Annotated in this window: 57 protein-coding genes and 2 pseudogenes (2 of these 59 running past the window's edge); 16 read left to right on the top strand and 43 right to left on the bottom strand. The window is 69.7% G+C overall.

Annotation, left to right across the window (positions count from 1 at the left end; all coding sequences use genetic code 11):
- Window positions 1-350 carry the 5' portion of a metallophosphoesterase gene (locus ACIP6U_RS19495; RefSeq protein ID WP_401719073.1) on the bottom strand. 595 nt of this gene lie to the left of the window's left edge, so only the first 350 of its 945 coding nucleotides appear in the window; its start codon is at window positions 348-350; its stop codon lies beyond the left edge, outside the window.
- Between the two features lie 218 nt (window positions 351-568).
- On the opposite strand from ACIP6U_RS19495, the gene ACIP6U_RS19490 reads away from it, so the two are divergent.
- Window positions 569-1,036, top strand: coding sequence for a GatB/YqeY domain-containing protein (locus ACIP6U_RS19490; protein ID WP_401719070.1), 468 nt, complete (start codon window positions 569-571; stop codon window positions 1,034-1,036).
- 103 nt (window positions 1,037-1,139) lie between these two features.
- Here ACIP6U_RS19490 and ACIP6U_RS19485 read toward each other — a convergent pair whose 3' ends face one another.
- Complete coding sequence (locus ACIP6U_RS19485; RefSeq protein WP_401719068.1) at window positions 1,140-3,422, bottom strand: transglycosylase domain-containing protein; 2,283 nt, start codon at window positions 3,420-3,422, stop codon at window positions 1,140-1,142.
- A 407-nt stretch (window positions 3,423-3,829) separates the two neighbouring features.
- Here ACIP6U_RS19485 and wblA point away from each other — a divergent pair, with 407 nt between their 5' ends.
- Window positions 3,830-4,168 carry a transcriptional regulator WblA gene (gene wblA, locus ACIP6U_RS19480; RefSeq protein WP_401719065.1) on the top strand — a complete coding sequence of 113 codons (339 nt, stop codon included), beginning with the start codon at window positions 3,830-3,832 and terminating at the stop codon, window positions 4,166-4,168.
- Window positions 4,169-4,230: 62 nt separating this feature from the next.
- Here the strand turns inward: wblA and ACIP6U_RS19475 are convergent, their stop codons facing one another.
- Together ACIP6U_RS19475 and ACIP6U_RS19470 are read right to left on the bottom strand one after the other, a co-directional pair.
- Entirely contained in the window at window positions 4,231-5,613 is a 1,383-nt protein-coding gene (locus ACIP6U_RS19475; protein WP_401719062.1) for an ArsA family ATPase, read from the bottom strand.
- A gap of 109 nt (window positions 5,614-5,722) precedes the next feature.
- On the bottom strand, window positions 5,723-6,700 hold the full coding sequence (locus ACIP6U_RS19470; RefSeq protein ID WP_401719059.1) for an ArsA-related P-loop ATPase: 978 nt from the start codon (window positions 6,698-6,700) through the stop codon (window positions 5,723-5,725).
- A 105-nt stretch (window positions 6,701-6,805) separates the two neighbouring features.
- Between ACIP6U_RS19470 and ACIP6U_RS19465 the strand changes: the two genes are divergently transcribed.
- The 4 genes from ACIP6U_RS19465 to ACIP6U_RS19450 all read left to right on the top strand — a co-directional run bounded on the left by ACIP6U_RS19465 (window position 6,806) and on the right by ACIP6U_RS19450 (window position 9,244).
- Window positions 6,806-6,964, top strand: coding sequence for a DUF4177 domain-containing protein (locus ACIP6U_RS19465; protein WP_003967454.1), 159 nt, complete (start codon window positions 6,806-6,808; stop codon window positions 6,962-6,964).
- Window positions 6,961-7,425, top strand: coding sequence for a RidA family protein (locus tag ACIP6U_RS19460; protein ID WP_401719056.1), 465 nt, complete (start codon window positions 6,961-6,963; stop codon window positions 7,423-7,425). Before ACIP6U_RS19465 ends, ACIP6U_RS19460 begins: the two co-directional genes overlap by 4 nt.
- A gap of 74 nt (window positions 7,426-7,499) precedes the next feature.
- Window positions 7,500-8,417, top strand: coding sequence for an NUDIX hydrolase (locus ACIP6U_RS19455; RefSeq protein WP_401719053.1), 918 nt, complete (start codon window positions 7,500-7,502; stop codon window positions 8,415-8,417).
- Window positions 8,414-9,244, top strand: a complete 831-nt coding sequence (locus ACIP6U_RS19450; protein WP_401719050.1) for an MBL fold metallo-hydrolase — start codon at window positions 8,414-8,416, stop codon at window positions 9,242-9,244. The genes ACIP6U_RS19455 and ACIP6U_RS19450 overlap by 4 nt, the downstream gene beginning before the upstream one ends.
- Window positions 9,245-9,396: 152 nt before the next feature.
- Here the strand turns inward: ACIP6U_RS19450 and ACIP6U_RS19445 are convergent, their stop codons facing one another.
- On the bottom strand, window positions 9,397-10,071 hold the full coding sequence (locus ACIP6U_RS19445) for a Crp/Fnr family transcriptional regulator (protein ID WP_123998683.1): 675 nt from the start codon (window positions 10,069-10,071) through the stop codon (window positions 9,397-9,399).
- Between the two features lie 318 nt (window positions 10,072-10,389).
- On the opposite strand from ACIP6U_RS19445, the gene nth reads away from it, so the two are divergent.
- The 3 genes from nth (at window position 10,390) to ACIP6U_RS19430 (ending at window position 13,457) form a co-directional block, all read left to right on the top strand.
- Window positions 10,390-11,394, top strand: a complete 1,005-nt coding sequence (nth, locus tag ACIP6U_RS19440; RefSeq protein ID WP_401719047.1) for an endonuclease III — start codon at window positions 10,390-10,392, stop codon at window positions 11,392-11,394.
- Window positions 11,395-11,548: 154 nt separating this feature from the next.
- Window positions 11,549-12,244, top strand: coding sequence for an NUDIX hydrolase (locus tag ACIP6U_RS19435; protein WP_401719625.1), 696 nt, complete (start codon window positions 11,549-11,551; stop codon window positions 12,242-12,244).
- Between the two features lie 13 nt (window positions 12,245-12,257).
- Window positions 12,258-13,457, top strand: coding sequence for a MarP family serine protease (locus ACIP6U_RS19430; RefSeq protein WP_401719044.1), 1,200 nt, complete (start codon window positions 12,258-12,260; stop codon window positions 13,455-13,457).
- Window positions 13,458-13,514: 57 nt separating this feature from the next.
- On the opposite strand, the gene ACIP6U_RS19425 is transcribed toward ACIP6U_RS19430, so the two are convergent.
- The 6 genes and pseudogenes from ACIP6U_RS19425 to ACIP6U_RS19400 form a co-directional block, all read right to left on the bottom strand.
- Window positions 13,515-13,697: a hypothetical protein gene (locus ACIP6U_RS19425; RefSeq protein WP_123998680.1), complete on the bottom strand. Its 183-nt coding sequence runs from the start codon at window positions 13,695-13,697 to the stop codon at window positions 13,515-13,517.
- 127 nt (window positions 13,698-13,824) lie between these two features.
- Window positions 13,825-14,763: an alpha/beta fold hydrolase gene (locus tag ACIP6U_RS19420; protein WP_401719042.1), complete on the bottom strand. Its 939-nt coding sequence runs from the start codon at window positions 14,761-14,763 to the stop codon at window positions 13,825-13,827.
- On the bottom strand, window positions 14,760-15,254 hold the full coding sequence (locus ACIP6U_RS19415) for a phage holin family protein (protein WP_123998678.1): 495 nt from the start codon (window positions 15,252-15,254) through the stop codon (window positions 14,760-14,762). Before ACIP6U_RS19415 ends, ACIP6U_RS19420 begins: the two co-directional genes overlap by 4 nt.
- A gap of 40 nt (window positions 15,255-15,294) precedes the next feature.
- A pseudogene (gene nhaA / locus ACIP6U_RS19410) lies at window positions 15,295-16,768 on the bottom strand (Na+/H+ antiporter NhaA).
- A gap of 148 nt (window positions 16,769-16,916) precedes the next feature.
- Window positions 16,917-18,875, bottom strand: a complete 1,959-nt coding sequence (gene acs / locus ACIP6U_RS19405) for an acetate--CoA ligase (protein WP_401719039.1) — start codon at window positions 18,873-18,875, stop codon at window positions 16,917-16,919.
- 180 nt (window positions 18,876-19,055) lie between these two features.
- Complete coding sequence (locus ACIP6U_RS19400) at window positions 19,056-21,563, bottom strand: bifunctional SulP family inorganic anion transporter/carbonic anhydrase (protein WP_401719036.1); 2,508 nt, start codon at window positions 21,561-21,563, stop codon at window positions 19,056-19,058.
- A 334-nt stretch (window positions 21,564-21,897) separates the two neighbouring features.
- On the opposite strand from ACIP6U_RS19400, the gene ACIP6U_RS19395 reads away from it, so the two are divergent.
- Entirely contained in the window at window positions 21,898-23,175 is a 1,278-nt protein-coding gene (locus ACIP6U_RS19395; RefSeq protein ID WP_401719034.1) for a hypothetical protein, read from the top strand.
- A 57-nt stretch (window positions 23,176-23,232) separates the two neighbouring features.
- Here ACIP6U_RS19395 and ACIP6U_RS19390 read toward each other — a convergent pair whose 3' ends face one another.
- Window positions 23,233-24,213 carry an ATP-binding protein gene (locus tag ACIP6U_RS19390; protein WP_401719031.1) on the bottom strand — a complete coding sequence of 327 codons (981 nt, stop codon included), beginning with the start codon at window positions 24,211-24,213 and terminating at the stop codon, window positions 23,233-23,235.
- A 101-nt stretch (window positions 24,214-24,314) separates the two neighbouring features.
- On the opposite strand from ACIP6U_RS19390, the gene ACIP6U_RS19385 reads away from it, so the two are divergent.
- Complete coding sequence (locus ACIP6U_RS19385; protein WP_401719029.1) at window positions 24,315-25,139, top strand: oxidoreductase; 825 nt, start codon at window positions 24,315-24,317, stop codon at window positions 25,137-25,139.
- 380 nt (window positions 25,140-25,519) lie between these two features.
- Here the strand turns inward: ACIP6U_RS19385 and ACIP6U_RS19380 are convergent, their stop codons facing one another.
- Window positions 25,520-26,353 (bottom strand): HAD family hydrolase, encoded by an 834-nt coding sequence (locus ACIP6U_RS19380; protein ID WP_401719027.1) that lies wholly within the window; start codon window positions 26,351-26,353, stop codon window positions 25,520-25,522.
- Between the two features lie 611 nt (window positions 26,354-26,964).
- Here ACIP6U_RS19380 and ssd point away from each other — a divergent pair.
- From ssd to ACIP6U_RS19365, 3 genes and pseudogenes are all read left to right on the top strand, one after another.
- Window positions 26,965-28,077: a septum site-determining protein Ssd gene (gene ssd / locus ACIP6U_RS19375; protein ID WP_401719622.1), complete on the top strand. Its 1,113-nt coding sequence runs from the start codon at window positions 26,965-26,967 to the stop codon at window positions 28,075-28,077.
- A 413-nt stretch (window positions 28,078-28,490) separates the two neighbouring features.
- A pseudogene (locus ACIP6U_RS19370) lies at window positions 28,491-29,081 on the top strand (ATPase, T2SS/T4P/T4SS family); the annotation flags it as partial.
- 302 nt (window positions 29,082-29,383) lie between these two features.
- A complete protein-coding gene (locus ACIP6U_RS19365; RefSeq protein WP_401719024.1) occupies window positions 29,384-29,560 on the top strand; it encodes a hypothetical protein in 177 nt (58 codons plus the stop codon).
- 166 nt (window positions 29,561-29,726) lie between these two features.
- Here the strand turns inward: ACIP6U_RS19365 and ACIP6U_RS19360 are convergent, their stop codons facing one another.
- Together ACIP6U_RS19360 and ACIP6U_RS19355 are read right to left on the bottom strand one after the other, a co-directional pair.
- Window positions 29,727-29,939, bottom strand: coding sequence for a hypothetical protein (locus tag ACIP6U_RS19360; protein WP_401719022.1), 213 nt, complete (start codon window positions 29,937-29,939; stop codon window positions 29,727-29,729).
- A complete protein-coding gene (locus ACIP6U_RS19355; RefSeq protein ID WP_401719020.1) occupies window positions 29,936-30,274 on the bottom strand; it encodes a hypothetical protein in 339 nt (112 codons plus the stop codon). Before ACIP6U_RS19355 ends, ACIP6U_RS19360 begins: the two co-directional genes overlap by 4 nt.
- A gap of 144 nt (window positions 30,275-30,418) precedes the next feature.
- Here ACIP6U_RS19355 and ACIP6U_RS19350 point away from each other — a divergent pair, with 144 nt between their 5' ends.
- Complete coding sequence (locus ACIP6U_RS19350) at window positions 30,419-31,177, top strand: GntR family transcriptional regulator (RefSeq protein ID WP_401719017.1); 759 nt, start codon at window positions 30,419-30,421, stop codon at window positions 31,175-31,177.
- A 102-nt stretch (window positions 31,178-31,279) separates the two neighbouring features.
- Here ACIP6U_RS19350 and ACIP6U_RS19345 read toward each other — a convergent pair whose 3' ends face one another.
- The 25 genes from ACIP6U_RS19345 to ACIP6U_RS19225 form a co-directional block, all read right to left on the bottom strand.
- Entirely contained in the window at window positions 31,280-31,933 is a 654-nt protein-coding gene (locus ACIP6U_RS19345) for a collagen-like protein (RefSeq protein WP_401719014.1), read from the bottom strand.
- The gene (locus ACIP6U_RS19340; protein ID WP_401719012.1) at window positions 31,930-32,196 is read right to left on the bottom strand and encodes a hypothetical protein; all 267 of its coding nucleotides are present in this window, start codon (window positions 32,194-32,196) and stop codon (window positions 31,930-31,932) included. Before ACIP6U_RS19340 ends, ACIP6U_RS19345 begins: the two co-directional genes overlap by 4 nt.
- A 31-nt stretch (window positions 32,197-32,227) precedes the next feature.
- Window positions 32,228-32,413, bottom strand: a complete 186-nt coding sequence (locus tag ACIP6U_RS19335; RefSeq protein WP_401719009.1) for a hypothetical protein — start codon at window positions 32,411-32,413, stop codon at window positions 32,228-32,230.
- A gap of 3 nt (window positions 32,414-32,416) precedes the next feature.
- Window positions 32,417-33,280: an N-acetylmuramoyl-L-alanine amidase gene (locus tag ACIP6U_RS19330; protein WP_401719006.1), complete on the bottom strand. Its 864-nt coding sequence runs from the start codon at window positions 33,278-33,280 to the stop codon at window positions 32,417-32,419.
- A 115-nt stretch (window positions 33,281-33,395) separates the two neighbouring features.
- Window positions 33,396-33,641, bottom strand: a complete 246-nt coding sequence (locus ACIP6U_RS19325; RefSeq protein WP_401719004.1) for a hypothetical protein — start codon at window positions 33,639-33,641, stop codon at window positions 33,396-33,398.
- Window positions 33,642-33,649: 8 nt separating this feature from the next.
- Window positions 33,650-34,048, bottom strand: coding sequence for a hypothetical protein (locus ACIP6U_RS19320; protein WP_401719001.1), 399 nt, complete (start codon window positions 34,046-34,048; stop codon window positions 33,650-33,652).
- Between the two features lie 30 nt (window positions 34,049-34,078).
- Window positions 34,079-37,480, bottom strand: coding sequence for a hypothetical protein (locus ACIP6U_RS19315; RefSeq protein ID WP_401718998.1), 3,402 nt, complete (start codon window positions 37,478-37,480; stop codon window positions 34,079-34,081).
- 2 nt (window positions 37,481-37,482) lie between these two features.
- Window positions 37,483-39,588, bottom strand: coding sequence for a phage tail tape measure protein (locus ACIP6U_RS19310; RefSeq protein ID WP_401718995.1), 2,106 nt, complete (start codon window positions 39,586-39,588; stop codon window positions 37,483-37,485).
- Between the two features lie 182 nt (window positions 39,589-39,770).
- Window positions 39,771-40,181 carry a hypothetical protein gene (locus ACIP6U_RS19305; RefSeq protein ID WP_401718994.1) on the bottom strand — a complete coding sequence of 137 codons (411 nt, stop codon included), beginning with the start codon at window positions 40,179-40,181 and terminating at the stop codon, window positions 39,771-39,773.
- A gap of 12 nt (window positions 40,182-40,193) precedes the next feature.
- Complete coding sequence (locus tag ACIP6U_RS19300; protein WP_401718991.1) at window positions 40,194-40,700, bottom strand: hypothetical protein; 507 nt, start codon at window positions 40,698-40,700, stop codon at window positions 40,194-40,196.
- On the bottom strand, window positions 40,700-41,101 hold the full coding sequence (locus ACIP6U_RS19295; RefSeq protein WP_401719619.1) for a hypothetical protein: 402 nt from the start codon (window positions 41,099-41,101) through the stop codon (window positions 40,700-40,702). Before ACIP6U_RS19295 ends, ACIP6U_RS19300 begins: the two co-directional genes overlap by 1 nt.
- 79 nt (window positions 41,102-41,180) lie before the next feature.
- Window positions 41,181-41,918, bottom strand: coding sequence for a hypothetical protein (locus ACIP6U_RS19290; RefSeq protein ID WP_401718988.1), 738 nt, complete (start codon window positions 41,916-41,918; stop codon window positions 41,181-41,183).
- Window positions 41,911-42,108: a hypothetical protein gene (locus ACIP6U_RS19285; protein WP_401718985.1), complete on the bottom strand. Its 198-nt coding sequence runs from the start codon at window positions 42,106-42,108 to the stop codon at window positions 41,911-41,913. Before ACIP6U_RS19285 ends, ACIP6U_RS19290 begins: the two co-directional genes overlap by 8 nt.
- Window positions 42,108-42,557: a hypothetical protein gene (locus ACIP6U_RS19280; RefSeq protein ID WP_401718983.1), complete on the bottom strand. Its 450-nt coding sequence runs from the start codon at window positions 42,555-42,557 to the stop codon at window positions 42,108-42,110. The genes ACIP6U_RS19285 and ACIP6U_RS19280 overlap by 1 nt, the downstream gene beginning before the upstream one ends.
- Window positions 42,558-42,566: 9 nt before the next feature.
- Window positions 42,567-43,163 carry a phage gp6-like head-tail connector protein gene (locus ACIP6U_RS19275; protein ID WP_401718980.1) on the bottom strand — a complete coding sequence of 199 codons (597 nt, stop codon included), beginning with the start codon at window positions 43,161-43,163 and terminating at the stop codon, window positions 42,567-42,569.
- A 1-nt stretch (window position 43,164) separates the two neighbouring features.
- Entirely contained in the window at window positions 43,165-43,416 is a 252-nt protein-coding gene (locus tag ACIP6U_RS19270; RefSeq protein ID WP_401718978.1) for a hypothetical protein, read from the bottom strand.
- Window positions 43,417-43,487: 71 nt separating this feature from the next.
- Window positions 43,488-44,897 carry a hypothetical protein gene (locus ACIP6U_RS19265; protein WP_401718975.1) on the bottom strand — a complete coding sequence of 470 codons (1,410 nt, stop codon included), beginning with the start codon at window positions 44,895-44,897 and terminating at the stop codon, window positions 43,488-43,490.
- Between the two features lie 136 nt (window positions 44,898-45,033).
- Entirely contained in the window at window positions 45,034-45,711 is a 678-nt protein-coding gene (locus ACIP6U_RS19260) for an HK97 family phage prohead protease (protein WP_401718973.1), read from the bottom strand.
- Window positions 45,708-46,922 (bottom strand): phage portal protein, encoded by a 1,215-nt coding sequence (locus ACIP6U_RS19255; RefSeq protein ID WP_401718971.1) that lies wholly within the window; start codon window positions 46,920-46,922, stop codon window positions 45,708-45,710. The genes ACIP6U_RS19260 and ACIP6U_RS19255 overlap by 4 nt, the downstream gene beginning before the upstream one ends.
- 13 nt (window positions 46,923-46,935) lie before the next feature.
- Complete coding sequence (locus tag ACIP6U_RS19250) at window positions 46,936-48,477, bottom strand: terminase large subunit domain-containing protein (RefSeq protein ID WP_401718968.1); 1,542 nt, start codon at window positions 48,475-48,477, stop codon at window positions 46,936-46,938.
- Complete coding sequence (locus ACIP6U_RS19245) at window positions 48,440-48,715, bottom strand: hypothetical protein (protein WP_401718966.1); 276 nt, start codon at window positions 48,713-48,715, stop codon at window positions 48,440-48,442. The genes ACIP6U_RS19250 and ACIP6U_RS19245 overlap by 38 nt, the downstream gene beginning before the upstream one ends.
- 545 nt (window positions 48,716-49,260) lie before the next feature.
- Window positions 49,261-49,518 (bottom strand): hypothetical protein, encoded by a 258-nt coding sequence (locus ACIP6U_RS19240; protein ID WP_401718963.1) that lies wholly within the window; start codon window positions 49,516-49,518, stop codon window positions 49,261-49,263.
- 10 nt (window positions 49,519-49,528) lie between these two features.
- The gene (locus tag ACIP6U_RS19235; RefSeq protein ID WP_401718960.1) at window positions 49,529-49,825 is read right to left on the bottom strand and encodes an HNH endonuclease; all 297 of its coding nucleotides are present in this window, start codon (window positions 49,823-49,825) and stop codon (window positions 49,529-49,531) included.
- 135 nt (window positions 49,826-49,960) lie between these two features.
- The gene (locus ACIP6U_RS19230; protein ID WP_401718957.1) at window positions 49,961-50,365 is read right to left on the bottom strand and encodes a hypothetical protein; all 405 of its coding nucleotides are present in this window, start codon (window positions 50,363-50,365) and stop codon (window positions 49,961-49,963) included.
- A 192-nt stretch (window positions 50,366-50,557) separates the two neighbouring features.
- Complete coding sequence (locus tag ACIP6U_RS19225) at window positions 50,558-50,758, bottom strand: hypothetical protein (RefSeq protein ID WP_401718954.1); 201 nt, start codon at window positions 50,756-50,758, stop codon at window positions 50,558-50,560.
- Window positions 50,759-50,868: 110 nt separating this feature from the next.
- Between ACIP6U_RS19225 and ACIP6U_RS19220 the strand changes: the two genes are divergently transcribed.
- On the top strand, window positions 50,869-51,045 hold the full coding sequence (locus ACIP6U_RS19220) for a hypothetical protein (RefSeq protein ID WP_401718952.1): 177 nt from the start codon (window positions 50,869-50,871) through the stop codon (window positions 51,043-51,045).
- A 169-nt stretch (window positions 51,046-51,214) separates the two neighbouring features.
- On the opposite strand, the gene ACIP6U_RS19215 is transcribed toward ACIP6U_RS19220, so the two are convergent.
- The 3 genes from ACIP6U_RS19215 to ACIP6U_RS19205 form a co-directional block, all read right to left on the bottom strand.
- Complete coding sequence (locus tag ACIP6U_RS19215; RefSeq protein WP_401718949.1) at window positions 51,215-53,287, bottom strand: ATP-binding protein; 2,073 nt, start codon at window positions 53,285-53,287, stop codon at window positions 51,215-51,217.
- 82 nt (window positions 53,288-53,369) lie between these two features.
- Complete coding sequence (locus tag ACIP6U_RS19210; protein ID WP_401718946.1) at window positions 53,370-53,705, bottom strand: hypothetical protein; 336 nt, start codon at window positions 53,703-53,705, stop codon at window positions 53,370-53,372.
- Window positions 53,702-53,770: the final stretch of a hypothetical protein gene (locus ACIP6U_RS19205; RefSeq protein WP_401718943.1), read on the bottom strand. 90 nt of this gene lie beyond the right edge of the window; 69 of the gene's 159 nt are visible here — the last part of the coding sequence; its start codon lies beyond the right edge, outside the window; it ends in the stop codon at window positions 53,702-53,704. The genes ACIP6U_RS19210 and ACIP6U_RS19205 overlap by 4 nt, the downstream gene beginning before the upstream one ends.

The raw sequence follows: 53,770 nt of genomic DNA, 5'->3' as shown, positions 1-53,770 counted from the left end.
TAGTAGTCGTTGGAGCCGAAGACGTACGCGCCCGGGAACTCCATCAGCGGGCCCAGCGCGTCCAGGACCTCGGGGATGCCCTCCGGGTCAGACAGGTTGTCGCCCGTGTTGATCACGAAGTCGGGGCGCAGACCGGCCAAGGAGCGCAGCCAGCGCTGTTTCTTGCGCTGGCCGCCGACCATGTGGATGTCGGAGACCTGAAGTACCCGCAGCGGGCGCATCCCGGCCGGCAGGACGGGGACCGTCACCCGTCGCAGTCGGTAGGAGCGGGCCTCGAATCCCGCCGCGTAGGCCACTCCGGCGGCACCGGCCGCCACGATTCCCAGGGGTACTCCGTAACGTGCGCGCATGCTGCCATCGTGTCAGACCGCACGGACACCGCTTGCCCGCGGTCCCTCGCCTCTGTGACTCCCTGACTCCGGCGAACTCCGGCGAACCCGCTCAAGTCCGCTGGCCCTCCTGCCCCTTGGGCTCGCTCAAGTCCGCGTGCGCCCACGCACCCCCCACTCCGCCCTGCTCCTCGAAATCAACGGGCGTCCAGCTCGACGTACCTGCGACAATCGACCACATGACCACGTCGCTCAAGTCGAAGCTGCAGGAAGACCTCACCGCCGCCGTCAGGGAGCGAGACGAGCTGCGCTCCGCGACGCTCCGGCTGACGCTCGCCGCGATCACCAAGGAGGAGGTCGCGGGCAAGACGAAGCGCGAGCTCTCCGACGACGAGGTGCAGAAGGTGATCGCCAAGGAGGCGAAGAAGCGCCGTGAGGCGGCCGACGCCTTCGCGCAGGGTGGTCGGGCCGAGAGCGCCGAGCGGGAGAAGGCGGAGGGCGTGGTGCTCGCCGAGTACCTGCCCAAGCAGCTCGGCGACGAGGAGCTGGAGCAGATCGTCGCGCAGGCCGTCCAGGAGGCGAAGGCGGCCGGTGCCGAGGGGCCGCGGGCCATGGGCGCCGTCATGAAGATCGTGAACCCGAAGGTGGCCGGCCTGGCCGAGGGCGGCCGGGTCGCCGCGGTGGTCAAGAAGCTGCTCGCCGGCTGAGCGGCCCCCGCACACGTACGACGAACGGCTCCTTGCCTCTTTACGGAGGTGAGGAGCCGTTCGTCGTACGGATCAAGAACGTCGGTGAACCGTGGCCCGGCGTCTAACCGCGCCCCCCGTTCCCGTTCCCGTTGTTCCCCCCGTCCTGCCCCTGGATGAAGCCCTCGGGGAGGGAGAAGGACGGCGTCGGGGTGGTGCCCCCGTCCGTGCCGCCGTCGGTCAGGCCGCCGATGAGGCCGCCGTTGTCGTTGCCCCGGTTGTCGCCGTTGTCACCGTCGTCGTTCCCGTTGTCCTTCTCCTTGGGCTTGTCCGGCGGGATGTAGGCGAGGCTGAGCTGTTCCACCGGCTTGCCCTCGAGGGCGCCGTTCATCATGTCGCGCCAGATCGGACCGGGCACCTGACCGCCGTACACCTTGTCGCGCGTGATGCCGCCGATGGTGATGTTGGTCATCCTGCGCTTGTGGGCCGGGTCGCCGACCCAGACCGCGGCCGCCATGTTCGGGGTGTAGCCGACGAACCAGGCCGCGTAGCGGTTGTCCGTGGTACCGGTCTTACCGGCGCTCGGCCGGCTGCCGAGGCCCGCCTCGGAGCCCGTACCGTCCTCGACCACGCCCTTCAGGAGCGTGCTGACGGTGTCCGCTGTGGTCTCCGACATCGCCCGCGAGCAGGTCGACTTGGGCACCTGGAGCGACTTCTTCTGGTCGCCGACGGTCTGCGTGATCGACTCGATGGCGACCGGCGTGCAGTACATGCCGCGCGCGGCGAAGGTCGCGTACGCGTTCGCCATCGTCAGCGGGGACATCTCCTGGGTGCCGAGCGCGATGGACGGCGCCTGGTCGATCTTGCCGCCGTTGGCCCGCTGCACGCCCATCTTCTTGGCCATGTCGATGACCGGGCAGATGCCGATGTCGCTGATCAGCTGGACGTAGTAGGTGTTGACCGACTTTGCGGTCGCCACCTTCATCGAGTACGGCCCGTGCTCCGACTCGTCCTCGTTGGTCAGCTTGGCCGGGTTGTTCGGGTCCGTGCGCCAGGTCTTGTCGTTGCAGATCGACACCGGGCTCGGGTAGTTCATCTCGTACGGCGACGAGTACTGCTGGTTCGACGGGGTGCCGCCCTCCAGGGCGGCGGCGGCCACGATCGGCTTGAACGTCGAACCGGGCTGGTAGCCGGCGCCGCCGCCCATGTCCTGGTTCACCGAGAGGTTGATCGTGGTCTGGTGGTCCTTGGTGTCGATGCCGTACGGCCGTGACTGGCCCATCGCCAGGATCTTGCCGGTGCCGGGCTGGACGATGGTGGCGGCGGTCGCCACGTCGTCGCTCTGGTAGACGTGCTCCTTGATGGACGCCTGGGCCGCCTTCTGCGACTGCGGGTCCAGCGTCGTACGGATCGTCAGACCGCCCTGGTTCCAGATCTTCGCGCGGGCCGCGCTGGTCTTGCCGAAGACCGGGTCGTTCAGGAACACCTCGCGCACGTAGTCACAGAAGAAGCCGGCGCCCTTCACGGCCGTGATGCAGCCGTTCTTGGGCTTGCTGACCTTCAGGCCCAGCGGCGCTTCCATGGCCTTGTCGGCCTCCGCCTTGGAGACGTCGCCGACCTCGGCCATGCGCGCGAGCACGGTGTTGCGGCGCTTGGTGGCCTCCGCCTCGTCGTTCACCGGGTCGTAGCGGGTCGGCGACTGCACGATGCCCGCGAGCAGCGCCGACTCCTGGAGGTTCAGGTCCTTGGCGTGCTTGGAGAAGTAGCGCTGGGCGGCGGCCTCGACGCCGTAGGCCTGCTCGCCGAAGAACGTGATGTTCAGGTAGTTCTCGAGGATCTTCTTCTTGCCCAGCTCCTCTTCGACCTGGATCGCGTACTTCAGTTCCTTGATCTTGCGGCCGAGGGTCTGCTGGGTGGCCTGCGCGACCTTCGTCGGGTCGTCGCCGGCCTCCTCCACGAAGACGTTCTTCACGTACTGCTGGGTGAGCGTGGAGGCGCCCTCGGCGACCCCGCTGCTCTGCACGTTCTTGTTGAGGGCGCGCAGCACGCCCTTCAGGTCGACGGCGCCGTGCTGGTAGAAGCGCGAGTCCTCGATCGCGACGATCGCCTTCTGCATGTACGGCGCGACGTTCTTGAGGTCGACCACCGTGCGGTTGCGGGAGTAGACGGCCGCGATCTGGCCGCCCTCGGCGTCGAGGATCGTCGTGCGCTGGCTCAGCGGCGGGGTCTTCAGATTGGCCGGGAGCTCGTCGAAGCTCTCCACCGAACCCTTCGCCGCGAGGCCGAGCGCGCCGAAGGCGGGCAGCGCGATGCCGGCCAGGACGGCGCCGGCAAGGACGCTGACACCTAGGAACTTGGCGGCCTGTTGTGTTGGGGACAGACCACCGCCCGAACGCTTCTTTGGCATGGGGGCAGCCTACGTTCTCATTCGCCGGACACACGTATATGCCTTGGCCTAAGCTGCTCACAACTGTCACAGCAGTAGGTCCACGTATCAATACGTCCGGCGACCCCGAATCGTTCCGGAGGTTCCCCGACTTTCTGGTGGGGGCGTGTCCGAATCCGCCTTGTGTGTCACCAGGTGCCCGTTGTGACTCGGCTGAACTGTCCTGGTTTTCCGGGAAAGTCACGTATGTCACCAGCTCACTCCCCCGGGTGATCTGCCGCTTACGCATAGTCCGTTCGGGCCATTCAAGATTGGGCCCGAAGGGGGTGTTGCGCTGTGCCCACCTTCCGTAACGTCCTCAACTGGCAGCGGTGAATATGCCGCTACCGCCGTGGGGGAGCCTCGATTCGGGAGAGGACGGCGCCGGTATGGGCTGGGTAACCGACTGGAGTGCGCAGGCCGCCTGCCGCACTACCGATCCGGATGAACTGTTCGTGCAGGGAGCAGCGCAGAACCGGGCCAAGGCGGTGTGCACCGGATGTCCGGTACGCACCGAGTGCCTGGCCGATGCGCTCGACAACCGCGTCGAATTCGGCGTGTGGGGAGGCATGACGGAGCGGGAACGCCGCGCGCTGCTGCGCCGGCGGCCGACCGTCACCTCGTGGCGCAGGCTGCTGGAGACGGCTCGTGTCGAGTACGAGCGCGGCGTGGGCATCCTGCCGCTCGACGACGACGAGATCTACGAGAACTACGCGGCGGTGAGCTGAGGCGACCCCTCGGCACCTCGTCGTCGCAACAGCAGCACGCCTCAACAGCCGCTGCCGTCGGCTCAGTCGCCGTCGGCCTCGGGCAGCTCCGGCCGGTTGGCCGCGAGCCGGTCACCGATGTCCCGCAGACCCACGAGGTCGTGTACGTCGCCGGGCAGCGCGGCCACTTCCGTCACCGCCACCTCGGGGTGGCGAGCCGTGAAGCGGTCACGTGTGCGCTGCTCGCGGGAGAGCACGTGCATACGGTCGGCGTGCAGCCTCAACAGGCCCGCGGTGAGCCGGTCGACGCTCTGGTCCTCCTGATCCGGACCGGGGGAGCCGGGCTCGGACGTGGTGGACCCGTCAGCGGCGTCGTCGGCCGTGTCGCGGGCTGTGGTTGCGGGAGATTCTGAACTGCCGTACGTGTCGGGAGAGTTACGAAGACCAGCTTTCCCGCCGTGCTGATCGACAATGCGGGGCTCCACAAGATTTTCCGCGGCGGCGAGCGCACGCTCGGCCGACAACCGGTCGGCGCCGCTGCCGTGGACCCGGTTGAGCACCAGTCCGGCCAGCGGCATGTCCTCGGCCGCCAGCCGCTCCACGAAGTACGCGGCCTCGCGCAGCGCGTCCCGCTCGGGCGCCGCGACCACCAGGAACGCCGTCCCGGGTGCCTGAAGCAGCTTGTACGTGGCGTCCGCGCGCGTGCGGAAGCCGCCGAACATCGAGTCCATCGCGGCCACGAACGTCTGCACGTCCTTGAGCAGTTGGCCGCCGAGCAGTTTGCCCAGGGCGCCGGTCATCATCGACATCCCGACGTTCAGGAACTTCATGCCCGCGCGCCCGCCCACCTTGGCGGGCGCGAGCAGCAGCCGGATCAACTTGCCGTCCAGGAAGGACCCGAGCCGCTTGGGCGCGTCCAGGAAGTCGAGCGCCGAGCGGGAGGGCGGGGTGTCGACGACGATCAGGTCCCACTCGTCCCTCGCCCGCAACTGCCCGAGCTTCTCCATCGCCATGTACTCCTGCGTGCCCGCGAAGCCCGCCGAGAGCGACTGGTAGAAGGGGTTCGACAGGATCGCGGCGGCCCGCTCGGGATCCGCGTGCGCCTCGACGATCTCGTCGAAGGTGCGCTTCATGTCGAGCATCATCGCGTGCAGTTCGCCGCCGTTGCCCGAGTCCTCGATGCCCTTCACCCGGCGCGGGATGTTGTCCAGCGAGTCGATGCCCATGGACTGGGCGAGCCGGCGGGCCGGGTCGATGGTCAGGACGACCACCTTGCGCCCGCGCTCGGCGGCCCGCAGCCCCAGCGCCGCCGCCGTCGTGGTCTTGCCCACCCCGCCCGAGCCGCAGCACACCATGATCCGCGTCTTCGGGTCGTCGAGCAGCGGGTCGACGTCGAGCACGCGCGCGGGGGAGAGGCGGTGTCGCGCGTTCTCCTGGGCGTCGGCCTTGGCCGCCTCCGGGCTCATGACATCCCCTGCTTCCCCTGGTCGCGCTGCTTCCGACTCGTGCTCCGACCAATGCTCCGGCTCACGTACCGACTCCTGCCCCGGTCCGGGTGCCCACTCGTGCTCCGGCTCATGACAGGCCCTGCCCGCGCAGCTCCCTGGCCAGCCCGTACAGCCCGCCGAGGTCCATGCCCTCGGCGAGCAGCGGCAGTTCGTGCAGCGGCAGGCCCAGATCGGCCAGGACCGACCGCTGTTCCTCCTCCAGCGCGTACCGCTCGGCGTACTCCTTCGCCTCGGCGAGCAGCGGGTCCACCAGCTTCTCCGCGTTGCCGCCGCGCCGCGCCCCGCCGAGGCCCGCGGCGGACAGGGACTTGGCGAGGGCCGTACGCGGTGTGCTGCCGACGAGTTCCAGGTCTGCCGCGTCCAACACCTCCGGGCGCACCATGTTCACCATGATCCGGCCCACCGGCAGCCGCGCGGCGCGCAGTTCGGCGATTCCGTCGGCGGTCTCCTGGACGGGCATCTCCTCCAGGAGCGTCACCAGGTGCACGGCCGTCTCCTTGGACTTCAGCACCCGCATCACGGCCTGCGCCTGATTGTGTATCGGGCCGATCTTCGCGAGGCCCGCCACCTCGTCGTTCACGTTCAGGAAGCGGGTGATGCGGCCGGTGGGGGGCGCGTCCATGACGACGTAGTCGTACGCGAAGCGGCCGCTCTTGTCCTTGCGGCGCACCGCCTCGCACGCCTTGCCGGTCAGCAGGACGTCCCTGAGGCCGGGTGCGATGGTGGTCGCGAAGTCGATCGCGCCGAGCTTCTTCAGGGCCCGCCCCGCGCCCCCGAGTTTGTAGAACATCTGGAGGTAGTCCAGAAGGGCCAGCTCGGGGTCGATGGAGAGGGCGAACACCTCCCCGCCCCCCGGAGCGACCGCGATCTTCCGCTCCTCATAGGGCAGCGCATCCGTCTCGAAGAGTTGCGCGATGCCCTGGCGGCCCTCGACCTCGACGAGAAGCGTCCGCTTCCCCTCGGTCGCGAGGGCCAGCGCGAGTGCGGCGGCGACCGTCGTCTTGCCGGTCCCGCCCTTGCCGCTGACGACCTGGAGCCTGCTCACGTCTTCGAGCCTAACCAGTCTGTGCGCAAGCTACGCGGCAGCCTGTGGACAACGTGGCGACAGTCGCCCCCTGAGCCCTGCGGACCAGCCGCTAAAGTCGGCCACATGACCAAGTGGGAATACGCAACCGTGCCGCTGCTCGTCCACGCCACGAAGCAGATCCTGGACACCTGGGGCGAGGACGGCTGGGAGCTCGTCCAGGTCGTGCCCGGGCCCAACAACCCCGAGCAGCTGGTGGCCTACCTGAAGCGGGAGAAGGCATGAGCGCCGTCGAGGCGAAGCTGGCCGAACTAGGCCTGACCCTGCCGGAGGTCGTCCCGCCGCTGGCCGCCTACCAGCCCGCCGTGCTGTCGGGTGTCTACGTCTACACCGCGGGGCAGCTCCCGATGGTGGAGGGCAAGCTGCCCGTCACCGGCAAGGTCGGCGCCGAGGTCACGCCCGAGGAGGCCAAGGACCTGGCCCGCATCTGCGCCCTGAACGCGCTGGCCGCCGTCAAGTCCGTGGCCGGCGACCTGGACCGCATCGCGCGCGTGGTGAAGGTCGTGGGCTTCGTCGCCTCGGCGTCGGACTTCACCGGCCAGCCGGCCGTAGTCAACGGCGCCAGTGAGCTGCTCGCCGCCGCCCTCGGCGAGAAGGGCGTGCACGCGCGCAGCGCGGTCGGCGTGGCGGTGCTGCCGCTGGACGCTCCGGTGGAGGTCGAGATCCAGGTGGAGCTCGTTCCGTAGGCGTCACCCGCGAGCCGGGGCCCTGACCTCGGGTACCTCTCGAACATTCGCGCACCAGGGGATAGCCTCCGGCCATGGCGAATGGGCAGTGGTTTCCCCAGGACTGGCCGGAACGTATCCGCGCGCTGGCGGACGGCACGCTCACCCCGGTCACCCCGAAGCGCGCGGCCACCGTCATGCTCCTCAGGGACACCGACGGCGGCCCCGCCGTCCACATGCTGCGCAGACGCGCCTCCATGGCTTTCGCCGGAGGCGCGTACGCGTATCCGGGCGGCGGCGTCGACCCCCGTGACGACGAGCACCACATCCGCTGGGCGGGCCCCACGCGCGCGTGGTGGGCGAAGCGGTTCGGCGTCGACGAGACAGAGGCCCAGGCGATCGTCTGCGCGGCCGTCCGGGAGACGTACGAGGAGGCGGGCGTCCTGCTCGCCGGTGAGACGCCCGACTCCGTGGTCGGCGACACGACCGGCCCCCAGTGGGAGGCGGACCGGGCCGCGCTGGTCGACCGCGAGCTGTCCTTCGCCGAGTTCCTCGACCGCCGCGGCCTGGTCCTGCGCTCGGACCTGCTGGGCGCCTGGACCCGCTGGATCACCCCGGAGTTCGAGACCCGCCGCTACGACACCTGGTTCTTCGTGGCCGCCCTACCGCACGGCCAGCGCACCCGCAACGCCTCCACGGAGGCCGACCGCACGGTGTGGATCCGGCCGGAGGAGGCGGCGATCTCGTACGACAAGGGCGAGCTGCTGATGATGCCGCCCACCATCGCGACCCTGCGCCAGCTGCTGCCCTACGCCACGGCCGCCCAGGCGCTCGCCGCGGCCCCGGACCGCGACCTGACCGCCGTGCTGGCCCGCGCGCGGCTGGCGGACGGCGAGATCGTGCTGTCCTGGCCGGGCCACGACGAGTTCACCAAGCACATCCCGACCGACCATCCGACCGACCATCCGACCGATCAACCGACCGACCTCTCGACCGGTGGAGCCACGGCATGACGGATGCAGCAGCCCTTCCCGGTCAGCCCAGGGGCGGGGTCCTCTCGGGTCCCGCCACCGCCCGCGCGGTCAACGTCCTGGCGCCCAACGCCTCGGCGATGACTCTCGACGGCACCAACACGTGGATCCTCGCCGAGCCCGACTCGGAGCTGGCGGTCGTCGTCGACCCGGGTCCCCTGGACGACGGGCACCTGCGCAATGTCATCGACACCGCCGAGAAGGCCGGCAAGCGGATCGCGCTCACCCTGCTGACCCACGGCCACCCGGACCACGCCGAGGGAGCCGTCCGCTTCGCCGAGCTGACCGGCACGAAGGTGCGGGCCCTGGACCCGGCGCTGCGGCTGGGCGACGAGGGGCTGGGCGCCGGGGACCTCGTCCGGGTCGGCGGCCTGGAGCTGCTGGTCGTGCCGACCCCGGGACACACCTCGGACTCCCTGTGCTTCCATCTCCCGGCCGATCAGGCGGTCCTGACCGGCGACACCGTCCTGGGCCGCGGTACGACGGTCGTGGCGCACCCCGACGGCCGCCTCGGCGACTACCTGGACTCCCTGCGCCGCCTCAGATCCCTCGCGGTCGACGACGGCGTCCACACGGTGCTCCCGGGCCACGGGCCGGTCCTGGACGACGCCCAGGGCGTCGTCGAGTTCTACCTCGCCCACCGCGCCCACCGCCTCGCCCAGGTCGAGACGGCCGTCGAGAACGGTCACGGCACGTCGTCCGAGGTCGTCGCCCATGTGTACGCCGACGTGGACCGCTCGCTGTGGCCGGCGGCGGAGCTGTCGGTACGGGCACAGCTGGACTACCTGAAGGAACACGGTCTTATTTAGAGGCTCGGCACCAAATCAGCCCGTCCGGCGTTTGAGGACGAGGCCGTCCAGGCCGAACGGGGGTCCGGGGGCGGAGCCCCCGGGAACGCCGGGCACGAAAACGGGGCCCACCTCTTAAGAAGGGCCCCGAAGTCGTACCGCCAAGACCAGCGTCAGCGCGAACGCTTGGCCAGTCGCTCGACGTCCAGCAGGATCACCGCACGCGCCTCCAGGCGGAGCCACCCGCGCTGGGCGAAGTCGGCGAGCGCCTTGTTCACGGTCTCGCGGGACGCGCCGACCAGCTGGGCCAGCTCCTCCTGCGTGAGGTCGTGGACGACGTGGATGCCCTCTTCGGACTGCACGCCGAAGCGGCGCGAGAGGTCCAGCAGGGCGCGGGCGACGCGGCCGGGAACATCGGAGAAGACCAGGTCGGACATGGCGTCGTTGGTCTTGCGCAGCCGGCGGGCGACGGCGCGCAGCAGGGCGCCGGCCACCTCGGGACGGGCGCTCAGCCAGGGCTGGAGGTCACCGTGGCCCAGGCCCAGGAGCTTGACCTCGGTGAGCGCGGTGGCGGTCGCGGTACGGGGGCCCGGGTCGAACAGCGACAGCTCGCCGATCAACTCGCCGGGGCCGACGACGGCGAGCATGTTCTCGCGGCCGTCGGGGGAGGTGCGGTGCAGCTTGACCTTGCCCTCGGTGACCACGTAGAGCCGGTCTCCGGGGTCGCCCTCGTGGAAGAGCGAGTCTCCGCGCGCGAGGGTCACCTCGCTCATGGAGGCGCGAAGCTCCGTGGCCTGCTCGTCGTCGAGCGCCGCGAAAAGCGGGTTCCGCCGCAGAACGTCGTCCACGAGTTCTCTCCTTGTCGACCTGCTCAGGGGATCTTGCGCCCCCTTGGTACCAGGGGACCGTGCTCCCCATCTTGCCGGACGGTCCAAACAGTGTGATCTGTCACAAGGATGCCGCACTGGTGTCCCGAGGTAAGCGGCAGGGGTCCAATTGGGGGCTGATCTCCTGGGTCCGGGGCGGATGTCAGTGTCGGGCTCTAGGCTGGCCGGGTGTCCAAATCGCCGGTGAGAGCACAGGCCAAGGGGGCTGGGCGGGTGGCTGCACGTCGTGATTCCGCTGTGGGCGAACAGGACCCTGGTGGCGGAAAGAAACCGGCAAAAGTGACAAAGAAGGCTGCGGTGAAGAAGGCGACTCCGGCGAAGAAGACGGCCACGAAGAAAGCGACGGCCGTGAAAGAGACGACGGCCGCGAAGAAGACCGCGGTCGGCAAGAAGGCCACGGCCGCTAAGAAGGCCGTACCCGCGAAGAAGGCTGCGGTGAAGAAGGCGGCACCCGCGAAGAAGACGGCGCCCGCGAAGAAGGCCGCGGTCGTCGCCAAGCCTGCCAACGCCGAGTCGCACACCGCTCTCGTCCGCCGGGCCCGCCGGATCGACCGCGAGCTCGCCGAGGTCTTCCCGTACGCCCACCCGGAGCTGGACTTCGAGAACCCCTTCCAACTGGTGGTGGCCACGGTCCTGTCCGCCCAGACCACCGACCTCAGGGTCAACCAGACGACACCCGCGCTCTTCGCCAAGTACCCCACCCCCGAGGACCTGGCGGCCGCCAACCCGGAGGAGGTCGAGGAGATCCTCCGCCCGACCGGCTTCTTCCGGGCCAAGACCAAGTCGGTCATAGGGCTGTCCAAGGGCCTGGTGGAGCAGTTCGGCGGCGAGGTCCCCGGCCGCCTCGAAGACCTCGTCAAACTGCCCGGCGTCGGCCGCAAGACCGCCTTCGTGGTGCTGGGCAATGCCTTCGGGCGGCCCGGCATCACCGTGGACACCCACTTCCAGCGGCTGGTGCGGCGCTGGCAGTGGACCGATCAGACCGATCCGGACAAGATCGAGGCCGCCGTGGGAGCGCTCTTCCCCAAGAGCGACTGGACGGACCTCTCGCACCACGTGATCTGGCACGGCCGCCGCATCTGCCACGCCCGCAAGCCCGCCTGCGGCGCCTGCCCCATCGCCCCGCTCTGCCCGGCGTACGGCGAGGGCGAGACGGACCCGGAGAAGGCGAAGAAGCTCCTCAAGTACGAGAAGGGCGGCTTCCCGGGCCAGCGCCTCAACCCCCCGCAGGCCTACCTGGACGCGGGCGGCAAGGCGGCACCGCCGCTGGGGGCGGCCGGATGACGGACCGCTCGCCGGGCCCGCCGGTGACGGCGCACTGTCCGCCGGGGACCCGGACTCCCTCTCAGAGGTGTTCTCGGGGGCGATCTCAGGGTCGCCGACAGGAACGATCAAGGGGGCGGCGGGCGTTGGAACCAGCAGGACTTCGGGGGTGGCGATGACGCGTGCGAGCAATACGCGGGGCGGTCCGGTGACGCTCAGCAAGGAAGGCCTGCCGGGCTGGCTGGATCCGGTGGTGCGGGCGGTGGAGACGGTGCAGCCGCCGCAGCTCAGCCGCTTCCTGCCGCCCGAGGACGGAGCGGGCCGGCAGTCGGCCGTCCTCGTGCTGTTCGGCGAGGGCGAGCGCGGTCCCGAACTGCTGCTCATGGAGCGGGCCAGTTCGCTGCGCTCGCACGCCGGCCAGCCGTCCTTCCCCGGTGGCGCCCTCGACCCCGAGGACGGCGACCCGGGCACCGACGGGCCGCTGCGGGCCGCCCTGCGCGAGGCCGAGGAGGAGACCGGCCTCGACCCCTCAGGCGTCCAGCTCTTCGGCGTGCTGCCCCGGCTGTACATCCCGGTGAGCGGCTTCGTCGTGACCCCCGTGCTGGGCTGGTGGCGTGTGCCGACCCCGGTCGGGGTGGTCGATCCGAACGAGACGGCGCGGGTCTTCACGGTCCCCGTGGCGGATCTCACGGACCCGGCCAACCGCGCGACGGCCGTGCACCCCCAAGGCCACCGAGGTCCGGCATTCCTGGTCGAATCGGCCCTGGTGTGGGGCTTCACGGCCGGAATCATCGACCGACTGTTCCACTACGCCGGCTGGGAGCGCCCCTGGGACCAGGACAAGCAGGTCCCTCTCGACTGGAGGTCATGACAGGGTGTCTGCCGTGAACGTGCTGGACATCTTGTTGCTGGTCGCCGCCGTGTGGTTCGCGATCGTCGGTTATCGCCAGGGCTTCGTCGTCGGCATCCTGTCGGTGATCGGCTTCCTGGGCGGCGGTCTCGTGGCGGTGTATGTGCTGCCCGTCGTCTGGGACGCGCTGACCGACAACGCCGAGGTGAGCACGACCGCCGCCGTCGTCGCGGTCGTCGTCGTCATCGTCTGCGCCTCCGTGGGCCAGGCCCTGACCACCCACCTGGGCAACAAGTTGCGCCGGTTCATCACCTGGTCCCCGGCCCGCGCCCTGGACGCGACCGGCGGCGCCCTCGTCAACGTCCTGGCGATGCTCCTGGTCGCCTGGCTGATCGGCTCCGCCCTCGCGCAGACCACGATGCCGACGGTCGGCAAGGAGGTCCGCAGCTCCAAGGTGCTCCTCGGGGTGTCCGAGGTGCTGCCCACCCAGGCCGACACCTGGTTCAAGGACTTCACCTCGGTCCTCGCGCAGAACGGCTTCCCGCAGGTCTTCAGCCCGTTCTCGAACGAGCCGATCAAGGAGGTCCAGCCGCCCGACCCCGCGCTCGCCAGCAGCCAGGTCGCCACCGGCGCCAAGCGCTCCGTCGTCAAGGTCATGGGCACCGCCCAGAGCTGCGGCAAGGTCCTGGAGGGCTCCGGCTTCGTCTTCGGCGACCGCCGCGTCATGACCAACGCGCACGTGGTCGGAGGCGTGGACGAGCCCACCGTCCAGATCGGCGGCGAGGGCAGGAAGTACGACGCGACGGTCGTCCTGTACGACTGGAAGCGCGACATCGCCGTGCTCGACGTGCCCGATCTGAAGGCGCCCGCGCTGAAGTTCACGGACACCGACGCGGACAGCGGCGACGGCGCGATCGTCGCGGGCTTCCCGGAGAACGGGTCGTACGACGTCCGGGCGGCACGCGTGCGTGGGCGGCTGCCGGCCAGCGGTCCGGACATCTATCACCGCGGCACCGTCCGCCGTGACGTCTACTCGCTGTTCGCGACCGTCCGTCAGGGCAACTCCGGCGGCCCGCTGCTCACGCCGGAAGGCAAGGTGTACGGCGTGGTGTTCGCCAAGTCCCTCGACGACGCCGACACCGGATACGCCCTCACCGCGGACGAGATCCAGGAGGACATCGTCAAGGGGCGTACCGCCAACCAGCAGGTGGACAGCGACAGCTGCGCGCTGTAGACCGCCGTACCGGTAAAGATCTTCGAAGCCCTGGGAGGGACTCGAAGAAGAAGGCGCTCAGCCTCGGGGATGGCGCAGGCGCACCGAGACCCAGCGGGCCCGGCGGCGCAGGATGCGCGGAATGCCCACGCGGAGATCCGTGCCCGCCATCTGCGGGGCGCTGCCTCGCTGGTGGGGACTCAGGCCGCCCACCGAGCGGCGACTGCGTGCTGTGTCACTGTAGTCGTGCGTCCAGCCCATACCCCGACGTCTGCCCCTGCCCCAAGGTCGATAACCGCCCCAGGGGCCCCCAATCGGCCTATGCGCCGGGCAAGTGGCTGTTCGTAGGACAGGTGTTCAGTTCCGGATACCGGGCGCATCGGCGCGGTCACCGATCGGGTTCGGGGTCCTTCAGCCAGTTGACCAGTTCTGTACTGAAAGCGACCGGATCCTCCTCGTGCGGGAAGTGCCCGAGGCCGTCGAACAGCCGCCAGCGGTAGGGCGCTTCGACGTACTCGCCGGAACCGGCCGCGCTGCGGGTGCGCATCACGGGGTCCAGCGAGCCGTGGAGGTGGAGGGTCGGCACGCGCAGCGGGCGCTTCATGCGCCGGTTGAACTGGATGCCGTCCGGGCGGGCGATCGAGCGGACCATCCAGCGGTACGGCTCGATCGCGCAGTGCGCCGTCGAGGGGATGCTCATCGCGCGGCGGTAGGTGTCCACGGCCTTGTCGTCCGGGGCGTTGGGCCCGGACCACTCCCGGATCAGCTCGCCGACCAGCGCGCTGTCGTCGGCGGTCAGCTTCCGCTCCGGCAGCCAGGGGCGCTGGAACCCCCAGATGTATGAACCGGCGCGCGTCTGCTTGACGTCGGAGAGCATCGCCGAGCGCCAGCGCCGGGGATGCGGCATCGACGAGACCGCGAGCCGGCGCACCAGCTTGGGCCGCATCACGGCCGCCGTCCAGGCCAGATAGCCGCCCAGGTCGTGGCCGACCAGCGCGGCGTCGGGTTCGCCGAGGGAGCGGATCACGCCGGTGATGTCGAGCGCGAGGTTGGCGGGGTCGTAGCCGCGCGGGGTGCGGTCGCTGCCGCCGACGCCCCGCAGGTCCATGGCGACGGCGCGGAAGCCGGCGTCGGCGAGGGCCGTCATCTGGTGCCGCCAGGTCCACCAGAACTGGGGGAAGCCGTGCACCATCATGACCAGCGGCCCGTCGCCGATCTCCGCGATGTGGAAACGTGCGCCGTTGGCGGCGACGTCCCGGTGCGTCCAGGGGCCGTCGACTCGGACGACCGACGTCGGTTGCGCCGAAGGTGTGGCGGGGTCCGTCATGATGACGAGCGTGCCACAGCCTCGAGGGCCGCGGGTGCACGGTCCTCCAGGGCCGGCACTTCCGGACGCGTGTGCGGCTTCGCGTTCCCCAGCACGCCGGCCGTCTCCTTCACCGACGCGGCCACCTTCTGCGGGCCCTTGCCCTTGGCGGCCTTCTTCGCGAAGAACACGCCGACCAGCACGAGGACGACCGCGATGAGCACGTTCGCCGCGAAGGACAGCAGGAAGCAGAGCGCCAGGTTCCAGTCGCTCCAGGTGCGGATGCCGTACGCCAGCGCGAAGTTGAGCATCGGCAGGGAGAACACCAGTACGCCGGCGGCCACTGTGAACGCGCCGCCGCTCATCGCCCCGCGGATCACGTCCTGCTTGAGCTGCGCCTTGGCCAGCGCGATCTCGTCGTGCACCAGCGCAGACATCTCGGTCGTCGCCGAGGCGAACAACTGTCCGATGCTGCGTTCGGCGCCGACCGGGCTGCCCTCGGGTGCGCTCATCGCCGTCTCCCTCGTAAGTCTTTTGTACCGTCCCGTCAGATCATGCCGGACGGTGGTCCTCGACGCCTGCCCCGCCCGCCACTTCGGCAAGCCCGCGTCGTCCCAGCTCCCTACCGGGCTTCGGCCTCCCCGCGCGCCTCGGCCTCCTTGAGCGCGGCGATCCGGCGGTGCTCGGCGGCCTTGCGGTCGAAGATCTCGGCCATCCGCAGGTGGTACGCCGGGTCGTCCTGCTCGTAGATGTCCGGGATCCCGTCGAGGTCCTCGTCGCGCTCCTCGTCCTCGCACATCCTGCGGTACTTGGCGTTGCGGACCTTCAGCAACACGGTCGCGAGGACGGCCGCGATCAGCGAGGCGGTCAGTACGGCGGCCTTGACCTCGTCGGTCAGCACGGCATCGCCGTCGAAGGCCAGCTCGCCGATGAGCAGCGACACCGTGAAGCCGATGCCGGCAAGGGTCGCCACCGCGAACACGTCGGCCCAGGCGAGTTCGTCGCTGAGCGAGGCCCTGGTGAAACGGGCCGTCAGCCACGTACCGCCGAAGATCCCGATCGCCTTGCCGACGACCAGGCCGAGGACCACGCCCAGCGTCTCGGGCCGGGTGAACACATCGCCGAGCGCGCCGCCCGACACGGTGACGCCGGCGCTGAAGAGCGCGAACAGCGGGACGGCGAGGCCCGCCGACAGGGGGCGCACGAGGTGCTCCACGCGCTCGCCGGGCGCCCGCGCCTCGCCCTCGTGGCGGTGGCAGCGCAGCATCAGGCCCATGGCGACGCCGGCGATGGTGGCGTGGACGCCGCTGTTGTACATCAGCGCCCAGATGACGAGCGCGAGCGGGACGTACACGTACCAGCCGCGTACGCCCCTCCGAAGCAGCAGCCAGAAGACGATCAGGCCCACGGCGGCGCCGCCGAGCGCGGCGAGGTCGATGTCGCTGGTGAAGAAGATCGCGATGATCAGGATCGCGAAGAGGTCGTCGACGACGGCGAGGGTGAGCAGGAAGGCGCGCAGGGCGCTCGGCAGCGAGGTGCCGATGACTGCGAGCACGGCGAGCGCGAAGGCGATGTCGGTGGCGGTGGGCACCGCCCAGCCGTCCAGGGAGCCGTTGCCGGTGAGGTTGGTGAGCGTGTAGACGAGCGCCGGTACGGCCATGCCGCACAGGGCCGCCACGACCGGGAGCGCGGCCGCCTTGGGGTCGCGCAGGTCACCGGCGACCAGTTCGCGCTTGAGCTCGATGCCGGCGACGAAGAAGAAGACCGCGAGCAGACCGTCGGCGGCCCAGTGCGCCACGGACAGGTTCAGGCCGAGCGCGGAGGGGCCGAAGTGGAAGTGGCTGACGCTCTCGTAACTGCTGTGCAGCGCTGGGATGTTCGTCCAGATCAGCGCGGTGACCGCGGCCACGAGCAGCAGCACACCGCCGACCGTCTCGGCGCGCAGGGCGTCCGTGACGAAGGTCCGCTCGGGCAGGGACAGGCGTCCGAGGACCTTGCGGGCGGGGGTGGTGCGGGGCGCGCTCACGGGGGGCCTCCGGGTGGTGGGCAGGGCTGAACCGTTCGCCGACCAGACTTCCCGGCACACCTTGAGGGTCACGCAGTTTTGCTTAGTTTACCTAAAAGGGGCGCCCGGCGCTTTTCGCACCGGACGCCCCCCATGGTCGTACGACTGCTCAGTCCTCGCTGGGCGCGGCCGGCAGCTTGGCCTGGATGAGGTCCATGACCGTCGAGTCGGTCAGCGTCGTCACGTCGCCGAGCTGACGGTTCTCGGCCACGTCGCGCAGCAGGCGGCGCATGATCTTGCCGGAGCGGGTCTTCGGCAGCTCGGCGACCGGCAGCACCCGCTTGGGCTTGGCGATCGGGCCGAGGACGCTGCCGACGTGGTTGCGCAGGTCGTTGACGAGGTTCTCGTCCTCGGCGTTGGCCGTGCCGCGCAGGATCACGAAGGCGACGATGGCCTGCCCGGTCGTCTCGTCGGCGGCACCGACGACGGCCGCCTCGGCGACCGCGGGGTGCGAGACGAGCGCCGACTCGACCTCCGTGGTGGAGATGTTGTGGCCGGACACGAGCATCACGTCGTCGACCCGGCCGAGCAGCCAGATGTCGCCGTCGTCGTCCTTCTTCGCGCCGTCGCCGGCGAAGTACTTGCCCTCGAACCGCGACCAGTACGTGTCGAGGAAGCGCTGGTCGTCGCCCCAGATGGTGCGCAGCATCGACGGCCACGGCTCGGTCAGGACCAGGTAACCGCCACCGCCGTTCGGGACCTCGTTGGCCTCGTCGTCGACGACGGTCGCGGAGATGCCGGGCAGCGGGGTCTGCGCGGAACCGGGCTTGGTCGCCGTGACACCGGGCAGTGGCGAGATCATCATGGCGCCGGTCTCGGTCTGCCACCAGGTGTCGACGATCGGGGTCCTGTCGCCGCCGATGTGCTTGCGGTACCAGATCCACGCCTCGGGGTTGATCGGCTCGCCCACGGACCCGAGGACACGGAGGGAGGACAGGTCGAACTTCGCGGGGATGTCGTCGCCCCACTTCATGAACGTACGAATGGCGGTGGGCGCCGTGTACAGGATCGTCACCCCGTACTTCTGCACGATCTCCCAGAAGCGGCCCTGGTGCGGGGTGTCCGGGGTGCCCTCGTACATGACCTGGGTGGCGCCGTTGGCCAGCGGCCCGTAGACGATGTACGAGTGGCCGGTGACCCAGCCGACGTCGGCCGTGCACCAGTAGACGTCCGTCTCCGGCTTGAGGTCGAAGACGGCGTGGTGGGTGTACGAGGCCTGGGTGAGGTAGCCGCCGGAGGTGTGCAGGATGCCCTTGGGCTTACCCGTCGTACCGGACGTGTACAGGATGAACAGCGGGTGCTCGGCGTCGAAGGCCTCGGGCGTGTGCTCGGCCGACTGGCGCTCGACGATCTCGTGCCACCACACGTCCCGCTCGCCGTCCCAGGCGACCTCCTGGCCGGTACGGCGGACCACGAGGACGTGCTCCACGTTGTCGACCTTGGCGACCGCCTCGTCGACGGCCGGCTTGAGCGCGGACGGCTTGCCGCGCCGGTAGCCGCCGTCGGTGGTGATGACGACCTTGGCGTCGGCGTCCTGGATGCGGGTCGCGAGCGCGTCGGCCGAGAAGCCGCCGAAGACGACGGAGTGGGCGGCGCCGATCCGGGCGCACGCGAGCATCGCGACCGCCGTCTCCGGGATCATCGGCATGTAGACGGCGACCCGGTCGCCCTTGCGGACACCCAGCTCCAGCAGGGCGTTGGCCGCCTTGGAGACCTCGTCCTTGAGCTCGGCGTAGGTGATGGCGCGGCTGTCGCCGGGCTCGCCCTCGAAGTGGATGGCGACCCGGTCGCCGAGCCCGGCCTCCACATGGCGGTCCACGCAGTTGTACGCGACGTTGAGCGTGCCGTCCTTGAACCACTTGGCGAACGGCGGGTTCGACCAGTCCAGCGTCTCGGTCGGTTCCTTGGCCCAGGTCAGCCGACGGGCCTGCGCGGCCCAGAAGCCGAGCCGGTCAGCCTTGGCCTGTTCATACGCCTCCGCCGTGACGTTGGCGTTCGCCGCCAGGTCCGCGGGGGGTGCGAACCTGCGTTCCTCTTTGAGCAGGTTGGCCAGGCTTTCGTTGCTCACGGCATCTGCCTTTCCCAGGGTGTCCGTTGTGTCCCGGGCCAGCTCATCAGACCCGGGGGTCCGATGACAAGAGTCGACCTGGAATTGGTTTAGACCTGTCATCGGACTTGTGTGGCCAGGGGTTGTCCATAGCCACGGACGCCGGGTGAGGCGGGTTCAGGCGAGGGCCCGGGCGGAGGCTCAGGCCGGGAGGTCCGCCGCGCTCACGTGGTCGAACACCTCGTCCTGGTTCTCCGTGTTCTCTCCGTTCTCCCCGTTCTCCGGACTCCCCTCGGTCAGCAGGTACGCCTGCGCCTCACCCACGTGGAAGTACATCCCGTGCAGCTCCAGCGCCCCCTCTCGCAGCGCCCGCGTCACCGACTCGTGCGCCCGCAGATGCTCCAACTGCTGGACCACATTGGTCAGCGAGAGCTGCTCCACGGCGTCGGCGGGCGCCCGCCCGGCGAGCCGCGCCCACGGTCTGCCGTCGTCGGCCATCCGCTCCAGACTCGGCAGCCCGTGCCGCAGCCACCGCTTGAGCGGCGTCCGCGCGCCCCCCGGCTCCGAGTTGAGCAATGCCTGCATGGCCCCGCAGCCGGAGTGCCCGCACACCGTGATGGACCGCACCTTCAGTACGTCCACCGCGTACTCGATCGCGGCCGCCACCGAGTCGTCGCCGCCCTCGTCGCCGGGCAGCGGGACGAGGTTGCCCACATTGCGCACCACGAACAGGTCGCCCGGACCACTGGAGGTGATCATCGAGGTCACCAGCCGCGAGTCGGCACAGGTGAGGAAGAGCTGCGAGGGCCGCTGCCCCTCCCGCGCCAGCCGGGCCAGCTCGCCCCGCACGAGCGGAGCGGTGTTGCGCTGGAACGCGCTGATGCCCTGGGCGAGTTGGCGTCCTCCGCTGCGGCTGTTGGAGGTGCCGCTGGTGTTGGTGTCGGTATCGGGGTCGAGGTCGGTGCTGGTGTCGCCCGGCTTGGAGCTGCCGGGTGCGGAACGGGCGGTCGACCCACCGGGGTGCCCGCCCGGTGACACGGACTCCAGGGGTTCGCATTGGTGGTTGCGCCAAGGTGTCCAGGGTCGGCAGCGGCAGCCGGCCGACGCCGTCGGCTCACCGGTCGGGGTCACCCCGTCCCCGGCGTGGCCGGCACCGGACACGCGTGTGCCCGTACGGCGGCCGGTCAGCTCGGCGGTGCCGCCCTGCGCGGTGTGCGTGCTCTGCCAGTCGTGCAGGGACTCGTACGCCGCGTGGTCCATGAACGAGCCGTCCAACTCCACGACGGCGTGCGCGCCTTGGGGTACGAGGTGCAGGGCCCGGCTGAGGCGCGGCACCGCGAGGAACGTCAACTGGCCGCGGACCTGGACGTGATGGACTCCTTCCTTCTCCTCGTGCGTGATGCGGGTGCGGGCCAGGCGCTGCATGGCGACGGCGACGGCGACGGCGATCCCCAGCGTGACGCCCTCCAGGACGCCGAAGACGACCACGCCGAGGGTGGTGACGGCGTAGACCAGCACTTCTCGGTGGCGGGTCACCGTGCGGATGTGGTGCAGGGACACCATCTGGATGCCGACGGCCATCACCAGGGCGGCGAGCGAGGCGAGCGGGATCAGCTCCAGGACCGGGACCATCAGCAGCGCGGCGATCACTACGAGAACGCCGTGCAGCAGCGTGGAGTTCCGGCTCACGGCACCCGCGTTGACATTCGCCGCGCTGCGGACGGCCACGCCGGCGACCGGCAGTCCGCCGAGGGCGCCGGAGACGATGTTGGCGGCTCCCTGGCCGAGCAGCTCGCGGTCCAGACGGGAGCGGCCGACGCGGGCGGCGAGGCCGGGCCGGGCGGCCATCATCTTGTCCACGGCGACTGCGCCGAGCAGCGACTGCACGCTGCACACCAGCGTGGTGGTGAGCACGGCGGCGATGATGCCGAGCACCGGGCCCTCGGGGAGTCCGGCCAGGGCGTGGCTGCTCCAGGACGGCAGGTCGACCTTGGGCAGGCTGAGGCCGGTGAGCGAGGCGGCCGTGGTGGCGCCGGCGACCGCGACGAGCGCGGCGGGGATCTTGCGCAGCAGATGTCCGACCCGGCCCGGGATCCGCGGCCAGAGCAGCAGCAGGGCCAGCGTCAGCACGCTCACCGACACGGCGGCCGGTTGCAGCCGTGCCAACTGGGCGGGCAGGGCGCGGAGGTTGGCGAGGACGGAGCTCTGCGGGGTGCCGCCCAGGACGATGTGCAGCTGGGCGACGGCGATGGTGACGCCGATGCCGGCGAGCATGCCGTGCACGATGGCGGGGCTGACGGCGAGCGCGGTGCGGGCCACGCGCAGGCAGCCGAGGCCGAGTTGGGCGAGACCGGCGAGGACCGTGATGGCACAGGTCGTGCGCCAGCCGTAGCGCTGGATGAGGTCGGCGGTGACCACCGTGAGTCCGGCGGCGGGGCCGCTGACCTGGAGCGGACAGCCGCCGAGCCAGCCGACGACCAGGCCGCCGACGGCCGCGGCGACCAGGCCCGCCTGGAGCGGGGCGCCGGTGGCGAGGGCGATGCCCAGGGAGAGCGGCAGGGCGATCAGGAAGACGGCGATGGAGGCCGACACATCGGCGCCCGCGAGCCGGAAGCGGCGGGGTGGGGTCGGCGGGCTGTGGGGCCGGTGGGTGCGCTCGGTGCGGGTCGAGTGGCGGTCGGTGGCGCGAGTACGTACGCAGGCTGACATGTTTCCCGTCTCCTCCGGGGCAGCGCGGTCGCGGAACAGGGGTCCCCGTCGGTGGCGGGGTCGGGTCGCGGCCGTGGGTCACGGCGTGCAGCGGCGGGATGAATCAACGTTCGGTAAACGAATCGTAATGCAGAGTAAAGGCTAGGCATGAACTTTCCTGGCAAATAGCCCTATAAGTCACCCGCAAGAGCGAAGCAATTATTTGATCGGCTTGTCGTACTAATTCCTTCTCGGCCCCGTGCAACCTTGGCGGCGCTGTCGGGCCTTCCCGGCACATCACCAGAAAACGCCCTCAGCGGCGTTGGCCTGAGAGAAGGAAGAAGGTGGGCGGAACATGGCCGCCACCCAGAGGATCGCCGCCGGCGCCGTGATCGCCGCGGTCTGTGCCGCATCGCTCGCCGGCTGCGGGATCGGTTCCGACGGTTCCAAGGCAGGTGCTCCCGGTCCGCAGAAGGCCAAGCCGGCCCAGCCGCCCAAGAACATGGTCCGGCTGATCGGCGACGGCTCCACCTCGTACACCGGGGCGCAGCCGCACCTGCCCAGGCCGGAGCGGCTCAAGCCCGGCCAGAAGCCCCCGCAGTTCGTCGTCTTCTCCTGGGACGGCGCCGGCGAGGACAGCCAGCAGCTGTTCTCCCACTTCCGCAAGGTCGCCAAGGCCAACCACGCGACGATGACGTACTTCCTGAGCGGCGTGTACATGCTGCCGGAGGACAAGCGCGACGAGTACAAGCCGCCGCAGCACTCACCGGGCCGCTCCGACATCGGCTTCAACGACACCAAGGGCATCGCCGACACCGTCAAGCAGCTGCGCCTGGCGTGGCTGGAGGGCAACGAGATCGGCACCCACTTCAACGGCCACTTCTGCGGCAAGGACGGTGGCGTCGGCGAGTGGTCGGTCGCGGACTGGAAGGACGAGATCGCCCAGGCGAAGCACTTCGTCAAGTCCTGGAAGACCAACACCGGCATGAAGAAGGCGGCCGCGCTGCCCTTCGACTACGACAAGGAACTCGTCGGAGCCCGCACGCCGTGTCTCGAAGGCCAGCGCAACTTCATGAAGGCCGCCCACGAGCTGGGCTTCCGCTACGACACCAGCGGGGTCAACGACCAGCTCTGGCCGAAGAAGAAGGAAGGCCTGTGGGACCTGTCGATGCAGCTCGTGCCGTTCCCCGGGCACTCCTACGAGCAGCTCACCATGGACTACAACTTCATGGTCAACCAGTCCGGTACGCAGACCCAGGGTGACCCCGACAAGTTCCAGTACTGGGGCGACCAGATGCGCGACGGCCTCCTCAAGGGCTTCCACCGCGCCTACGACGGCAACCGCGCGCCCCTCGTCATCGGCAACCACTTCGAGTCCTGGAACGGCGGCACCTACATGCGTGCCGTGGACGAGGTCGTCGAGAACGTCTGCAACAAGCCCGACGTGCGCTGTGTGTCCTTCCGGCAGCTGGCCGACTGGCTGGACGCCCAGGACCCGCAGATCCTGGCGAAGCTGCACGGCCTGAACGTCGGCGAGGCACCGAAGCAGGGCTGGGCGTCCTTCCTCTCGGGCCGGCCGGCCCCGGCCCCGAAGGGCGTGCCCGGAGCGCCGGCGGCCAAGCAGCAGCCGTAGTCGGCAAGGGGCTCGGCCGTCGTCGCGCGCGAGCGTCACACGGCGGTGGTGAGCCCCTCATACGGCGGTGGTGAGCCCCTCGCCGAGCACGAAACCGGGGTCGACCTGCGCCGCCAGGTCGACCCCGGTGCGCTCGTTGCCCCAAGAGGCCGCGTTCTTCAGATGGAAGTGCACCGTCTGGCGCGTGTAGCGCTCCCAGTCGCGCAGGTCGTACGTCGCGTCGGCGGCGACCTGAAGAGTGCGCAGGGCACGGCGGTTGACGTCCTCCAGGAGCGCGAACCGGGGCGGGCGGCCCTTCTCCATGGCGCGCACCCAGTCCGAGTGCCCGACGGTCACCAACAGGTCGTCCCCGACCTCGGCGCGGAGGAAGTCGAGGTCGTCCTGACCCTGCACCTTGTTGCCGACGACTTTCAGTACGACGCCGAAGTCACGGGCGTACTCCTTGTACTGGCGATAGACGGAGACCCCCTTCCGGGTCGGCTCGGCGACGAGGAACGTGATGTCGAAGCGGGTGAACATGCCGGAGGCGAAGGAGTCCGAGCCCGCCGTCATGTCCACCACGACGTACTCGCCCTGCCCGTCCACCAGGTGGTTCAGGCACAGCTCCACCGCTCCCGTCTTGGAGTGGTAGCAGGCGACCCCCAGGTCGGCGTCCGTGAAGGGGCCGGTGACCATCAAACGGACGGCCCCGCCGTCGAGTTCCACCGGCCGGGCGCAGGCCTCGTAGACCGGGTTGTCCTCGCCCACGCGCAGCAGCCGGGAGCCCTCGCCGGGCGGGGTCGTCTTGATCATCGTCTCGGCGGAGGCGATCCGCGGGTTGGATCCGCGCAGGTAGTCCTTGATCAGCGGCAGCCGCTCACCCATCGCGGGCAGCCCGGCCGCCTCGGTGTCGTCCAGTCCCAGCGCGGCGCCCAGGTGCTGGTTGATGTCGGCGTCGACCGCGACGACCGGGGAGCCGGCCGCCGCGAGATGGCGGATGAACAGGGAGGACAGGGTCGTCTTGCCGCTGCCGCCCTTCCCGACGAAAGCAATTTTCATGTTCACGCAGGGTAGTCGGGAGGTAGCTTTAGGTGTTGGGTGTACGTGAAGAAGACCACTCCTTCGTGGGGTCCGCGCCCGGTGTGCGTAGGGTCGTACTCATGAGTACGACAGGCGCGACCGCTGATCCGCTCGCGGCCCTGGGCGCACTGCCCGGCGTGGCCGAGTCCGTGGAGTCCGTGCGCAAGTCCGTGGACCGGGTCTACGGGCACCGGATCATGCGGCGCCGCAGCAACGAGATCACCTCCGAGGCCGCGCTGCGCGGCGCGCGCGGTTCCGCTGCGCTGTCCGGCGCGGACTGGGCGCTCGAAGAGGTGCGCAGGCGGACCGACTTCAGCGGCGACACGGACGCGCGCGTGGTGGGCGCCGCGCTGCGGCTGACCGCCGAGGCGGGGCAACTCCTGTCCATCTGGCGGCAGTCGCCGCTGCGGGTGCTGGCCCGGCTGCACCTGGTGGCCGCCGCGAGCTCCGACGACGCGGTCGGACGGCCGCGGCAGCAGGGGGAGCCGGTCGACGAGCCGCTCGTCGAACTGCCGCTGCCGGGCGCGGCCGAGGTGCACGGACGGCTGGAGGGCCTCTCCGAGCTGGTCATCAAGGGCAGTTCGGCGCCCGCCCTGGTGACGGCGGCGATCGTGCACGGCGAACTGCTCGCGCTGCGCCCCTTCTCCTCGCACAACGGCCTGATCGCACGCACGGCGGAACGCATCGTCCTGGTGGGCAGCGGCCTCGACCCGAAGTCCGTGTGCCCCGCGGAGGTCGGCCACGCCGAGCAGGGGCGCGCGGCCTATCTGGCGGCGCTGGACGGATACGTCTCCGGGACCCCGGAGGGGATGGGTGCCTGGATCGCCCACTGCGGCCGGTCGACCGAACTCGGTGCGCGCGAGTCGACGGCGGTGTGCGAGGCGCTTCAGCGCGGAGCGGCTTAAGAGGCCTGAGATTTGCGGCAGTTCCGGGAGTCTCCGGAGTTCCCGAAGTCCCCGGACAAGAGTTGCGGCGGTACGAGGATTCGTACCGCCGCTGGCATGTTCACCGGGTTACCAAGCGTCCTCGAAATATTGCCCATCAGGTCGGGAACATAGCCCGTCACCTGGTGCGGCTGGCCCGTAATCGACGGGTCGACGTCGCGTGGGTGCCCTGTGTCCATGCGCGGTCCGTGGGGCCAAATGCGATTAGTAAAGGTGATCCTCTCGGACGTCCTTGGCTTCGCGGGCCGTAATCTCTTTGTACTCCAGGACCGAAGCAAGCGGAACCCCCGGCTGTGCTTCTTTACTTTTACTCTCAATCAGGTCCAAAAAGGGCGGAGTGATCAGGCAGTTGTCGCCCGACGCCGACTGGCGTACCAGACCAGGCCCGCGGTGGCCGCCGCGGCACCTATGGCCGCCGCCGCGACGAGTGCCGGTCGGGGCGGTACGGAGAGCGTCGGGATGCGCTGCTTGAGCCGCACCGGGCGGTGGAAATCGAGAATGGGCCACCCGCGCGCGAGTGCCTCACGCCGCAGTGTCCGGTCCGGGTTGACGGCGTGCGGATGGCCGACCGTCTCCAGCATCGGCAGGTCGGTCGCCGAGTCGCTGTAGGCGTAGCAGCGCTCCAGGTCGTACCCCTCGGACTCGGCCAGCTCCTTGATGGCCTCCGCCTTCGTCGGGCCGTACGCGTAGTACGCCACCTCTCCGGTGAAGCAGCCGTCCTCGCCGACGACCATGCGGGTCGCCACCACCCGGTCCGCGCCGAGCAGTTCACCGATGGGCTCGACCACCTCGGCGCCCGACGTCGACACGATGACGACGTCCCGGCCGGCGGTGTGGTGCTCCTCGATGAGGGAGGCGGCCTCGTCGTAGATGATCGGGTCGATCAGGTCGTGCAGCGTCTCGGCGACGATCTGCTTGACCTGCTGGACGTTCCAGCCGCGAACCAGTGCGGACAAGTACTCGCGGGTGCGCTCCATCTGGTCGTGGTCCATACCGCCGACGAGGAAGACGAACTGGGCATAGGCGCTCCGCAGGGCGTCCCTGCGGTTGATCAGCCCGCCTTGGTAGAACGACTTGCTGAACGTGAGCGTGCTCGACTTCGCAATGACCGTCTTGTCCAGGTCAAAGAAGGCGGCTGTGCGGGGCAACGAGTGGTTTTCCACGACCCCGAGCATAGGCGCAGCCCATTCGGCGTAAGGTGTGGCGCGTGGGTTTGCCTGAGAGGGCTCTCGGGTACACCATGGAAGTCACGGATCGTTCGCGACCGTGCTAACGCGGTCCGGCTCCTCCCCCCCGAGTCGGCCGTGAAGGCGACCCCCACTCTCCCCCCCCGGTGGGGGTCGTCGCATGTCCGGGTGGGTTTCTCCCTTGTTGCAGGCGGCCGTTCGGCCGTGTCGAGGCGGCTGCAGCCGCCTCTTCCGCATGCCCGCGATCCGTCACTGAGCGTAGCCAATGGGCTGCTCTGCGGAGACTTTCCGGGCGGTCCGGGGGCGGTCCGGGCCGCGGTACAGCCATTGGTACAGGCCTCACCGGTACGGGTGACGGCGATATTCACAGGCTCTGAGTTGTCCACAGTTTTCGACCAAGATCCACAAGATTTTCCGGATCGCTGCACCGTGATTCAAACGCGTCCCGCCGGCACCGAGTTCGTGACCGGAACCGTGGTTTGTCGGGCGGGTTTGGCCGGTTCCTATCGGCCGTTCATATGGAGGGCCGCTCACCGGTTCTTCACGCGTTTGGGAATCGCGTGGCCGCAGGGGCTGTGCGAGAGATGCAGCGAAGGGGGATGGAGATCGTGGCCGGAGCCGTCACACACGAACCACCGCCCGCCGCCTCGGGGCGGCAGGCCGGACCGTTGATCGTCACGGAGGACGTGGATCTGCTCGACGACCTGCTGCGCCTGTGCGCCGCGGCCGGCGCGACGCCGGAAGTGCACCACTCGGTGCCGGAGCGGGCGGGCGGCTGGGAGGCCGCGCCGCTCGTCCTGGTCGGCGACGACGCCGCGCGGCGGGTGCGCGGGGCCGTACGAAGGCGCGGAGTGGTGCTGGTCGGGCGCGATCAGGACGACTCGGGGGTCTGGCGCCGGGCCGTCGAGATCGGCGCGGACCACGTCCTGATGCTGCCCGACGGGGAGCAGTGGCTGGTCGACCGCATCGCGGACGTGGCCGAGGGCGTCGGTCGCCCCGCCCTCACCGTCGGCGTCATCGGCGGCCGCGGCGGCGCGGGAGCATCCACGCTCGCGTGCGCCCTCGCTGTCACCTCCGCGCGTGAGGGGCTGCGCACGCTGCTCGTGGACGCCGATCCGTTGGGTGGCGGACTCGACGTACTCCTCGGCGGCGAGACCGCGGAAGGACTGCGCTGGCCGGCCTTCGCCGCCTCGCGCGGGAGGGTCGGCGGCGGCGCCCTGGAGGAGTCTCTGCCCGAACTCCACTCCCTTCGGGTCCTCAGCTGGGACCGCGGCGACTGCGTCGCCATCCCGCCGCAGGCCGTGCGGGCGGTGCTCGCCGCCGCCAGACGCCGGGGCGGCACGGTCGTCGTCGATCTGCCGCGCCGCATCGACGACGGCGTCGCCGAGGCCCTCGCCCAACTCGACCTCGGGCTCCTCGTCGTCCCCGGCGAACTGCGCGCCGTCGCGGCGGCCGGCCGGGTGGCCTCGGCGGTGGGGATGGTCCTGCGCGATCTGCGGGTCGCGGTACGGGGGCCGTACGCACCGGGGCTCGACGACCGCGAGGTGGCCCGACTGCTCGGCCTGCCCCTGGCGGGCGAGGTGCCCGTCGAGTCGGGCCTGCTGCGCGCGGGCGAGGCGAAAGCGCCGCCGGGTGGTGCGGGGCGCGGTCCGCTGGCGCGGTTCTGCAAGGAGTTCTGGGAGCGGGCGTTGGTGGAGGTGGGGAGCGCGTGAGGACGGGTTCCGGTCCTGGGGTTGAGCGGATGGGCAGGGGAAGGGGCGGAGACGGAGGCCGAGACGGGGGTGGGGGTGAGGGGCGAGGCGGCAGCGGGGGCGGTTCGGTGGTTGCTGTGGGGCGGGTGCTTACGGGAGCGGCTGCACGCGTGCCTGCGGGAGCGCCTGTGCGGGTGCCGTCCTGGGCATCGTCGGAGGCGCCGCCGCGGCGGGTGGCTACGGGGGTGTCGTCCACGGTGTCTACGGGTGCGTCGTCCCGGAAGTCGCCGGGGGTGCCGTCCCGGGCGTTGTCGGGGGCGCCGCGCTGGGTGTCTACGGGGGTGTCGTCCGGGGCTTCTTCGGAGGTGCCGTGGGAGTCGAGCGGTGGCGGAGGGGCGGACGGCTGGTCGCCCGTTGCGGTGGCAGCGCCCGAGATGCCTTCCGGGCTGCTCGACGGGGTGCGGCAGTGGCTGGTCGAGAGCGGGGCCGAGCCGACTCCCGCGCGGGTGGCGCAGGCGTTGCGTGAGCAGGGGCGGGTCCTCGGGGACGCCGAAGTCCTCGGGGCGGCCGAGCAGTTGCGGTCCGAACTGGTCGGCAGCGGTCCGCTGGAGCCGTTGCTCGCCGATCCGTCGGTGACCGACGTACTGGTGTCCGCGCCGGACCGGGTCTGGGTGGACCGGGGCGGCGGACTGGAGTTGACCTCCGTGGCCTTTCCGGACGCGGCGGCGGTACGCCGGCTCGCGCAGCGTCTGGCGGCGGTGGCCGGACGCAGGCTGGACGACGCCCGGCCGTGGGTGGACGCACGGTTGCCCGACGGGACGCGTCTGCACGCGGTGCTGCCGCCGGTGGCCGTCGGCTGTACGTGCCTGGCTCTGCGGGTCGTACGGCCCCGGGCCTTCACGCTCGACGAACTGGTCGCGGCGGGCACGGTGCCGCCGGGCGGGGACCGGGTGCTGCGGGCGCTGCTTGAGACGCGGCTGTCCTTCCTGATCAGTGGGGGTACCGGCACCGGCAACCCCAATATGTGATTGTGACCCCCCTAAAGAATGGTCTCAGAGAGTAGTTCCCCCGCTCACCCCTGTGTTGTGACCTGTGAGGCGCCTGACGTTAGGCCGAAAGAACGGAGTCGCACGACTTCAACCCGAATGGCCCAATGCCGGTGGCTGGCCCTTGCCCTCGACGGTGGCACTACGACTAGGGTCCACGACGAACCGGGCGCAGGAGCGTCGTCGGTTCCCATCCCCGCACCGAGCGCCTTAGCCGCCCACGCCCTCATCCGGCCAGATGCTGGGGTCCGCTCGCCGCACTATCGAAGGAGTCGATGTCCTTGGGACCGCTGTGGAAACTGCTGCACAACGCCAATGACCAGTACTGGGAGTTGGTGAAATGGTCGGCCGATGAGCCCTACCGACCTGCCCGAGTTATCGCCATCCTGCTGGCCACTGCAGTGATCATCAGTGCCTTGGTGTGCCTGGTGATCGTCGCATCGCGTCACTTCGCTTAACCCTGCCAAGAGTTGGTGACCAGCAGGTGGCGACCCCACCTTAGTCCCGACTCGGCTTCTGGCCTCGTACCGCGAACCGGTGCGGGGCCAGAAGCGTTTCAGAAGGAAGTCGGAACAGCCCACACATGAGCGGCCCCGGCCGGGGCCGTGTTCAGGCCGCCTGCTCCTACCCGCGGGCGTTGCTTGGTTCCGGGGCCACAGCGCAGGCCGCGCAGGCGTAGACCTCGATGTCGAGGACGACGGCGCCCTGCCGCCCGCGCGCGATGCCCGCCGAAACGACGCCCTTCTCGTCGAGCAGGCCCTTGCCGCACCAGCAGCAGGCCCACCCTGAGTACTGGGCCCGACTGAGATCGGCGGCGCCCGGCGGCTCGGGCCTCACCGCTCGGACCCCAGCAGCGCCCACAACCCGCACTCGTCGGTGGTGACCCCGGTGCGCTGCGCGAGCCCGTTGACGAGCGTCCAGGCGGGGCCGTGGCTGGAGATCAGGGGCAACGGTTCAGCACCCTCGGCCGTGATGCGAAGACGGTTGCCGGCGGTCGACAACGTCATCTCGACGACGGGGGAGCCGGACGCCAGGACGGCGACGTACAGCTCGTTGGCGATGAGCGGGGCGTCGGGGTGCTTGACGCGGCCGATCGTCCACAGGCGGACATGGCTCGCCTCGATGGGCTCGCCCTTGAATGCCTTGCGCCACGTATGGCCCGATTCGGGCATAGCTGTCCCCCGGAGACAGGCGGTATCTGAATACGGATACTGGCTTTGTGTATTCAGATTGTCGCCGGGATTGGCGCCGGTCAAGTGGGACGGGAGAGTATGCGTATACAGATTGACGCGATCACTGGAAGCGGGAGCATCGCTGTGGCACAGCCCGAGTACCTGCGGATCGCCGCTGACCTGCGACGCCGCATCGCGGTTGGCGGTGAGTACGAGCCCGGCGACCGCATTCCGACACTCCCTGAACTCTGCTCCCAGTACGGGGTCTCAGAGATCACCGTGCGGAACGCGCTCGCGCTGCTGCGCAACGAGGGCCTCATCGAGTCGCGGGCTCGCGCCGGCACGGTCGTCCGGAAGCGCCCCGCGGTCCACCGCATGCCGGCCGACCGCTACCGGCAGACACCGGGCTCCCGGTCGACGGCGTTCACCAAGGACCAGGGGATCGCCTGGTCGGAGTACCGCCTCGACAAGCGGTTCGAGCGGGTCCAGGCCGACGCCGAGCTGGCCGCGCTCTTCGAGTGCGAGGTCGGCGAGCGCCTCCTTGCCCGGCACTTCGTGTTCTACGACAGCGACCAGCCGACCCAGATGAGCACCAGCTACGTGCGCTGGGCGGACGTCGCCGACACACCGGTCGCCGATCCGATCAACGAGCCCTGGCCCGGCGGGACTCGGGCACAGATGGCGTCCCTGGGCATCCGGGTCAGCGCCATCACGGAGTCGTTCCAGGCGGGCATGCCCACCGATCTGGAGGCGGCGACGCTGCGGATCGGTTCCGGCGTGCCGGTGCTGCGGTACACGCGCAGGCACATCGCCGATACCGGCCGCGTCGTCGAGGTCGCCCACCCGATCGTGCGCCGCGGCGACACCACGATCGTCGACTTCCGAGTCGAGCTCGACGACTGAGGGGTACCCACAATCTGGGTACCCCCGGACGCACGAAAGCGGCCCCGCCCTCCCACATGGGGAGAGCGGGGCCGCTCGAATTTCGTGACGTATTTCGTGACGTCATGGGTACTGGCGGCGGCTCGGATCGAGGCCCATCGAGAGCAGGTCACCGCCACCAGTCGGTTCGGGGTCGGGCGCCCCGTCACGCTGGCAGACCAGCGCGTCCGGGTCGTAGCTCGGCGCCTGGAGGCTGTATCCGTCCGGGCAGGTCTGCCCATCCTTCCCGTCGGCTCCGTCGCGGCCGTCCCTGCCTGGTGGTCCGCTCGGCCCGGGGACCGTGGAGTCGGCGCCCGGTTCACCCTGCGGGCCTTGGGGTCCGACGTCGCCGGCCGCACCCGAGGTGCCGGGCGACGGGGTGATCGTCGGCGCCGCCTTGCCTGGGTCGCCCTTGTCTCCCTTCGGTCCGGGCGGGCCGGGAATGGGCACCGGCACCTCGGCACGGTCGGGCAGATCCTTGACGGCGGTGGCTGGATCCGGTGCGGCCGGCGTGCCGCCCTTGGCCTTGATCTGGGCGCGCAGCACGCGCACATCCCCGGCGAGTGTGGACACAGCCGTGCCGCGCAAGTCGGCCTCGGCGGCGAGCTGGTCGCCGCGGTGGGCCTCGGCCTCGACGCGGACGTACACGAGCAGTACGGCCCCGGTGAGGGCGAGCAGGAACGCCAGGAGGGCGATGGGCTTCCACCGCCGGGCGAGCACCTTCTGAGTGCGCGTCATGGTGTCCCCCCGAGCTGGGTGACGATCAGCCGCAGCCGTGCGACTTCCAGTTCGAGGACGTCGGCGCGCTGCTCCGCCTTCGCCTGGTCCGCTTCGGCTTTGTCCCGCTCGGCGACCAGGCGTGCCGTCAGGTTGTCGTAGCCGGTCAATGCGGTGCCCTCCTGCTGGGCTCGCCCCGCGACCTTGGAGCCGTACATGGCTGCCGCGCCCGCCACGACGGCGCTGCCGATCACGCCGATAGCTGTGACGAGGGCGGCGTCCATGCCACCTCCAAGACGCTCGCACGGGGCAGGGTCAGGCGTCCGTCGACGGCTTCTTGTTGGGCACCGCGTAGACGATGCCCCAGGCGCCGAGGACGGCGAGGGTGATGGTGACGCCCTCGCCGGTGGTGAGGACGTTGTCCTGCACGGCGGTGACCGCGGACGCCGATCCGGCCGCGATGCCGGCGAGCAGAGACTTGACGAAGCCGGAGATCTTCATGGGTCAGGACTCCTTCGGGGTGAGGGCGGCGACAGCGGCGACGAGCTTGTCGACGGTGGCCGTGAGCGCGGAGACCTGAGCCTCGGTGCGCCGGGCGACGATCTCGATGTTGTTCAGCCCGGTCGCCGGAGCGATGAACGGGTTAGCAGGTGAGGTGGCCGGGTTGGGGTTCTTCACGACCCCGTCCGTCAGCCACACGGTCTTCACGTCAGCGGCGGTGAGCGCCACGGCAGGCTCCTCGTTGTCTGCGGGGTTCCAACTGGCGGGGTGGGCGAGTCGCGCGGCCACATCGGTGCGGAACTGGCCCATCGGGAAGGAGGGATCGACCTTGCCCTCGACGCTGGTCTCCTTGTGGCCGGCGACCGAGTTCGCGCCCCACCCGTGCGCCCGGCACAGCGCAGCCGCCCACCGGACCGCCGCGTCGTACTGGACGTCCGGGTAGGGGTCCTTGCCGTTGCCCAGGTTCTCGATCTCCAGGCCGTACAGCACGTCGTTGCCGTCGACCGTGCCGGATGCCTTGGACGGCGTGGGGTGCGTGGACGACTCGTTGAGAAGCGCGTTGTAGGCGTTCACGGCGGCGAGCCCGGCATGGTTGGCCCGGCCGGCGCTGCACATGGTGGCGAGCCCGGACTTCGCGAGGTGCGAGTGTGCGAGGGGCGCCGGCAGGTCCGGGCGCCCGGTCCTCGCGATGACTTCCAGCGAGTTGGACCCGGCGGTGTGGTGGATGAGGACACCGTGGACCGGGCCGAACGGTTTGCCGGTCTCGTCGTCGCGCTCGCGGGTGCGCCAGCCGGGATACTCGGCGACGCGCACGCCCTCGGCCTTGAGCGCGGCCACGAAGGCGGAAGCGGAGAGTGGTGTGGCCATGGGTGCTCCAGACATGACGAAAGCCCCGGCCGGCGGGCGGGGCTGGATGCGGAGGTGGGGTGGGGTGCGTCTATCAGCTCGCTGAGCGCGCCGACCAAAGGGCCTGGCTGGGGTGTCAGGGAAGTTCGAAAAACTCCTGCGCGTACTGCTCTGCTGTGACAGTCCTGCCCCACACGTCCTTGTCTCCGTTGCGTATGACGTAGTCCCCGACGTGGGCAACCCCGTCGTATTCCGGGGTTGCCCACACCAGCGTTTCGCCGTCGTCGCTGATCAGCGTGACAGCCAGCCAGGTGCCGCAGATGAAAGCACCGTTGGTGCCGTCGTACTGCACCGATTCCAGGTTCTGGATTAGCCGTGCCATGGCTCTCCTTACGTGTTCCCGCTGACCCAGGTGGCGCTCACGCGGATGTTGGTGCCGGTCCCTACGCCGGGGGCGCCCGATGTGGTGCGCAGCAGGATGACGCCGGTGGCGGAGATGACGGTGGCCTCTCCGTCATTGGTGCCGTTGCCCCAGATGGTGTCTACGTTGGCTGGCGGCCGGTACGCAGCCGGAAGCGTGACGAAGTCGGTCTCGGCGATGTTGCCGGAACCGGCGCTGCTTTCCGCAACGGAGGCGCCGGACCGGTTGGCCAGTACGTTGATGGTCGTCACCCCGTTGACCTTCTGACCGCTGAAGGACGTCAGGGTGAAGCCCGTCGATGCGGTACACCCCGACGTGGTCGAATCCTCCAGCGAGTTGTCGTTGAGCCGGTCGGCGTCGATCTTCATCCCGGCGAGCCATAGGGTCATCGTCGTCTCCTACATCGCCACGTAGACGGGGTTGGCCAGGCTGATCGGCTGGCCTGCCGAATGGGACTTGGTGACGCCGTTGATGGAGCGGGTCACGGTGAACGTCTGCGGGTTGATCACGGTGAAGTTGTCGTAGGACACCGTGACGGGCAGCGTGTTGGAGTTCGCCGAGTCGAGGATGGAGCGCACGCCCACCTGTCCTACGGCGGTCAGGGAGGTGTCGGTGACGGAGGCCTGCCACACGCCGGGCTCCGGTGTGGTGGCGTCCCACACCTTGCCGCGCACCGTGGAGCCGATCACCTGGAAGCGGATGCGGTAGAAGGCGCCCGCGACGTGCGTGTACGGGCTGGTGACGGACGCCAGATCCGTCTGTGTGCCGGTGACCCGCTTCTGCAGGACCAGCCGGACGGCCGCCGCGGCGGTGAAGTCCACCCGTGCGAAGTACAGGTTGTTGACGTCGATGAACCGGGCGAGCAGGCCCACGTACTGCGAGCCGCCGGCGGCCAGGACGCTGGTGGCGACGTCCACGACCAGGTCCACGTCCGCCGACGGGGACGTGAGGGTGCTGTGCCGGGAGACGTTCCTCGTCGTCAACGAGTGGGTTCCCACGCCGGCGCCGACGTCGTACTCGGTGCCGGCGCCGCCGGTGTTGCCCCAGGAGGCGCCGACGTTGGGCGTCCCCCAGCTGTCGACGGACGTGCGCGTGAAGGTGTCCAGGACCGCGGGGGTACATGCGGTCACCCGCATCACCTCCCCGCCTGTGCGCACGTCGAAGGGGAACTCGCTGGCGTAGGTCGCCGAGTCGATCCACAGGGCGAGACCGGTGGTGAAGACGTCCACGCCGGTCTCGGTGCTGTCGAGGGCCTCCGCCAGCTGGCAGCCGCCGGTGTCGGCGCGGCCGTAGGTGTCGCTGCCGACGACGCCCGCGTTCCAGGGTTCGCCCGGTACGCAGTTGAAGGTGATGGTCCAGGCGTCCGGTCCGGCGCTCTCGGTGTAGCCGTTGACGAGGATGTCGACGTCGTCCGGGCCGTGGTCGGCGGGCAGGTCCGTGAGGCGGATCTTGTCGCCGACGTCGATGCGCAGGATGTCGTCGATGAGGGCGTACACGCGCGGGTTGGCCAGGTTGAGGGTGAGGCGTGTGTAGCGCACCCCGTTGTACGTGCCGAGGTGCACGCGCATCCCGGCGACCTGCCAGGCCTGCGCGTCGGTGGCGACGCTGTAGGTGTACGCCTGGTCGTAGCGGCCCACCCCGCCGTCCTCGGGCGCCTGGACGTTCAGGTCGCCGGTCTCCTGCACCACCCGGGCGGGTACCGACCCGTACTCGCGCTGCACCGACACGTCGTTCTCGGTGAGCTTGTCGTCGTCCTCCGGCTTGAACGGCGGCGAGACCAGGCCGGCGCTGAAGTCCAGGGTGAGGGCCGGGGGCTGGTTCCACAGCGTGGACTGCCCTCGGTGGATGACTTCGGTCCGGTCCCGGGCGTCGAGGAGGTAGCCGAAGTTCGTGCGGGCTGCCTCGTTCATCAGCTCCAGCAGCTTCTTGGGCCCTTGGATGCCCATGCGCTGCTGGAACGTCAGCTCTCCCGCGACCGATGCCGTGTAGCCGGCCTCGGTGGCCAGGCGCACGATACGGTCGCCCGCCCTCTCGCTCTGGAAGCCCGCGAAGGCCTGGTACATGTTGGCCGCCGAGGGCCCATCGCCGTCCCAGTAGGTGACGTAGCCGAGCATCTGGTCCGCGGTGGAAATGCCGCCGCCGGAGATCAGCGACCAGTTGAACTGGGCGTCACGCACGGCCTTCATGACGAGGCTGGCCATGGTGCCGGACGCCGCGAGCACGCCGTCGATGTAGATGGCCCAGTCGGTGTTGGTGGCGCCTGGGTTGACCTGGACGCGGATGTGGTGGCCGCCTCCGTCGTAGATGCCCGCGTCGGCGATGGACACCAGCAGCGCGGACGAGGACGACGTCTCCCCGAACGACGCCCGGAACACGGTGATCCCGCCCCCGACGGCGTCGAAGACCAGCTGGAGGCGGATGCGGTTGTCAGCATCGGTTCCTTGGCCGCGGTCACTGATCTGGAAGGTGCCGGCCGAGCCGTCACCCCCACCGGCGATGAAGAAGTCCACCGACCAGGCGTCGGCGGCCGAGGTGCTGTCGGGTGCCAGGCCGGTGATGTTGCCTGCGGTCTCCGCCTTGAACGCGACGACAGACTCCACCCAGTCCTTGAGCCGCCCGCCCTGCCACGTGGGCAGTTCGGTGCCGAGGTCGAGGTAGTAGGCCATGTCCCAGCCGCCGGTCATCGACTTGCCGCCGGTGGCCTCGATGCCGTCGGTCAGCGGCCAGCACGCGATCGGGTTGTTGGCACGGATGTAGCGCAGCAGCGCCGAATCAACCGGTTTGTTGCCCGCGTCCATGCGGCGCGTCACGCCGCTCGGAGCGACCGAGACGTAGTTGTCCTTGAGGCTGATGTCCCGAGTGGGAGGCCAGGATGGCACCTCGCCGGCCACGCGGATGTGCCTATTGGTGAGGACCGCGGCGCCCGCCACGGTCCACACCACGCCACCCGAGGTGAACGACGATGCTCCGGGCGTCACACCGGACGTCGTCATCGAGGCAGCGACGGACCCGTTGATGCCGTTCAGGAGCTTGAAGGCGTACAGCTTCCCGATCATGGGGTTGTCGACCAGGTTGGCGATGTCCCCCAGCTCGATGCCGGCCGCGCCGTCGAATACCGCCGTCGTGCTCGTGCCCACGATCGGGTCACCGAGCAGGTCCCATTCCGTGTCGTTGACGGTGCGCCCGGTGTAGAAGCGCAGCTCGTATCCGCCGGCCCCGTTGTTGACGTCGAGGGTGACGCGCAGGGTCAGGCGCTGGCCGTTGTACGCCTTCAGGTCCACGGTGGAGAACTTGGTGATCCGGGACGCCACGGTGCCGTCCGGAGACCACTGGAAGCCCGCCTGTCCGGAGCCGTGCGCCACTGCCCAGCTGATGTTGTTGCCCGCAGTGACGAACCGTCCGGCGATGCTCTGGTGCCGGGTCCAGTCATCAAGTGCGACGTCGACCCGTAGGTCGAGGTCGGTGACGGCCAGTGCGGCACTGTCCGGCGTGGTCAGCTTGTTGCCCGCCACCCCGGTCATCTGCGCCCACGGGGAGCCGGCCGTGTAGCCCAGGCGCATCGGGGTGTTGCGGCCGATGAGGTCGTACAGCGGGGACATGGGGTTGCGTGGCGCGTACCGGTCGTCGCGGCTGTCCAGGTCGCACGTGCACGACATCGGCTCGGCGTCGGATGCGGATTCCGACGACAGGCCGCGCGTGATGGTCACCGCCGAGGTGGTGACGCGGACGTCGTCGGTGATGGTGTTCCAGGCGCCGCCGTAGAACAGCTCGGCCCACACGGGCGGGGGCAGGTTGGGCATGGTCACCCCCCTGCGAACTTGATGACGTCGCCGCCGGCCTGGGTGCGGACGGACTCCTGGAAGAACTCGCGGAAGGCCCGACTCCCACCCTTGAACTCGATGGTGATGCGCTGCCCGCCCTGTCCGGCCGCCGCGGCCTGGGCGCCCACGATCGGCGCCAGGGATGAGACCGCCTGGGCGTTGGGCCGGTAGGCGGCCGGGTCGAGGAGACCGCGGGCGGCCTTGTCGACGACGCCGGCGTTGTTCTCGATGCCCATGGCGATACCGGCAGGGAACCAGTGGCCGATCTCGTCCGCGGCCAGCTTCGAGGGGGAGCCGATGTGCAGGAAGCCCTTGACCGGGTCGACGATGTACTTCGAGGCGAAGTTGGAGACCTGGGACCACAGCCAGCCGCCGTTGGCGCTGATGCCGTTCCACAGGCCCTTCACGAAGTCGAGACCGATGTTGTAGAGCTTGTAGGCCTGCGAGTTGAGCGCGCCGGCCAGGCGCCCGGGAAGGCCCTGCATCCACGTCATCAGGGACACGGCCTTCTTGACCGCGGCGTTCCTCATGCCCTGGTAGGCGCTGGTGATCGCGTTCCACAGCAGGCTGCCCAGCCCGGAGATGGCGTTCCACAGCATGCCGGGCAGCTTCGCCTGCCACAGCACCAGGTCGATCATCTTCTGAATGGCCCAGTCCTTGGCGGCGCCGAACCAGCCGGCGAAGCGTCCGGGGAGCTTGGCGAACCAGCCGACCGCGCCGGCGAACCACTTCACGGTGGCGTCGAACGCGCTGGTGATCGCACCCCACACGGTGGACCAGATGGTCTGGAACCAGGTGGTCTTCGTGGCGATGAGCACGATGGCGGCGACCAGCGCGACGATGCCGATGATGATCCACGTCATGGGGTTCGCGAGCATGGCGGCCGTGGACGCCCAGATCGCCGAGTTCCAGATGGTCTGAGCCGCGGTGGCGATCGCCGTGTAGGTGGCGTAGATCCGCTGGGCGACGGAGACGGCGAGGACCGCGGCGGCCACCCCGCCGAGGATCCCGATCAGCGGCCCGAAGGCGCCCTTGTTGTCCATGGCGAACGACACGAACGTGCCACCGACCTCGGCCAGCTTGACGGTGGCCTGCCGCTTGAAGGTCTCCAGCGCGGCGGACGGGCTGCTGCTGATGGTCTTCGCTGCCTGGTCCGTGGCCCCCTTGACCTTGCCGAGGGCGGCGACGGCACTGGAGGGGTCCAGGCTGTAGAGCGCCTTGCCGAGGTCCTCGGCCTGGGTGCCGAACAGCTGGGTGGCGATCTGCGCCTGCTTGACCGGGTCCTTGATCCCACGGAGCCGGTCGAGGGTCTGGTCGAGGGCGGCGCTGGCACCCTTGCCGCCCTTGCCGATCGTGGCGGCCATCTCCGAGGCGTTCAGGCCGATCGCCTTGAAGCCCTGCGCGGTGGTCGTCGAGCCGTCGATGGCCCGGATGCTGAACTCCTTGATCGCGTCCGCGACCACGTCCGCGTCCCGGGCGCCGCCCTTGAGGCCCTGGGAGAGCAGGCCCATGGCGGTTTTCCCGTCCAGGCCGAACTTGCGCCACTGCGTGCCGTACTCGTTGACGGTGTCGAGCAGGTCGTCGGCCTTGTTGGCGCCGGTCTGGAAACCACGGGTGAGGATGTCGAACGCCTCGTCGGCGTTCTTCGCCAGGCCGGTCTTGAGCATCTGCCCGACGGCCGCGGTGGTCGGGCCTACCTCCTGGTCGAACGTCTGCGCGAGCGCGAGGGCCTTGGTGGTGACGCCCTCCAGACCGCCCTTGACCTTGGAGACGTCCCCGATGTTGTTGTAGACGCCCTTGATGGCCTCGTTGACCTGTTCGGTCGACTCGCCCCAGTTGTTGGCGTAGACGTCCGCCGAGACCTTGGACAGCTTCGCGGCCTCGGCCGGCCCGACGCCGAGCTGCGCGGCGAGCTTCGCGTTGGCCGCCGACATGTCCATGGACGCCGCGACGCCGTAGCCCAGGGCGCCGCCGATCCCGGCCGCGATGCCGGTGGCGGCCGTATCGAACTTCTCCTTGACCTTGTTCAGGCCCTCCGAGACGCGCTCGCGCGTGACCAAGTTGAACACAAGTGAGGTGTCGCTCACTGGCCCGCCTCCCTTCTGGGTAGCGGGCGGTCAGCGCCCCGACTTCATCTTCTCGTTGGCCTTCTCCTGCGCTTCGACGTAGGAGTCGAGCCAGCCGAGGTAGGTGTCCGTCTCCTCGACGGTGAGCGTGTCCCAGTCGCGGCCCTTGATCCCGAGCAGGTACGCGGCTTCGCCGAGTCGCCTTATCCGGCGATCGGCAGACTCGCTTTTCCCTCTTCGTCAGGGTCCTCGTAGGCCTCGGCGATCTCCTGGTCGAACTTCTCCAGGACCGCGTCCAGTACGTCGGGGTCCACCGCTTCGGCCGCCGACTCCCGCATCAGCAGCAGCTCGCCCTTGGAGTGCTCCAGGGTCAGCTCGTTCCACTGGAAGGCGACGTCGTCGAACTTCAGCGTGGGGTGCTCCCGCTTGAGGAAGATGAACAGCAGGGCGCGCCGGCAGCGGCTGTTGCCCTTCTGAACGTCGACCGTGAACTCGGTGAAGTTCTTGCTCGTCAGCTTCTCGATCAGCTCCCGCTCGGGCGTCAGGAGCTTGTTCGGGTGGTACTTCCACCGCTTCGGCTCTTCGCTGCCCTCGGGTGTGTAGACCAGATACATGGGTGTCCCCCCTCAGTGGGCCCGGTCGGCGATGCGCTGGGCCATGTCGTTCATGGCCGTCTCGACGGCCTCCCGGTAGAGGCCTTCTCGGCCCTGGAACGCGCGGTCGAACCACTCCAACTTGCCGCGCTGCTGCACCCAGTTCTCGCGGTTGCCGTACACCGGGTGACGCCAGCCGCTCGCCCGGTTGGTGCGCTTGGGCGCGTTGGCGAAACCCCGGATGTTCTTGGTCTTGAAAGCCTTCACACGGGCCCCGGACCAGCGCCCGCCGAGCTTGACCTCGGGCCTGATCTTCCGGGCGATCGACGTGCGCAGCGCGGGAGTTGCCCCGTGCAGCGACACCATGCCCATGATCGAGTTCTTGGCCTGCTGGGCGCCCGGCTTCAGGGCCTCGCGCATGTTCTTCGCGAGATCCTTCCGCAGCGCCTTGCCGTCCTCCTCGGCCCGTAGCGCCCGCACGAGCGCGGCCAGGCTGTCATGGGTCTCGACACCGAGGCCGAACGGCGGGCTGCCGGCCATCAGGACGTCGCTCGGACCACGGCCCCCGACGTCGGGAAGCCCATCGACACGGTGGCCTCGTCACCGACCGACCCCGTGATCGGGTTCCAGCCGTTGATCAGGATGCTGCCGGTCCACTTCGGGTTCGACGCAGACGCCGCGGCCTGGTCGGCGCGCACCTCGAAAGGGACGACTAGACCGAGCAGCGGCCACATGATGGCGTCCAACTGCGAGGCGGCGAAGTCCTGGAGGAACTCACACCCCAGCTCGGCGGACTTCAGACCACCGATGACTTCCTTCCAGCCCAGCGACGCGTAGTTGGTGATGTCCTTTTCTTCCACCTCGGTGGTGAGCTCGGCCTTCTTGGTGAAAGCGTTGAGGACGTTGGAGTTGATGGACAGGTACTCGGCGAGCAGAACCATCTTCGGCACGGCTGGCCTCCCTTTCAGGCATGACGAGATGCCCGAACCCGTGAGGCGGGCCGGGCCGGGGATGGGTGGATCAGCCGATGCCGAGAGCAGCGGCGAACAGGAACGACGGCGTGGTGCCGGAGATCGTCCACGCCACGCGCCACCACGTGTCCGTGATGGCCGTGCCCGCAGTGCGCAGGGTCTGCCCGCCGACCGCGTTGGCTGCGGCGAACGTCAGGCGGGTAGTCGGGCTGGCGAACGTGTTGTCCACGGAGGACTCCACGCGCGCGGTGATGGACGGCGTGGTGCCGGCCACCGACAGCACGTGCAGCGACGCGTACATCCGCTTGTTCAGGGCGACCGCGCCGATTTGGAGGCCGGTGCCGACGCCGGTCGCGGTGCGGGCGGTGCCGGGCGGGTGGGCGAACTGGCCGCGCACCAGGGGCCACGCCGACTTGGCGGTGCCCGTCCACGGGGCGACCTCGCCGACCTCGCCGAAGAGCTTGTAGTCGGAGCGCAGGGCCTGCGTGAAGTAGGCCAGGTCCCCGACGGCCGCACTGGTGTTGGCGCTGATGGACCAGGGGCCGACGCCGCCGAGCTGCGCCCAGGAGGCGTCGTCGACCTTCGTGGCGTCCGCCGCCTCCCACTGTCCCTCGCCGGAGATCTCCGCCGAAGCGAGACCGCCGACGAACTCCTTGTAGGCCTGCGAGCCGTAGTTCGTGGACTCCTTGGCCTCCACCTCGGAGGACAGCTCGATCTTGTTGGAGTTGCCGGTGAGGTCGACACCGCCCGCGAAGCACCGCACGTTGGTCAGGACGGTCTTAGACATCGTCGCCTCCCTTCCCACGGCTCTTGCGGGCGCGCGGCGCCGGCTGGTCTTCGGCGTCCTCGGCGACACCGGAGGCGACCAGGTGCGCGCCCTGCGCCGTCGGCACGTCGACCTCTTCGCCCACGCCCGGCCAGGGCTCGCCGTTGAGCACCGCGCCCTCGGGCTGCTGCTGGGTGATCCGGATGCGCATCATGTCCTCCCGTCTCCGATGACCTTCACGGCGAGTTCGGCTCCGATGTAGCTGGCGCCTGCGTGCTCGTACCAGCGGTAGCCCGCCACGCGTTCCAGATGCAGGTCGTCGGCCAGGCCGCCGAGGGCGAGTTCGCCGGGGCCGCCGCGCGCGACTTCGAGGGCCTGTTTCAGCGAGGACTCACCGGCCCCGGACAACAGTGCGTCGAGGATCCGCTGACCGGATCGGTCATCGGCGCGGCTGGCCAGCACGCGGCAGGTGACCATCAGCTCGTCTGTGCCGCGCCCCATGGTCTTGTCAAAGGTGATGTCGACCTCGCCGACGAAGAACACCGGCGTCACGATCGAGTCGGGCGTGAAGCCGAGGCACTGCAACTTGCCGACGCCGGCGGGCAGGACGACTACGCGGGCAGCGTCCGCGATCGCGTCACGCACCAGGGAGATCTGCACGGCCGCCCCCTATCCGAAGCCGGGAAGGATGTACGGCTCGATCAGCGCCCACACGTCTGGGTCTCGGCGGGACAGGTTGCGCACGCCCCACTCACCGGAGCCGATGATGCCCTCGGGGCTGTCCTTGCGCTTGTAGAGGCGGGTGGCCTGGATCATCGCGGCCTCGGCGATGTCGTCCGGGACGGCCGGCCACCCAAACTTCGCGGTCACCCGAAGCCGAGTGGTCGCGATCCCCCACGTGGCCAGGGGGCGCAGCAGGCCCATGATCGGCTTGCCGTCCGCCAGCGCGTTGTCAGGGCTGGTCTCGTAGCCGGTGACCGACGGCCAGGAGGCGCCGGAGCCGGTCTCGACGACCATGCCGGTGTCGTCGCCGATGTCGTCGACAAGGAACAGGTCACCGTCGTCCTCGCGCACGATCCGCCCGCGCGGGTTGAAGGTGCGCTGTACCGGGTCGGTGTCGAGCCAGAAGCGGCGCCCGGTGGTCTTGTCGATGCTCCGGGACGCGGACAGCCGCGCCCGGTTCAGCAGTACGTCCCGGGTGGCGTCGTCGGCCTCGATGCTGAGCTGCGTCTTCAAGTCCTCCAGGGTGACGTACTCGTTGGCCACGTCACGCCTTGTCTGCGGCCCGCGCCCGGCGACCCCTCGGCGGGGTGCTGCGCTGCGCCGACTCGTCGTCGCCCTCGGTGGTCGAATCGTCGTCCTGGTCGACGAGTTCGCCGTCGGGCGAGTAGCCGCGCAGCCTGAGCTGCTCGTCCACGGCGGCGACGCGCTCGTCCATGCCCTTGCGGCCGGCGTAGCCCGCACGCTCGCGCAGCAGGGCGGCGACCATCGAGTCCTCGGTCTTGGGGGTGTCGCTCATGGGTCTCTCCTCGCTGGGGTGGTGGATCGTGCGGGCCCGCCGGAGTTGAAGCGGGCCCGCACGGTGAGGGATCAGACGCCGGTGAAGGCCGGGGTCACCAGGCCGGTGCCGCCGATCTTGCGGGCCTGGGCGTAGCGGTTGTGGGCGTAGGCGAAGTAGCCGTAGACCACGAGCAGGACACCGAGCGAAGCGGCCTTGGCCTGCTCGGCGCGGATGAACACCGGGGCGTCCGGGTCCTCCCACAGGTGGCACTCCTGCCGGTCCACGAGGTAGATCTCGTCCTCGTTGGTGCCAGCACCGAGGTTCGTCGCGATGTTGTTGTCGACCACGACAGGCGTGCCGTTGGGCAGGACACCGCGGATGCCGCGCCCGTAGGCCTCGGCGTAGTTCGCGCCGAGGGTCTGGGCGACGATGCCCGGCTGGGTGATGAGCGGCCAGGTGGCGCCCATGGCGTTCTGCATCCAGTACCAGCGGCGGGAGTGCATGACCGCCAGGTTGTCGCCGGACGCCATGTCGAGCATGGCCGCCTCGACGCCCGACAGGCCCTCCAGGACCTTCGGGTACAGCTCGGTAGCGGTCGGTGTGCCGTCGGTGTACGCGACCGCTGTGGCCACGGCGGACAGGCCGGTGGTGGCCTGGTTCAGCAGGGTGCTGTCGAGCGTGGTGGCGTAGCGCCGGAACAGGTCGTCCATGACGATCGGCTCGACGCCTGCTCCGCGCTCGATGGCCTGCCGGGACAGAGTCTGCTGTCCGGCGTTGGTCTGCACGTTGATCGGCATGAGCGTGTCGTCGATGTCCGTCTCGGACACGCCCGTGTTCTCCGATGCCTGGAGCGCGGTGCTCGTCGACGTCGTGATCCGCGACAGGTTCACGGTCATGCCCTGGGCGGGCAGGTCGTGCGGCGTGCAGGCGTCCGCGAAGGGACGCTTGGCAGCCGCGGCCGGGGCGTAGAGGTCAGTCAGGTACTGCGGGACCACCAGGCCGGCGAACGCCCCGGTGCCCGCAGCACGCTGCTGGTTCTGGGCGCGCTCCAGCTGGTCGGCGCGCTCGACGCGCTCCTCCTGCATGTGGCGGGCGAGACGGGCCTGCGCCTCGTAGTCGCCGACGAACGCCGCGGCGACGTCGCGCTCGAACATCGCGCCGCGGCGGTCCTGGTCGGGGCGGTAGGTCCGCTCGTCCTGGCCGACGCGGTGCACGCGGTCGTAGGCCGGAGCCCGGTTGGCCGCGGGGACCGTGCGTGCCTGGAGAGCGGTGAGCTCGTCCTCGCGGACCTGCTCCTGCTCCAGTCCCTCAAGGGCCGTCTGCCGGCGGGTGACCTCGGCGTCTGCGGCGTCGCGGGTGGCGACTCGCGCGGCGACCGCTTCCTCGGTCAGGTTTTCGTCGGAGCGCAGCGCCATCAGCCCTTCCTGCTCCTGCTGTCGGGTGGTGATCGCCGTCTCCAGCGCGGTGCGCGCCTGGGCGATCAGCTCGGCGAGAGTCATCTCGGCGGACCTTTCTTCTCGGATTCCAGGGCGCCCCGGTCCCAGACAGACGGCCACCCGAGGCATGGCGCCGGGTGGTCTCGTGCGCGCAGAGCGCAGGGCAGTAACTCCCGCCGGGCGGCGGGAAGATCAGGGGTCAGCGGGCGAGTGCGATCTCCAGCAGCGCCCGGGCCCGGCTCGATGCCGGCGGTGCGGCGGGCTGGCGCATGCTCGCGTCGGTGTACGGGTTGGCGCCGTAGCCGACGATCGCGACGTCGCCGCGGTGGATGTCGTACCGGTTGATCCGGTACTCGGTGTAGTCCGGGGACCACTGGCCCGACTCGATGCGGAACGCGAACGACATCTCGTCGACCAGGCCCGACCGCAGCTTCGGAGCGATGTACGCGACGTCGTAGTCGCCCGGGTCCAGGGCGGGGGCGCGGACGTCGAGGCCCGCGGCGGACTCGGTCAGGAACAGCGTCCCGGTCGTGGTGCGCGCCATGCGGCGCAGCTGGTCGTGCCCGAGCACGAGCGGCACGTCGAGGTCGGCGCGCGCGAGGGAGTCGGCGCCTGCGCCCTCGGTGACGATCTCCGTGTAGGGGCCGAACATGTCCCACATCTCGTAGGCCTGCTCGTACACGGTCGCCCGTCCGGTGAACTCCAGCGTGCCGCCGCCGTCTCCGGACTCGCGGACCTGGACGCCGGACAGCGCTGCGCGGACCGTTGCCCGCGCACTCGCGGCTTCCGCGCACCGCCGCTGTGAGGGCCGGTCGGCGCGCTGGCGGATGGTCTGGGCTCGTTCGGCCGCGGCGGCGGCGAGCGCGGGTGTGGTCATGGCGTAGCTCCCGGTACGGCGGTCGTGGGCTGGGCGGGTACGGAGCGCGAGCCGAAGAGCCGGTCGAACTCGGCGAGCTGGTCCTCGGTGAAGGGCGGCAGGTTGTCGAGCGCCCGCGCCTCGGACGGCGCGAGCGTCCGGTTGGTGATCCGCGCGCCGATCGTGCGGGCGCGGGCCTCGGGGTCCATGCGCAGCAGCGCGTCCGTGTTGAGCTTCACGAACCGCGGGCCGGAGACGAGCTTGCGGCTGAACGCGTCCTCGCGGCGGCCGACTGCCGGGCCCAGATTCATGATCAGGAACTGGAGGTTGCGCTGCGTCATGTTGGCGTAGGTGATGCTGCTGCCCGCCACCGCAGCGTCGATCAGGTCGCCCGGGCAGCCGAAAAAGCGGGCGATGTCCGAGGCCCCGTACTGACGGGCCTCCAGAAACGACGACTGCGAGGCCACGGCCTGGATCGGCTTGTACTCCCAGTCATTGCCGTGCACGAACAGGCCCGAGCTGTCGACGGCCGCCTTGAAGTTCTGCCGGGCGATGCGGGCGCCGTCTACGTCCACGGTCTTCTGGTTATTCTTCAGCTCGGCCAGGGGCACGGCCCCGCCGGCGAACCAGTCGCGGGCGAACTGCTGGGCGCTGAGGGACTCTTCGATCGTCCAGGCGGCGAACGCCACGGGTGACAGACCGAGCGGGCAGCCAGCGACCGTGTACTGCTTCTCGTGCCAGACCTCCCACGGCTCGTACTCCTTGCCGTTGATCACGAACTTGGTGATCGTCGGGCCATTGCCGCGGACCGCAACAGCGCCCAGCTCCACCAGGTCGACCCGTCCGGGCAGGCCACGCCCGTCGGGGCCGATCACACCGGAGCGTTCGGTGATGATCCCGAAGCAGTTGCCGCCCCGGTCCAGATCGAACTCCGTGGAGTACATCCACTCGCGCATCCCGACCTCGCCCCCGCCCGGGGAGACCAGGACCGGGGGCTTGGGCACCTCGACCTGGATGCCGGTGACGTACCGGTAGACGTCGATCGGGAAGCTGGACATCAGGTCCGCGCGCAGCCGCAGGCACGCCCACACCGCCGAGTTCCTGAGCGCGGTCTCGTTGGTGACATGCACCCGGGGGCTCCGGCGCTCCCTGGACCGGGACAGCAGGTCCTCGGCCGACGTGATCTGTGCGTCCCGGGAGAACGCGCCCTTCAACCTGGACCAGGCGCCCACGGCTCGCCCCCTCTCACGCGAACGAGTCCGCGATGTCGTAGTCGTCGATCACGTGAGGGCCCCGGATCAGGAGCGCCCAGCGGGCGAACGTGGCCGCACAGAACGGGCTGATCTCGGTCAGCGAACTCGTGCGGTCGAGCGTCCAGGCATCGCCGTTACGGCGCGTCCGGGCTCCGTTCACCGCAGCCGTGAACGGCACCTGGTCGAGGTGCACGACCGTGCCCTGGTTCATGGCGTCAGCCATCTGACCGCACGCCTCCGTGACGTCCCCGGACCGCATCACGGCCAGGTCGCCACGCATCGGATGCTCTTTGTCCTTGGGCACGTCGATGCCCGCCGCGATCAGGTCGTCGATCAGCGAACCGGCCGGGGCGCCCGAGCCCGCGACGGCCACAGCCACCGGCTTCCACAGGCTGTGCAACCGGACGATGGCAGGGACCACCCAGTCCGTACCGGGCCGGTACGCCACCACCTCCAGGTGCACCTTGCCGTCCGGACGCAGGGAGGCCGCGCTGATCGCCGCCCGCTTCCGGTCCTGCGACACGTCGATGGCGAGCGCGACACTGTCCGCCACCGGCCTGCTGTCCGCGTCGACCAGGCTCGGCCACTTGTCCTTCGGCACGTTCGGGTCGGTGGGCGGCGTCGGCTTTCGGGTGCGGTTCAGGTAGGCCCGGTCGAACTCGGCCGGGTCCAGCTTCACCAGCTCTGCGGCGATGACCGCCTCGGTGACTGTGTGGCCCAGCGCGGGGAGCGTTGCGTACCAGGTCGCCGGATCATCGCGTGGCATGTCCTCCGGGGCGAACCACTCGAAGTAGCAGACGCCTGGCCACTCGCCGGACTTCCAGGCCGCCTCGATCAGCGCCCTTCCGATGGCTCGCTTCTTGTTGAGCCACACCGACTTGGTGGTACCTCCCGCCGAGGCCCACCACAGCTGAGCCATGGGCCGCGTTGTCATCGCTGGAGAGAACGCTTGCTCTAGCCGGTCGTCCTCGTGCTTGAACGCCTCGTCGATGATCCCGAGGTCCAGGGCGGGACCGTGCCCGGCCGACTCGGTGTTGGCGGTGATGCCCATGCGAGACCGGGTCGCCGGCCAGAGGATCTTCTCGTTGCCGTTCGACTTGCGGATCCGCGCCCGCTTCGCCAGGTCGGAGTCTGAGATTTTCTCCCAGAACTCATCCTCCCAGCGCTGCCGCGCCATGTTCCTGTCCTGCGCCGCGTAGATGATGTTCTGCCGGTGCCACGCCATCGCCCGGTGAACCTGTAGGCCCAGGATCAACTCCGTCTTGCCCTGCTGCCGCGACACCGACAGGCCGGCCTCACGGTGGACGAACACCCCGTCCTCGTCCAGTTCAAGGGCGACGTCCGTGACGTACTTCTGCCACGGCATCGGCGGGGCGCCGAGTCTCTCCATGACTTTCCACAGCTTCGGCCCCAGGGACTTCCGTGCAGGGTTCCGAGGTGTGCCCCACAGCGGCGGGCACTCCAGCCCGTACCGCTCCTTGAGATCCTCGGCGAACTCAGTCGGGGGACGCCAGATCTCCGAGGTCGTCGTCATCGTCAGCGGCCCGCCCCTCCAACAGCTGGGCGAGCGTCTGACGGAGCTCGCGGATCAACTGGGGGAGCAACCGGTCCTCCTGAGACACCGGCTCGCCGCACGTCTCGCACTGGGCAGTCGCCGCAGCGTCGATCCGGTTGGCCAGCGTGTACGCCAGCTCGGACAGGGACGGCTCGACTCCGACCAGGTCGCCGAGCTGCTCGACGTCGCTGCGCACGGCGTCCTCGACCGAGCCCATGGCGCCCCCTTCCAAGATCGTCCGGGCGTCATTGGCTCGGGGGGAGAAAAATAAAAGCTGGGCGCGGGGTTGAGAAATGTCCGATTTCTAAAAGATCAGCGGAGATCCCGGCCGAGTCGACCTCGTCAGCTCGGACCGACCGCTTCGCAAGCCCCTGACCTGCATGTTCATCGCGTTTCACGGCGGGCTCGCGCGTTGCACATCGTGCCTGGTCAGAGCGTTGTGATTGGCGCGCGAGGGCCTCGATTTGGTGGCCGCTCCTGCATGTGCTGATGCGTCGCCAAATCGTGCGTCGCGCGCGTGAGTTGCACCTCTCTGACCTGCATGTTTGTGCAGTTGCCTGCATCGTCGCAGGTCAGCGCTTCTCGGTGCCGACGATCCTGGGGTTGGCCAGCAGATCGACCCAGTCAGGGGTGCACTCCTTGCTTGCCCACGCTCCGGGAGTTGCGTAAACGTGCAGGTCAGGGCGTTGCGACTGGTGTGCGGGGTGCGCGATTTGGCCTCGCGTCCACCATGTGCGGAGCAGGCGAGCAAATCGTGCAGAGTCACGCGCCATCGATGGCCAGTCCAACGGGAGGCACCTTGAGGGGTGTGGTCCGCTCCTCCTGTGCCACGTCGCCAGTGGCCTCGTCGACGTACTTGCGGCCGGCCTCGTTGCACAGCAAGGCCACGTAGCGGATCTGTCCCGCCTCGATGGTGATCGGCCCTTCCCACGGCACGTCGCTCGGGTCGATGTCGTTGGCGGTCAGCCACGCAGCTACGGTTTCGCGCGGCCCGTAGGGGGTCTTGACGGGTACTGGCATGACGTCCTCTCTACGGTCCGGCGAACCAGTCGACCGAGGTGACCAGTTGCACCACCTCGGACAGTGGGCGGTTGCTCTTCTCGCTGTTGCACTTGCGGAGGCAGACGGGGCAGCCGGTCACGCCGTGGATGGGTGCGAGGTTGTCGGGGTCGAGCTTGGCGCCGCCCTTGCTGCGGGGGTGGATGTGGTCGACGGCGTCGGATGCGCTGTGGCCGCAGACGATGCACACGTCGGATGTGGCGAGGATGCGGGCGCGTACCTGCCGGTACTCGTAGCTGGTGAGGTCGCTGCCACTGGTCACGCTCACCCCCGGAAGCTGATCGGCGCCCCGTTGCCTAGGGCGGGGCGCCGTCACGGTCCTTGCGGATACCGCATCCCTCGATTGCTGCCGGGTGCACCACGATGCGGGAGAGCGGCAGCCCCGGTTGGGACCTCTGTGGGGTCAGGACGTGCAGAGGCTTGCTTTGAGCGCGGCGTTGATGGCCTGGGCCTCGGCGTCTGTGACCTCGTGGTCGGAGGTCGAGAAGCGGGCCTTGGCCGTCTGGTCGGCGTTGCCGCCGCCGCTGATGGTGGAGCACTGGTTCCGCGCGTTGTCGATGGCCTTGTCCTCGTCGGTGACGAGGGCGGGGTTGATGGCCTTGAGGACTTCGATGAGCGCGGTGCGCGTCGCGGCGTCCGGCTTGGGCGGGATCCCGGCCGCCTTCTCTGCGGCGCTGTAGTCGGCGCTGGGCTCGCTGCTGCTCTTGGTGGCCTCGGCTTTGTCGCTGCCGCTGTCGTTGCTGCCGCAGGCGGTCACTGTGAAGGCGAGCGCGGCCGTGATGGCGGCGATGGTGATGCGGATACGCATGGTCCCCCCTGGGATGCTGTGCCTGAGGAGCCATCATGCGGTAGGCGGGGAGAGCGCGAAGACGCGGTGACGGTGCTGTGACACGACGAAGCCCCGGCTGGGGGGACCTGGCCGGGGCTTCGTCGTGCGTTTGTGGTGCCGTGTGAGGGCACAGTTGTTCACCGAGATCGTTACACGCTGTCTGACCTGCGGTCAAGCGGCGGGGCGTTCCTGCCGTTTGGCGAGGAGCGCGGCGACGTCTGCGACGGCGTACCAGGGCTGTCGTGGGGTGCCGCCGGAGCGCTGGAGTTGCCCGCGTCGGACGAGCTGGCGGACGGCATCGAGGCCGATGCCGAGGGTCCGCGCGGTCTGGTGGGCGGTGAGGTGGCCGGGCCGGATCATCTGCGACTCCATGCCCTCAGTGTGGCCGTGTAACGGTCTTGGCCGAAGTCCAGTGGGTAGTTTGTCTCTTCTGCTTACCTGGCATTCAGCGTGGGCACATGGCCCCGCGGTTGGGGGGTGCGATGAGCAACAACAGTTCGGACAGGGGCGTACTGGTCTTCTGTGCCTTCGTGGCTTGCCTCCTGCTCTACCTGTTCTGCTGGTTCTTGGTCGGCATCGGCATCGTCTCGTGGACCGGTGCGCTGGTGTGTGCTGGGGTCGTCGTGGTCCTGGTCGCCCTGGGCGGCTTGGCGAGGTAATGCGGCAGTGAGTGAGGCCGTGGCGGACGTCAGAGAGGCCGTTTCCGGGGCCTGTTGGGGGTCCCTGGAAGCGGCCTCACTGGGTCACTGAATCGGTGTTTGCGCAGGTGGCGGCCAGTGACCTTGCTCAGTGACCCGCCCAGTGGATAGTCACTGGATCACTGGCGGTTCACTGAGCCTCTGCGATCTCCTCATCGCGGCGTTCGAGGGCCCGCTGAACGCTCTCCCACTTGACCACGGGGTAGCCGTCGAGGACTCCGGGCTCTTCGTCGTACTCGGCGAGCAGCGCCTTGAGGCGGGCGCCGGTCCAGTGCTCGTAGACGGCGTGGTTGCGGGCCTTGAGACGGTGCAGAACCTCTGCGGTACGCACGCGCTTCTCGGTGCCGATGACGACGGACAGGTCGGTGATGTGGTCGACCTCCTGGACGGGTTCGAGCTTGTGGACGGTGGAGGTGCCTGCGCGCATGGTCTTGGCCCGCTCGATGATCTCCTCGGCCTGGTCGTCGTCGATGAAGTGGGTGCGGACGTTCTCGGAGACCTGGCCGGGCGCCATTTTGAGGCCTTCGCCTGCGACGACGAGCTGTCCCTTGTCGAGGCCTTGGCGCAGCTTGTGGGGTGCGGCGCCCTTGGCCACCGGCGCATCGCCCAGGGCCATCTTGGCCTGGGACTCGGTGCCGACGACGAGGGAGGCGCGGATGTGGTTGCCCTCGCGGGAGCGCTTGGGAAGGTTCTGGTCGGTGGGGTCCTGCGTGCCTTCCCAGATGGTGACGTTGACGGCGCGGCCCTGGTCGTGGATGCCCTTGACGGCCCGGAAGTAGCGTGACGTGGCCTTCTGTCCGCCGTAGGGCCGCTTGTCGATGCCGACGGCGCCGGAGCCGTAGGCGACCTGCGCCTCGTCGACGATGATGACGAGCGGGTGGAACTCGGTGCCTTTGGGCTGCAGAAGGCGCCGTTGCATCTCCTCGAAGCCGTCCTCGACCATGTGCGTCACTTCCATGACGTGGTCGTCGGTGGGGCCTTCGATGAGCACCGTGGCGAGCCCGAGGAACATGTGCCAGTCGCCGAGGCCCTTGAGGTCGGCGATGCGGAACTCGACGGTCGGGTCCAGGGCCAGCCACAGGGCGAGGGCGCGCAGCGAAGCGGTCTTGCCTTGGTTGGACAGGCCGGTGACCAGGATCATCTTCTGGTAGAGGGTGACGAGGGCGGCGTCGCCGCGCAGGGTGACGCCCCAGGGGCAGCGTCCGGTCCTGTAGTCGGCCTTCATGTCAGGGTCGGTGACCAGGGGTGAGGCGGGGACGGGTTCGTCGAGGGCGCCCGAGTCGGCGATCCACAGGCGGACCGTGCGGGCGGCCGGCGGGATGGTGATGAATACCTCGTGCTCGTGGCGGCCGAGGTTTTCGGCGAGCTTGCGGCGCCGGTTCTGGATTTCTTCGGTGGACACGCCAGAGGGCAGGTGGACGTCGACCTCGACGCCGACGCCGGCCGGGGTGATCAGGCTGAGCATGGCGGCGCCCGCGTCCTCCATGTCGGTGATGGCCTTGCGGAGGGCGGAGATGCCCAGGTCACGGAAGGCTTTCACGACGATGGACGGGGTGATCGGCTCGCCGTCTCCGCGGGCTCGGGCGGGCAGCGCCCAGCGTGGTGCGGCCTGGCGGCGCCGGCCGACGTCCCACAGTGCGGCGAGGCCGATGGCGGGGCCGAGCAGGGGGATCAGGCCCCACACGACGGTGCCGATGATGAACGCCCAGCGGATGGCGTCGACGGTGAACTGGAAGGGGACGGCCAGGTCCGCGAAGTCCTTGTTCGCGACGGCCAGGGCCGCGCCGGCCGCGGTGAGGATGCCGGCGCCGGTCAGGGCGACAGCACCGGCTGCGCGCGGGGCCTGGCGCATGGCGGTCATCATCTCCATGCGCCGCTTGTGGCGGGCTTCGCGGAAGCGGTGGGCGCGCTCCTCCCACTCCCTGGCCTCCTCCATGTTTCCGACAGCTTCGGCGGCCCGCATCATCCGTCCGTACCGGGCGGTGGTGCGGTCCTCCCATACGCGGCGCCATACGATGCGTCCGCCGCCGGCGGTGTAGGCGCCGTGCCGGACGACGATCCGGCAGGCGTTGCGTGTGCGTTCGTCGGTGAGGGCGGCCCGCATCCGTTCGCGTGCGCGGCGACGGTCGGGACGGGTCGGGGACGCTTCGCCGGGGTGGGTGTCCTGGGCGTCCGCTGGCGTCTTGATGAGGGTGATGGTCATGCTTGGGGCTTCCTTGCTCCTTGCTGGGGCTTGGACGCCCGAGGACGGCGACGGCTTGGCGGCAGGACGCCGTCCTCGGGGACTACTTGCGCAGGTCGCGCCACATCGAGCGCAGGACGAGGAGGCAGCCCGTCGCGCAGGTGCCGCCGATCGCGAGGGCGATGAGCGCCGCCGCGAAGGCCAGCGCCAGGACGCAGGCGACGCAGCCACCGACGACGGCGAGGCCGCCGATGGTCCACCACTTCCGCGCGTTGAAATCGGGCGTCGGGGCGTGGTGTTCGCAGGCCGGCCGCTGCTGCTGGGTGGTGGCGATCTTGGCCAGCTCGACGGCGGCGAGCGCGACTTGGACGGCCGCGGTGTCCGCGCTGGCTTCTCTCACCGCGGCCTCGGCCTTGTCGAGCGGGCTGGGCTCGGTCATGCCGCCCACCTGCGGGCGCGTCGGGCGATGGCCGGGCGGAGGAGGACGCCGGCGGTGAACGCGAC

Source organism: Streptomyces sp. NPDC088794 (assembly GCF_044750545.1).
Lineage (GTDB): Bacteria > Actinomycetota > Actinomycetes > Streptomycetales > Streptomycetaceae > Streptomyces.
This window is presented reverse-complemented; position numbering and strand designations above follow the sequence as displayed.

Excerpts from the sequence above, each read along its gene's own strand:
- ACIP6U_RS19490 (WP_401719070.1), top strand. The coding sequence starts at position 569 with ATGACCACGTCGCTCAAGTCGAAGCTGCAGGAAGACCTCACCGCCGCC.
- ACIP6U_RS19485 (WP_401719068.1), bottom strand. The coding sequence starts at position 3,422 with ATGCCAAAGAAGCGTTCGGGCGGTGGTCTGTCCCCAACACAACAGGCC.
- wblA (WP_401719065.1), top strand. The coding sequence starts at position 3,830 with ATGGGCTGGGTAACCGACTGGAGTGCGCAGGCCGCCTGCCGCACTACC.
- ACIP6U_RS19475 (WP_401719062.1), bottom strand. The coding sequence starts at position 5,613 with ATGAGCCCGGAGGCGGCCAAGGCCGACGCCCAGGAGAACGCGCGACAC.
- ACIP6U_RS19465 (WP_003967454.1), top strand. The coding sequence starts at position 6,806 with ATGACCAAGTGGGAATACGCAACCGTGCCGCTGCTCGTCCACGCCACG.
- ACIP6U_RS19460 (WP_401719056.1), top strand. The coding sequence starts at position 6,961 with ATGAGCGCCGTCGAGGCGAAGCTGGCCGAACTAGGCCTGACCCTGCCG.
- ACIP6U_RS19455 (WP_401719053.1), top strand. The coding sequence starts at position 7,500 with ATGGCGAATGGGCAGTGGTTTCCCCAGGACTGGCCGGAACGTATCCGC.
- ACIP6U_RS19450 (WP_401719050.1), top strand. The coding sequence starts at position 8,414 with ATGACGGATGCAGCAGCCCTTCCCGGTCAGCCCAGGGGCGGGGTCCTC.
- ACIP6U_RS19435 (WP_401719625.1), top strand. The coding sequence starts at position 11,549 with ATGACGCGTGCGAGCAATACGCGGGGCGGTCCGGTGACGCTCAGCAAG.
- ACIP6U_RS19425 (WP_123998680.1), bottom strand. The coding sequence starts at position 13,697 with ATGGGCTGGACGCACGACTACAGTGACACAGCACGCAGTCGCCGCTCG.
- ACIP6U_RS19420 (WP_401719042.1), bottom strand. The coding sequence starts at position 14,763 with ATGACGGACCCCGCCACACCTTCGGCGCAACCGACGTCGGTCGTCCGA.
- ACIP6U_RS19415 (WP_123998678.1), bottom strand. The coding sequence starts at position 15,254 with ATGAGCGCACCCGAGGGCAGCCCGGTCGGCGCCGAACGCAGCATCGGA.
- ACIP6U_RS19400 (WP_401719036.1), bottom strand. The coding sequence starts at position 21,563 with ATGTCAGCCTGCGTACGTACTCGCGCCACCGACCGCCACTCGACCCGC.
- ACIP6U_RS19395 (WP_401719034.1), top strand. The coding sequence starts at position 21,898 with ATGGCCGCCACCCAGAGGATCGCCGCCGGCGCCGTGATCGCCGCGGTC.
- ACIP6U_RS19390 (WP_401719031.1), bottom strand. The coding sequence starts at position 24,213 with ATGAAAATTGCTTTCGTCGGGAAGGGCGGCAGCGGCAAGACGACCCTG.
- ACIP6U_RS19385 (WP_401719029.1), top strand. The coding sequence starts at position 24,315 with ATGAGTACGACAGGCGCGACCGCTGATCCGCTCGCGGCCCTGGGCGCA.
- ACIP6U_RS19380 (WP_401719027.1), bottom strand. The coding sequence starts at position 26,353 with ATGCTCGGGGTCGTGGAAAACCACTCGTTGCCCCGCACAGCCGCCTTC.
- ssd (WP_401719622.1), top strand. The coding sequence starts at position 26,965 with ATGGAGATCGTGGCCGGAGCCGTCACACACGAACCACCGCCCGCCGCC.
- ACIP6U_RS19355 (WP_401719020.1), bottom strand. The coding sequence starts at position 30,274 with ATGCCCGAATCGGGCCATACGTGGCGCAAGGCATTCAAGGGCGAGCCC.
- ACIP6U_RS19345 (WP_401719014.1), bottom strand. The coding sequence starts at position 31,933 with ATGACGCGCACTCAGAAGGTGCTCGCCCGGCGGTGGAAGCCCATCGCC.
- ACIP6U_RS19340 (WP_401719012.1), bottom strand. The coding sequence starts at position 32,196 with ATGGACGCCGCCCTCGTCACAGCTATCGGCGTGATCGGCAGCGCCGTC.
- ACIP6U_RS19335 (WP_401719009.1), bottom strand. The coding sequence starts at position 32,413 with ATGAAGATCTCCGGCTTCGTCAAGTCTCTGCTCGCCGGCATCGCGGCC.
- ACIP6U_RS19330 (WP_401719006.1), bottom strand. The coding sequence starts at position 33,280 with ATGGCCACACCACTCTCCGCTTCCGCCTTCGTGGCCGCGCTCAAGGCC.
- ACIP6U_RS19325 (WP_401719004.1), bottom strand. The coding sequence starts at position 33,641 with ATGGCACGGCTAATCCAGAACCTGGAATCGGTGCAGTACGACGGCACC.
- ACIP6U_RS19320 (WP_401719001.1), bottom strand. The coding sequence starts at position 34,048 with ATGAAGATCGACGCCGACCGGCTCAACGACAACTCGCTGGAGGATTCG.
- ACIP6U_RS19315 (WP_401718998.1), bottom strand. The coding sequence starts at position 37,480 with ATGCCCAACCTGCCCCCGCCCGTGTGGGCCGAGCTGTTCTACGGCGGC.
- ACIP6U_RS19305 (WP_401718994.1), bottom strand. The coding sequence starts at position 40,181 with ATGTATCTGGTCTACACACCCGAGGGCAGCGAAGAGCCGAAGCGGTGG.
- ACIP6U_RS19300 (WP_401718991.1), bottom strand. The coding sequence starts at position 40,700 with ATGGCCGGCAGCCCGCCGTTCGGCCTCGGTGTCGAGACCCATGACAGC.
- ACIP6U_RS19295 (WP_401719619.1), bottom strand. The coding sequence starts at position 41,101 with ATGGTTCTGCTCGCCGAGTACCTGTCCATCAACTCCAACGTCCTCAAC.
- ACIP6U_RS19290 (WP_401718988.1), bottom strand. The coding sequence starts at position 41,918 with ATGTCTAAGACCGTCCTGACCAACGTGCGGTGCTTCGCGGGCGGTGTC.
- ACIP6U_RS19285 (WP_401718985.1), bottom strand. The coding sequence starts at position 42,108 with ATGCGCATCCGGATCACCCAGCAGCAGCCCGAGGGCGCGGTGCTCAAC.
- ACIP6U_RS19270 (WP_401718978.1), bottom strand. The coding sequence starts at position 43,416 with ATGAGCGACACCCCCAAGACCGAGGACTCGATGGTCGCCGCCCTGCTG.
- ACIP6U_RS19265 (WP_401718975.1), bottom strand. The coding sequence starts at position 44,897 with ATGACTCTCGCCGAGCTGATCGCCCAGGCGCGCACCGCGCTGGAGACG.
- ACIP6U_RS19260 (WP_401718973.1), bottom strand. The coding sequence starts at position 45,711 with ATGACCACACCCGCGCTCGCCGCCGCCGCGGCCGAACGAGCCCAGACC.
- ACIP6U_RS19250 (WP_401718968.1), bottom strand. The coding sequence starts at position 48,477 with ATGACGACGACCTCGGAGATCTGGCGTCCCCCGACTGAGTTCGCCGAG.
- ACIP6U_RS19245 (WP_401718966.1), bottom strand. The coding sequence starts at position 48,715 with ATGGGCTCGGTCGAGGACGCCGTGCGCAGCGACGTCGAGCAGCTCGGC.
- ACIP6U_RS19240 (WP_401718963.1), bottom strand. The coding sequence starts at position 49,518 with ATGCCAGTACCCGTCAAGACCCCCTACGGGCCGCGCGAAACCGTAGCT.
- ACIP6U_RS19230 (WP_401718957.1), bottom strand. The coding sequence starts at position 50,365 with ATGCGTATCCGCATCACCATCGCCGCCATCACGGCCGCGCTCGCCTTC.
- ACIP6U_RS19225 (WP_401718954.1), bottom strand. The coding sequence starts at position 50,758 with ATGGAGTCGCAGATGATCCGGCCCGGCCACCTCACCGCCCACCAGACC.
- ACIP6U_RS19220 (WP_401718952.1), top strand. The coding sequence starts at position 50,869 with ATGAGCAACAACAGTTCGGACAGGGGCGTACTGGTCTTCTGTGCCTTC.
- ACIP6U_RS19215 (WP_401718949.1), bottom strand. The coding sequence starts at position 53,287 with ATGACCATCACCCTCATCAAGACGCCAGCGGACGCCCAGGACACCCAC.
- ACIP6U_RS19210 (WP_401718946.1), bottom strand. The coding sequence starts at position 53,705 with ATGACCGAGCCCAGCCCGCTCGACAAGGCCGAGGCCGCGGTGAGAGAA.